We start from the raw sequence: 50,075 nt of genomic DNA, 5'->3' as shown, positions 1-50,075 counted from the left end.
GCGATTCATCGCCGCTTTGGCGAAGCATTTCAATGCGAGCCGCGCCATCGGCGATGAATCGCCTCCATCAAAGCGGCGATGAATCGCCGCAGTCTAGATTTCCCGGCGGCTCCCCATCCGGGGCGGAGTGAAGTCGGAGAGCAAGGGAGGAACACCGAGCCTGAAAAGTCCGGCCGCGGACCGCTGCTTCGCGGTCACCCCAACCGCTCTGCCCACCACTTTCAGTTGCACCCGGCACCGGGTTCGCCGTCCGGCCCGGCCTTTCCCACGGGTGGAGGATCCAAAGAAAAAGCCGGCCCCGTTTCCGGGGCCGGCTTTGTGAGTGGGTTGCGGAAGGGAATTACTTCTCTTCCTCTTCGCCTTCCTCGGACGACGGGCTCCACTCCTCGGCGGCGGCGGTCGCGAGGTTGAAGGCCTGTTCGAGGCCGACCATTTCGGACGACGGACGCAGGCTTTCGAAGGAAGCGCTCTCCTTCTTGAGCTCCTCTTCCGAGTAGCTCACGGCCTTGATCGAAAGACCGATGCGGCGCTCGACCTTGTCGACCTTGATCACGCGGGCCTCGATCTCGTCGCCGACCTTGATGACGTCCTTGATCTTGTCCACGTGGCCCTCGCTGAGCTGCGAGATGTGGATGAGACCGTCGATGTCGCCGTCGAGCGCCACGAAGGCACCGAAGGAAGCGATCTTGGCCACCGATCCCTTGACCAGGTCGCCGACCTTGAAGCGGTCGTCGATGAGGCTCCACGGGTCGTCCTCGAGCTGCTTGACGCCCAGCGACACGCGCTGGTTGGCCTTGTCGATGGAAAGCACGATCGCCTCGACCTCGTCGCCCTTCTTGAGGACCTCGGAGGGGTGGTTGATCTTGCGGGTCCAGGACATGTCCGAGACGTGCACCATGCCGTCGATGCCTTCCTCGAGCTCGACGAAGGCGCCGTAGGCGGTGAGGTTGCGGACCGGGCCCTTGATGGTGGCACCGATCGGGTAGCGGACCTCGATCTCGTCCCACGGATTGGGCTCGAGCTGGCGGACGCCGAGCGAGATCTTCTGTTCCTCGATGGAGATGCCGAGCACGACGGCTTCGATCTCCTGGTCGATTTCCAGCACGTCGCTCGGGCGGGTGATGCGCTTGACCCAGGAAAGCTCGGAGACGTGGACGAGGCCTTCGACCCCGCGCTCCAGCTCGACGAAGGCGCCGTAGGGGAGAAGCTTGGTGATCTTGCCTTTGACGTTGGTGCCGATCTGGTACTTGCGCTCGATGTCCTCCCACGGGTTGTCGGTCATCTGCTTGAGACCGAGCGACACGCGCTCCTTCTCGCGGTCGACGTCGAGGATCATCACCTCGACCGACTGGCCGATCATGAGCATCTCCGAAGGGTGGTTGATGCGGCCCCACGACATGTCGGTGACGTGAAGCAGGCCGTCCATGCCCTGCAGGTCGACGAACGCACCGAAGTCGGTGATGTTCTTGACCGCGCCGGTGACCTTGTCGCCGATCTTGACGGTCCGGAGGAACTGCTGGCGCAGCTCGGCACGCTCGGCCTCGATGACCTCGCGGCGGGAAAGCACGATGTTCTTCCGGTCGTCGTTCACCTTGACGATCTTGAACTCGTAGATGTTGCCGACGTATTCGGTGAGATCCTTCGGCGGAATGATGTCGACCTGGGAGCCGGGCAGGAAGGCCTCGACGCCGACGTTGACGGTCAGGCCGCCCTTGACGACCGCCTTGACCTTGCCGCGGACCAGTCCGCCGTCCTCGTAGACGCCGACGATCTTGTCCCAGTTCTTCTTGTGGGCGGCCTTCTCCTTGGAGAGGTCGACGGTGCCTTCGTCGTTTTCGAGACGCTCGAGAAGGACTTCGACTTCATCGCCGACTTCGATCTCCTCGTCCTCGAACTCGGAGGCCATGATGGTGCCTTCCGATTTGTAGCCGATGTCGACGAGGACCACCTGCGGGCGGATCTCGATGATCGTGCCGTTGACGATGGTTCCTTCTTTGAACTCGGTGAACTTCGAATCGATGAGTTCGCTGAGTTCCTGGTTCAGGGGTTCAAGCACTTGGGTGCTCATGTGGTTAGGGGTTGGTTGGTTTGGTTAACTCGCTTGCCTTTCCGAATTGCCCCGAATGTTGGTCCAACACGCGATGGGGCTCCGACTGCGTGCTGGCGGTAGGAAAGAGAAACGGGGGCGCGAAGCTAGGGGACCGGGGTCCGATGACAAGCGGAAAAAGGCTGATTTTCAAAGGGCTGCGGTCGAATTGCAGGCCGACTGAAAAGAAGGCATCGGAGCCGGTCGGACTTTCGGAGAAGCGACATTCCTGTCGATCATCCCTCTCACCCGATGATCGACAGGAATGTCGATTCTCCGGAAACCTCAGCTTCCCGGCTCGAGGCTGATCCTGATCCGAAGCTCGCCGCTTTCCGGGGCGGGAGCCTCGACCACGAGCAACCTGGCACCCGGGTTCGGCGCATTGAAGTCATCCTCGGGGGGGGCGGCGTCGAGCACCCGGAATCGGGCGTCGGCCGGATGGGAAAGCCGGGCATCCAGGGTCTTGCCGTCCTGGCTGAGAGTTGCCTGCCGGTCTTCGGGAGTGACATCGGCGCGGGTCACCATGGTCCAGCGGACGGTCGTTCCGGGTTCGAGGCCGCGAAGTTGGTCGAGGACCACCACCTTGCGGTCTTCGACCTGAAACTCCCGCGTCACCGCCGTCGCCTGGCCTTGGAAGACGGGTGAAAGGTCGAGGGTGGCACCGCGGGGGCTGAAATCCGTGATCCTGCCCGAGCCCCGCACCCGGTGGAGCTGATCGTTGATCGTCAGGGTGTTGTGGCTGCGGTTGTTGAGCCGGTAAACGCTCCAGCGCTGGCCGTTCTGGCCGTCGTCCCACAGCCGGATCCCTTGGGATTCGAGCGAGTAATAGCCTTGGCTGCCGAGATCGACGGCCCAGCGCACCCCATCGGCCTCGAGGACGAACGATCCTGCGTCCATGTGGGCGTGGGATAGATCGGCGCTGCCGCCCTTGCAGGCGAGGTAGAGGGCGTTGGGATCGGTCCAGGAGCTGCGGAAGATGGCAACCGGGTTCGGGCCATCGGCCTTCCAGGCGAGTGGCAGCTCGGGAGCCTGCGAGGACTCCGGCAGTCCGGCCCACCACAGGGCGACGGGGACGAGCAGTCGGCTGGAGTGTCCCCGGCGATGGAGAATCTTTTCCAAGGGACCCCGCTGGAAGAGCAGGAGGCCGGGGTCCTCCAGCTCGCGGGCGAACCAGAAGCGCGCGGGCTGCAGTGACGGCCCCGCGTGGCCGTCGAAGAAGTTGAAGAACTGGCCGGTGGGGCCGGTGAGTTCGACCTGCGCCGCGGCGCTTTCGAGAAATCCGGGTGCCTTCTCGAGTTCCCAGCTGGTGCCGAGCGCCGAACGCAGCGCATCGATCATCAGGCACTGGTAAACGGTGCCGTAGCTCCAGTAGCCGGGGCCTTCGGGGTAGAGACCGTCGGGCGCGTAGGTGCCGAGGCCGTGGCCGATGCCCTTGCGGGCCGCGTCGAGCAACTGCCGGGCGGGCTCCGGGTTGGTGTCGGCGATGGCCAGTGCGCCGAGCGTGAGGCCGCCGAAGCAGACCTGGTTCCAGTTGTTGTCGCGGTGTTTCCACCACCAGCTGTCCTTGCTGCCGGGGGCGAGGCCCTTTTCGAGGATCGCCTCGCGGATCGCCTCGCGCGACTCCGGCGGGAGGTCGTCGAAGAGCCAGTCGTAGCCGATGCCCAGGGCGGCGGTCATTTCCGCGACGTCGAGAAAGTGCGACGGGTTCCAGTCGGTGAAGGCGGCCAGCTGGAGGAGTTCCTTTTCGGCCCGGTCGGCGTAGCGCTTCTCGCCGGTGAGGTGGCGGGCCATCGACCACAGCATGACTCGCTCGAGACCCTCGCGGGAAACCGAGAGCAGCCGGCGGCCGGTCTTGATGCGCTCCAGCGGCGGCTCGTCAAGGAGCGCGGTGGCGTCGGCGACGATGCGGTCGGTGACCTGGCCGAGCATCGGGTCGGCCCCGGCCCGGGTCTTCAGCCGGTCCCAGTCGCCCTCACGGACCAGCAGTCGCGGGTGGCCGGGCTGGAGGGTGGCGAGGGGATCGGCGGGCCCGGCGGCGTGGCTGGTTCCGCCAAGAAGACCGGCGGCAAGAGCCGGAACGAGAAAGGCACGTTTCACGCCGAGGAGTAAGCGCGGGACCGGGCGAAGCTTTCAGGAGATCCTTCGGTGGGCAAGGTCACCGATCTCGGTTCCCGAGATGACCGGATGGTCCTGCCCTACTGGTTGCTTTTCCTCGTTTGGCGGGCTCTCCGGCTCGGCACCCTCCTTGGCTGCCGCCACTGGCAGCGGAAGCGGCTGGCCAGGTCCGATGGTCGCTCGGGACGGGAAAGCGTCGCGGCCAAGCGTTCGTAGTTCCCCCTTCAGGGGGTCCGAAGAGTGGTCCGTTGACTCCCGCCAGAATAACAGGCCGGAAGACCCCCTGAAGGGGGAACTACGAACCACACTGGCGGAACCTGGGAAGTTTTGGAGCTTCCAAGCCCAAAACTTCAGGGGGTCCGAAGAGTGGTCCGTTGACTCCCGCCAGAATAACAGGCCGGAAGACCGCCTGAAGGCGGAACTACGAACGACACGGGCGGACTTTGTAGCGGGCGAGGGGCTTTGAAGGCCAAAACTTGCCTTGCGTTCGCGGGGTTCCGCCATTATCCCCACCGCCCGCCGATGCCGGAGACTTCCGACCCATCCCTGAAGCTGGCCCTGCCGAAAGGCAGCCTGCAGGATCCGACCCTCGAACTGCTCGAGAAGGCCGGCTACAACATCTACGTCTCGTCGCGCGGGCTTCGCCCGGCTTCCGACGACCCCGAGCTCGATCTCTACATGATTCGTGCCCAGGAAATCGGCCGCTACATCGGGCAGGGCTTCATCGACTGCGGGATTACCGGACTCGATTGGGCGACCGAGGCGGGCCGCGAACTCGTCGACCTCGCCGAACTGCCCTACTCGCGCGCCACCGTGCGCCCGACGAAGTGGGTGCTCGTCGTGCCGGAAGACTCGCCGATCCGGAACCCCGAGGACCTCGAGGGCAAGCGGATCGCCACCGAGGGTGTCGGCATCACCGAACGCTACCTCGCCGCCAAGGGCATCAAGGCCGACGTGGAATTCTCCTGGGGTGCGACCGAGGTCAAGGTGCCCGACCTGGTCGACGCCATTGTCGACGTCACCGAGACCGGCAACTCGATCCGCGCCAACAAGCTGCGCATCGTCGACACCCTGCTGGTCTCCTTCCCGCACTTCTACGCCAGCCCCGAAGCGGCGGCCGACCCGTGGAAGCGCGAGAAGATGGAGCGCATCTGCCTGCTGCTCAAGGCGGCGCTCGACGCCCGCGACAAGGTGGGCTTGAAAATGAATCTTCCCGAGGATAGGCTGTCCGCCCTGCTCGATCGGCTGCCGTCCCTGCGGCGTCCGACCATCGCCCAGCTCGCCGACGGCGGATGGGTCGCGGTCGAGGCCGTGGTCGCCGAGTCGGTCGTCCGCGACATCATTCCCGATCTCAAGCAACTGGGTGCCGAAGGCATCATCGAATTCCCGCTCAACAAGCTGGTGAGCTGAGGACAAAGAAACATTTCCCAGCAACCGAACCCCGAACCGAACACGACCATGGGCTCGCTCAAAAAGCGCCGTAAGTCAAAGATCAGCAAGCACAAGCGCAAGAAGCGCATGAAGCAGAACCGCCACAAGAAGCGGCTCCGCTACAAGTCCTGACGCTCCACGCGCGGGACGCTTGACCTGATTGAGGCAAACCAATTGACACAAGGGATCCGGGTGACCGGGTCCCTCGTTTGGCGTACGGAGAGAGGGACCTTTCTCCGAGGCGCCCTGCGGGCGATGGGGCGAAGGCTGCGGGGCCCGGCCCGTTCCTGGCCATCCGCCCGCGAGCTTGATTTGTGGGTTGCCGCGGCGAGGATGGGGGCGATGCGCGTGCTTCCGCTGCTTCTCCTTCCTCTGATCGCCATGGCGGATCCGAAGCAGGACTACGCCCGCGGCGTGCTGGAGCGGTCGCGGGGAAATGACCCGACCGGGTGGTTTGACAAGGCGCTGGAGGCCGATCCCGGTGCCTGGCCGCTGGCGGCCGAGGTCGCCGGGCTGCGCCGGATGGGAGGCGACATCGCCGGAGCTTCGGCGCTGTTGCGGGAGTTTTCGACCGCCCATCCGGAGCGGCTGGAGGTGCAGCTGGCCTACGCGGATTTCCTGCGGGAAAGTTCCCCGGGAGACGATCTCGCGGCCAAGCTCGCCGGCGAGGCGCTGGAGAAGACCCTGGAAAGTCATCCGGGTGAGCTGGCGGTGATCCGGCGCCTGTTCCGCAGCTACGAGGAGCGCGGGATGCGGGAAGAATCGAAGAAGCTTTTCGACCAGGTGGCGGAGCGCCCGGGGGCGGGCCCGGCGCTGGCGGCGGCGGAAATGGCGCGCACGCTTTTTCCCGGCGATGACGCCGAGGCCCGGGCGCGGGTCGATGCGGTCTTCGAGCAGGCCATGGAGCGTTCGCCGCAGGACCCGGTGCTGGCCCGCGCGGCGAGCGAGCACTTCCGCAAGTCGGGACGGCTGCCGCAGGCGGTCGAGATGCTGAAAAGGCACACCGAGGCGGTGCCCACCTCACTCAAGCTGCGGGTGCGTCTGGGCGTGCTGCTCTTCGCCGCCGAGCGGGGAGATGAGGGCGAAGCGGTGCTCAAGGCGGTGCTGGAAATCGATCCGCGGCAGGGCCTGGCGCATCAGGCGCTGGCGAAGTACTACCGTCGGCTGGACGACCCCGACCGGGCCCGGCCGCATGCCGTCGAGGCCTTGAAGATCCGTGGCGGCGATGCCGATGAATTCGTCAAGCTGGCGGACGAGCTGCTCGAGGGTGATGAGCCACGGCAGGCGCGGTTGCTTCTGGAGAAGGGGCTTTTCCACCACGCCGAGGATCCGGCCATCGCGGTGAAGCTGGCGATTGCGACCCGCCGCGACCCCTCGACGCGGGACAAGGCGGCGTGGCGCTTCCGCGAGGCGGAGGCGCTCTCGGGCACCGACGGACCGGCCACCGAGCCGGCCTTCCAGCGTGAATTTGCCGAGTGCCTGATCGACTCCGGCGACCTTGAACCGGCGGCGGACCGGGTGCGCACGGCGATCCGGGGCTACGGAGCGGATGAGGAGGCGGAGCTTGCCGGGGCCTACCGGCGGCTGGCCGCGATTTTCCAGCAGCAGGGCCGCTCGGAAGCCGAAATCCGGCCGCTCTTGAAGCGTGCCGAGGCGCTCGACCCGGAAGGCGGGTGATTTTCGCACCTCCTCGCAGGGTTGCACGAATTCTGCTTTTGGGCTAATCACCCGCCTTCATCCGCTTCGACACCCTGCCATGAAAGCCCTAGTGACCAGCCTCGCCGCCGCCGGCCTCGCCCTGATTTTCTCCAGTTGTGCGACCGGCCCGGGCGTGAATCTCGCCGACGACGGCAAGTACTACGACAAGGACGGCAATCACGTGAATCCCTTCGAGCCGGGGACCTACGAGCACTTCAAGGCGGAGAAGGACTACCCGAAAACCTCGAAGGTCTGGAAGAACGAGGAGCTGATGTCGAAGACCACGCCGGCGAATTCGCGGCTGGTCATGTCCCTCGAGTTGCAGCGGGCCTTCCTGATGAACGGCGAGGAGGTGGCGATGGACTACCCCATTTCAACCGGCAAGAGCGGCTTCCGCACCCCGGCCGGCGAGTACACCATCCTCGAGAAGAAGGTCGACAAGGCCTCGAATGCCTACGGCAAGGTCTACGATGCCGAGGGCTCCCGGATCTGGGGCAAGGAGGAGCCGAGCGACGTGCCCGAAGGCGGCAAGTTCGTCGGCGCGCCGATGCCCTACTGGATGCGCCTGACCAATGACGGCGTCGGCCACCACATCGGCCGCGTGCCCCGCTATCCGGCCTCGCACGGCTGCATCCGCGGTCCGCGCTCGGTGGTCCCGACGATTTACCGCAAGGTGAAGGTCGGCACGCCGGTGACGGTCGAGTGAGCGTCCGGCCGGTCCGGCTTTACACGGGCGGGCGCGCCGTGCTTCTCTGATAGAGCACGGTCGGATGGATCACGAGCAGCAAGAGGACGAGGCTCCCCGGAGCCGGGACGCCCGGGCGACCCGGGTGGCGCTCGCGTTCTGCGGGCTGCTGGCGGTGTTGTGGTTGTCGATGGGGCCGGGCTCCCCGATGTCGCGCGCCGCGGCCGGAGGGATCGGTGCGCTTTCCATCATCACCCTCGCCTGGATCCAGCTGCGGCGCGTCGGCGAGAGCAGCCGGGAGGCCGAGCTGCTCGCCAGGCGCCTGGTCGAGGAAAACCGTGAGCTGGCGAGGCTGCTCCACCATCACGAGGAGCAGCACCGCTCGCTGGAGCACTACTTCGAGACCCTGATGGAGCACGTGCCGGCGAACATCTACTTCAAGGATGCCGACTCGCATTTTCTGAAGGTCAACCAGAGCATGGCCGGGAAGTTCGGTTGCGGCCATCCGGCGGACATGCTCGGCAAGACCGATCACGACTTCTTCGAGGCGGAGCACGCCGATCAGGCGCTCAAGGACGAACGCGAGATCATGGAGTCGGGCCGTGGCATCAGCGACAAGATCGAGCACGAGACCTTCTCCGGCGGACGCGAAACCTGGGCACTGACGACCAAGATGCCGTTCCGCGACCGCGAGGGGAAGATCATCGGGACCTTCGGCATCTCCAGCGACGTGACCGAGCTGATGATCACCCGCAACACGCTCGAGCGGGAGCGCAACATGCTGCGGTCGCTCATCGACAGCTTCCCCGACAAGATCTTCGTCCGCGACCCGGGGCGCCACTATCTGGTCGTCAACAAGGCGATGGCCGAGTGGGTCGGGGCCGAGTCCCCCGAGGAGATGCTCGGCAAGACGCCGGACGACTATTATCCCGAGACGATCGCCCGCGACGGGGCGCGCGAGGACCTCAACCTGCTTGCTTCCGGCAAGCCGGTGCTCAACCGCGAGTGGACGATCGATCGTGGCAAGGGCGGCGTGCGCCACATGATCACCACCAAGGTGCCGCTGGTCGACGTGGACGGCCGCTGCTGGGGAATCGTCGGCATGGACCGCGACGTCACCGAGCAGCGCCGCGCCCGGGCCAAGCTCCAGCAGGTGCAGAAGCAGCTCCAGGAGCTCATGGACAACAGCCCGGCGGTGATCTACCTCAAGGACCGCGGCGGTCGCTACCGCATGGTCAACCGCGGCTTCGAGGAGCTCTTCGGGCTCGAGCGGGACGACGTGCTGGGGCGGCGCGACGACGATTTCATCGCCGACAAGGAGGCGGCCGCCGAGTTCCGCGAGCACGACGAGAAGGTGCTCGAGACCGGCGGCCCGATCCAGTTCGACCAGCGGCTCTTCGTCGACGGCGAACCGCGCTGGTACGTGTCGGTGAAGTTTCCCCTCCGGGATGTCGACGGCCACGTGCACTCGGTTGCGGGAATTTCCACGGACATCACCGACCGCAAGAATGCGGAGGATGCGATGCGCCAGCTCAACAACGACCTGCAGCAGGCCAACGAGAACCTGCAGCGGGCCCACGAGCAACTGATCCAGGCCGAGAAGATGGAGTCCATCGGACGGCTCGCCTCGGGTGTCGCCCACGAGGTGAAGAACCCGCTGGCGATGATCGGCATGGGTCTGGAGCTGCTGGCCCGGCGCATCCCCGAGACCGACGAGCAGGGCCGCGAGGCGCTGGAGCGGATGAAGCGCGGGATCGAGAGGGCCAAGCGCATCGTCAAGGGCCTGGTCGATTTTTCCTCGGCGCGCCAGCTGTCACTCGAGAGTGCCGACGTCAACCAGGTGGTCACCGAAGCGCTCTCGCTGGTCGAGTTCCAGCTGCGCAAGGCCGGGATCGTCCTCAAGGAGGATCTCGCCGAGGGGCTGCCCGAGATCGAGATGGACACGACCAAGATCGAGCAGGTCCTGGTGAACCTGATGATCAACGCGATGCAGGCCATGGGCGACGGGGGAGGGTCCCTGACGGTGCGGACCTACCGGACCGCGCTCGGCGAGATGAAGCGCGACGAGGGCGCGCGAACGGCGGGGCACCTGCGTGGCGGCGACCCGGTGATCCGGATCGAGATCGACGACACCGGCCCGGGCATTCCGCCGGAGGTCGAGAAGAAGCTCTTCGACCCGTTTTTCACCACCAAGCCGACCGGCATGGGCACCGGCCTCGGCCTCTCGGTCTCGAGCAAGATCATCGGCCTGCATCACGGCACGCTTGAACTGTTCAACCGCGACGAAGGCGGTGCCAGGGCCCGGATCACGCTGAAGTGCCCGGACGCCGGTTGAAGCCTCACCGCCGGAACGACTCCGGGGGACCGAGGTAGGAGGGCGCCGGCTTCTGCGTGTGGAGCACCAGCCGGTCGAGGATCACGCCGGGATCGACCATCCACACGGTGAGGGTGTGCTTGCCGGGCGCGTCGATTTTCACGGGGGTCTTCCAGCGGCGGAGATTGGAAAGCCGCTCCTCCCATCCTTTCGGGCCGGACTCCACCGGAATCCAGGGTTCGCCGCCGTCGAGGCTCACCGCCAGCCGGCTGCCCTCGGAGGGCGAGGCCGGATGGGTCGGCAGGCAGTCGAGGTGCAGTTCGAACTCACCGCTGCTGAAGAGGTGCATGTCGAATTCCAGCGCCGGACTGTTCGAACGGATGGCCTCCGGCTCGGTGTGGCCGGGAAGGGTGGCCGGCAGGACGGTCACCGAGTCGCCGTGGCGTCCGAGTCCCTCGATGACCTGCCAGCCACCTCCGCGTCGATCGTGGCGGCGGGTGAAATGCTCGGCCTCCATGCTCACGCAGCCGTGGCTTTCGATGTGGCCCGTGACCTCGTCGCGCTTCGGGGAGGCCGGGGCGAAGACCGGGACTTCGAGCACGGCGTCGTCCGCCGCGTCGCTGGTGATCCGGATGAAGGCCTTCGGCGGATTGGCGGGGAGGGCGTCCCAGTCGATCGAGATCCACAGCCGCTGCCCGGCCTCGAAGCGGCCGTTCCACGGCTCGATCTTCAGCCATGGCTGGGGCGAGGTGGCCTTCCACTGGATGAAGCCGCGGCCCTGGTTGAAAAGGTCGATGAAGCGCTTGCCGCGGGTGTATTGGCTGAGGCCGGCAACGACGCCGGGGCGACCGCCTTCGGGCGCGACCTCCAGCGTGGGCGGACCGCCGCCGGCGAACTCGCTGAGCGGTGGCATCTCGAACTGGTGCCGCTGGCCGCCCCACGGGCCGGGGGTGCTGGTCATCATGTAGCGCCACTTGTCGCGGACGCCCGCGAGTTCGTGGTTGTAGTGGTGGTCGAGGTCACGGATCGCATCGGCGGCGGCCCGGGCCTGTTCGGCGTGGCCGAGGGCGGTGGCCCGGCCGGCGGCCCCGGCGCGCAGGCTGTTGTCGGCGTGGATGATCTTGTGGTTCATCAGCGACGCGCCCTTCACCGGATAGAGGACGAGTTGGTAGAAGGCGGCCTTCCGCGATCCGGGGATTTCCTGATAGATGGCCTCGGCCCGCTCCGCGATGCCGGCGTAGCGCTCGAGCCGGCGCGACGCCTCGTCGCCGTGCTGGTCGTGGCTGAACCACGACATCTCGAAAGGCTGGCCTCCCCGTTTCTGCAGCATGAATTCCGGCCGGCGGGTGAAGCCGAGCTGGTAGTAATCCATCATGATGTCGGCGATCTCGTCGGCGAAGCGCCCGTCGAGGTCGCGCGCGGCCCATGCGGTGAGCCAGCGGCGGACGTCGCGGGGTCCGAGCCGCCCGGGATCCCACGCCATGTCGAGGAAGAACTCGGTGCCGATCTCGCCCGGCTTGATGTCGCCGACGTTGAGCACCCACAGGCGGTCCGCGCCGTGCTGCCACGCCTTGTGCATCTCGGTGGCGATCAGGGGCGGCGGCATGGTGTTGAGCCAGGTGTAGGCGGTGGTCGCGCCGTTGAGCCACTGGATGTGGTAGTAGATGCCGGAACCGCCCGACCGCTTCCGCTCCGCCGCGGTGGGCAGCCGCCGGATGTAGCCGAAATTGTCGTCCGGCCAGCAGATCGTGACGTCGTCGGGCACCTTCATGCCGGCGTCGTAGAGTCCGAGCACCTCGGTGTAGGGGATGAAGACCTGTGGGATCATCGCCGGGTCGGGGTCGATGTGGCGGGTCAGGATTTCCCGCTGGTCGCGGAAGATCCGCTCGAGGGTGGCGATCTTCTCCTCCCGCGTCTTCCCGCCCAGCATCGGCTCGTCGTCCTGGCCGCGCATGCCCAGCGTGTAGACGTTTTCATGGCGTCCGTTGGCCTTGATACGGCGTTCCCAGTAGTTGTAGATGGCGTCCCGGTTGGTCAGGTAGTTCCAGTCGCCGCCGCCCTCGCGGTCCCATTCGGCATGGGGAAAGCTGTTGCGCAGCATCGGCTCGATGTGGCTCGAGCCCATCACGATCGCGTAGTCGTCGGCGACCTGCTTGTTCTCCTCGTAGGTGTTGAAGGGAATGGTGTGGAGGTGCATGGCCGGCCACAGGTGGTTGGCGCGGAGCCGCAGCAGCAGCTCGAAGATCTTCGCATGGGTCTTCGGGCCGATCCCCTTGCCCTCGTCCGGGGCGAAGGTGCCCTCGGCCCACGGGCGCAGGCCCCACATCTCGTCGTTGATGAAGATGCCGCGGTATTTCACCGCAGGCGGCCCGACCTTCGTCCGCTCTCCGGAAACGCGCAGCTCGGGCTGCTGCTCCGGCGTCACGTCGGCCCACCAGTGCCAGGGCGACACCCCGATGCGCCGGGAGATTTCATAGGCGCCGTAGGCCGTGCCGCGGCGGTCGCTGCCGGCGATCACCAGCGCCCTCGCGACTCCGGGCAGGGGGTCGTCGACCGCCGTGATGACGAAGGTTTCCCACCGGCCTGCGACGTCGGCGACGTCCAGTCGGCCGGTTTCGACGAGTTGGTCGATCAGCGCGCTCCGGCCGAGGGTTCCCAGGATCACGGCCTGGGAGGAGAGCCCGGCGGGCTGGTGGGTGATCCGGGCGGGCACGCCGCCGACCCTGCCGATGTCGGCGGCCAGGTCGCGCGCGGCGATCCGGGCCACCTTCCAGTCGTTTTCGGCGACCCAGATGTCGACCGCCCGGCCCGCCCCGGCCAGTGGAAAGGAATCGGCGGCGGGATCCCCGGCGACCAGGGCGTGCGGGGCCAGGGAGCCGGCCAGCGTCAGCACGGCGAGGCTCCGGCGAAGGATGGCAGGCTGCGGGCATCTCATGGGGCGAATGACGATCCTACCGCAGTGGCCGTCCCGGGTGTTCCGCGGATCCGACCAATGACGACCCGCAGCTTGAGGCCCCCCGAACCGGTGGGGCATCTGCCTTTGAGAACTCGAACCACGAGTGGACGCGAATTCACACGAAGGGGAACATTGAATGCATGCTTTTGGGGTTCAATGACGACCTTCCGAGCAGGGCTGGCTCGGGTTGCTCGTCGTCGAGCCATCGGATTGGTGTCCATTCGTGTTCATTCGTGGTTCCCAAATCCCAGCGTGGATGCCCCGGAACCGCGGGCGCTTTCCCTTGCGGCGGAGCGGCTGGTGGCGTTAAAACGGCTGCCATGAGATCGACCCGGATCCTGATCATCGACGACGAGCCGGACTTTACCGAACTGCTCAAGGCGAACCTTGTCGAGGCGGGTGATTTTCTGGTCCGGACCGTCAACGACTCCGATCAGGCGATCCAGGCGGCGCGGGAGTTCCGCCCGCACCTGTGCATTGTCGACGTGGTGATGCCGGGGATGGACGGCGGCGACCTGGTGGCGAAGTTTCGCGAGGATCCGGTGCTTTCGCAGATGCCGGTGATGATGCTCACCGCGCTGGTCGAGGAGAACCCCGACAGCATCGACGGGGAGACGGTCACCGGCGGCCTGGCCTTTGTCAGCAAGACCTCGAACTTCGAGACCATCCTCGCCTGCATCGAGAAGCACCTCGAGGAGTCGGGGACTTGAGGCCGCTACTCGGGAGACGGAAGACCCGAGAACAGGGGGAATGCTCGGGTCACCCTTGTCTGCCTCGCCCCGGATTCACCCGTCACGCAGGAACGAGCTTGAGGTCCACCTTGCGTCCAAGGGCAGCCGCCGCCTTTCCAAGGCTGGCGACGGTCAGTGACGGGTTGGTTGGATCCAGAATCCGGTCCAAGGCCGCACGGCTGGTCTTCATCCTCTTGGCCAGTTGCGTCTTGGACAGCTTTTCCTGTTCGAGAGCTTCCTGAAGCTGGAGGGCGACCGCCCGTTTCAGCGCGAGCACCTCAACTTCGGGCAAGAGCCCCTCCTCCGCCAGGAAGTCACTGAAATCACTTCCGCGGTGAGCGTTTGCGCGTGCCTTCTTTTTCATCGTTCGTTTCTCCTTTCATGTAGGCGGACTGGCGGCTTCGGGCCAAGTCCAAGTCCTTCTTCGGTGCCGTCTGGGATTTCTTGATGATGCCATGAAGTAGGACGATCTCCCCGTTCACCACCACGAAGAAAATCCGGGCGATGCGGCCCCTCAGCGAAGAGCGGACTTCCCAGAGCCCTCCGCCGAGAGAATCGACCAATGGCTTGCCAACCGGCCACTTCCACTGAACGGCGAGGATGTCGGCTCCGATCACCTTCTGATCGGCTCTCGGCTGCTCCTTCAACCAGTCCCGAACCGGTTCGTTCCCGGCATTGGTCTGGAAAAAGACTGTTCGTAGTGGACGTGGGGCGGGTGAGGCTACAACGAGAACGTATCATTTTTGATACTAATGTCAACGCCGGATTTCATCACCGCCGCGCCATGAACTTGCGCGACTGAACCACGTATTTCTCGGCCCAGTGTTTCACGCCCAGCTGCTCTTCCTTCGAAAGGGTGCGCACGACCTTGGCCGGGCTGCCGAGGACCAGCGACCCGGGGGGGACCTCGGTGCCGCCGGTGACCAGTGCGCCGGCACCGATGATGCTTCGTTCCCCGATCACGGCGCCATCGAGCACGATGGCCCCCATGCCGACCAGCACCTCGTCCTTGATCGTGCAGGCGTGGATGACCGCCGAGTGCCCCACGGTGCAGAGCTCGCCGACGTAGCAGCCGTAGTCGTCGGCCAGGTGGACCACGGCGTTGTCCTGGACGTTCGATCGCGGGCCGATGACGATCTCATTGATGTCGCCACGCAGGGTGGTGTTATACCAGACGCTGGATTCCTCGTGCAGGGCGACGCGTCCGATCACATCGGCGCTGGCGGCGACAAAGGCGCTCGGGTCGATTTCCGGGCGGTGGGATTCGTAGGTCTCGATGGCCATCGGCGGGAGTGTGCCACGGCGCGCGACGCTCCGCCAGCGCAGGTAGGATTGGACATCGGGCTGCGCCCGGGCGACAGGTGAACCTGCTCTCGAAATGAGAATAAACAGCTGCTTGACGGATGGGTCTTCCAGACCTTGCCTGAGGCTCGCTTGCTGGAATGATTGGCTGAAAACCCATGCGTGAATCCCTTGTCGTGATTGGATTGGTCGCGCTGGCCCTCGGGCTGCGCTCGGCCCGTGTGGCACTCCCGCGCAAACTGGGCGCGCTGACCTTTCTGATCGCGGGCTACGCGGCCTTCTATTTCATCACGGGTTCGTGGTGGCTCGGGTTCCTCGGAGTGATCCCCTGGTTCCTGCTGCCGTGGATCGAGCTCCTCACCCGCATCCGGCGCATGCGGCTGCCGATGGAGAACCGCCTGCGCCACCGTCAGGTGCCCGACCCTTCCTTTTTCCCGAACGCGCCGGAGGCGGCGATGGGCATGGAGGAGGCCGGCTTCGAGCATGTCGACGACTGCGGCTGGGAATGGGCCGGGATGCAGCAGTTTTTCCAGATCTACTGGCATCCCGAAGAGCGGGCCGAAGCGAGCGTGTGCCTCTGCGAGCAGGGCGAGGTGGCCTTCGCGTTCATGGCGATCACCTCGCGCGATGCCGACGGTCGCATTCTCCGGACCACGAACTTCCCCTTCTCGCCGACCCTGAAATGCTCGCCGAACGTCCGCTGGAACCACGTGCCCTGCGAGCGGAACTGCTTCCACCAGATCCTCGAGGATCATCACGAGTTCCTGGAGCGGATCGGCGTCTCGCGCGAGTCGCTGCGCGTGCCGGATCCCGAGGGCATCGAGTCGTCGATCGAGGCGGAGATGCAGGATCAGATCCGGCACAACCTCGAGGCGGGGATCATCCGGCCCACCGCCGAGTCGAGGCACTTCGAGTACTCGGTCCGGGGCCTGTTCTTCCTCTGGGGCCAGTTCATCAAGGACATGGTCCGACTCTGCTGAGGAATCCGATCACAGGTTCCAATTCATCAGGATTTCTTAGAAATACCTCTTTCTTGGTATTTGATAAATCCGTTGTTAATAACTCTTGTTCAATGAGTTGTGCCGATGATTAAGTCTCATCGTGCCAACTGCAGTTCCCCCCGCGCTGTTGGCCGCTCTTCAGCCCAGTGAGGCGATGCGGCCAGTGTTCCTGATCCTGATGGGTCTTGTTCTTCTTCTGGTCGCCTGGCGGCTGGCCCGCCATCGTTCCGGCTGGCCGACGCGTGTGATGGTGGCCGGTGCCCTGTTGCTGGCCTTCGGCTACGGCGTGGTGCTGCCGCTCTACACCGTCCAGGTGCTGGTCCCGCTCAATCTGGTGATGTTCGTTCCCAGTGCCGATCCCGCCACGGCGCTTGGCTGGCATCTGGTGAAGTTGCTTTCGATGAATGGCGGCTGGTTCCTTTTCGGCCTGGGTCTCGCCCTGCATGCCCGCCTGTTTGAATCCCTCCGCAAACCGAAGTCCTTCCCCGCACTGCCATGAACCTGCTCTTTGAAATCATCATCCAGCAGGGATTCCTGCTCGACCTGTTCGGAGTGATCGGCCTGGGCCTCGTGGCCTTCGCGGCGCTGCGCCTAGCCCAGCGCCTGCCGGGTCACCATGCCGCCTTCATGACCTGGGGTGCCCTGGCGATGATCGCGGGGCGCATCGGCATCCTGCTCTTCACCCAGGTGGTGACGCCCTTCAACCAGGAGCAGTTCGATCCCTTCATGCTGGCTCTGGTGAAGAACGCCAACCTGCTGCTTCTGACCGGAGGCCTCGGTGCCATCGTCTGGGGCTTCTGGAGCCACGAGCAGCAGCTCGCCGCCGAGCAGGGCACGGCCTGAGCGGACCGGGAGCCCGGCTACTCCGGCGTTTCGCCCGCCCCGGGGTCCGGCACGTCCTTGCCTCCAAGCAGATAGGGTTCGACGACGTCCTCGAGGTCCTTGAGCGTTACTCACCGGCTCCGATTCAGCCAAACCAGGTAGCCGATGCCCACCAACACGCCCGCCAGGTAGCAGGTCAACTGGATGGACTGGGTGGTGATCAGGGCCCGGGTGAGTTCCGGGTAGACGATCTCCGGGTAAAGCGTCCGCCCGGTGAACCACGACCACGCCCCGGCAGCGAGGCCGGCGATCTCGGTGATTCCGAGACCGACCGCATAGCCCCTGAGCATGGTGCCGACCGGCACCTTCCGACCCCGGCCGGCGCGCCCGACGAAGAGTGCCGCCATGCCCATGATCAGGCCCGGCCCGATCGACGCGCGGAAGGCCCACGCAGCCGCCAGAAGCGCGGGGTCCGCGATGCCCCACAGGGGCTCATGATACACCGTGAAATGCTCCGGCGCGATGCGCACCAGGTACTGGTCGTGGAGCAGACAGTAGAGAAAGGTCGTGGCCCAGATCCCCAGGATCACGGCGTAGCTGACCGAGCGTCGTTCGCGGATGAGGGGCATCGGAATTTGAGAATGATGATTGCAGATCGAATTCCTCTCAAGGCCTCTGTGATAAAACCGCCCGCCGGATCGATCACACAAAAAACGCCCGTTCCCACGGTGGCGGGAACGGGCGTTTGGAAAATCGCGGATGCTTCCGTCGATCAGTTGCCGCTGAGCTTCGGCTTGCCGGCGCGGCGGACGCTGCCGAAACGCTTCTGGAACTTGTCGATGCGTCCCTCGGTGTCGACGAACTGCTTCTGGCCGGTGAAGAACGGATGCGAGTCGGAGCTGACGCCGACCGAGATCACGTTGTATTCCACGCCGTCGATCGTCTCCTTTTTCGGGGAGGTCTTGGTCGAGCGGGTGATGAACCGGGCACCGGTCGTCATGTCGACGAAGATGGCCGGATGGTAATCGGGATGAAGATCCGTTTTCATTGGTCTGGAGAGGTGGCCGACACGTTTCCAGCGCGCCGGGGGCGGGGAGAATGCATGCTCAACGCCCGGTGTCAAGCTGGAGGGAACGGCGCTTTTCGGCCTGCCGCTGACCCGGGCCGGCTCCGGCGCGAGCTGCCGCCGGGCCGGCGGATGCCTACCAATCGCGTCCGCCCGGCAGGGCGTGGCGCCGGCTGGCGGCGAGGGAACAGGTCACGTAGAGCTCGCCGTGGACCGGAAAGACCTCTTCCCGGTCGATCTGGTAGGAGCCGCCGCCGGGACATTCCCGCCGGCCCTTGATCATCTCGTGGAGATTTTCGGCGATGTAGCCCTTGGCCAGCAGGTGGTCGGCGATGGACTGGGTTCCGTCCTGGGCCATCGGGATGGTGCCGGGATTGTAGCCATACAGGTTCTGGTAGGAACGCACGCTGGCCTGGATGTTGCGCATGCTGATGATGCAGGCGGCTCGGTCGGAGCCTCGCTTCCAGGCGCGGGTGCCGATCATGGTGACGGTGACGAGGGCGAGCAGCACGGCGATGACCACGGTCAGTTCGAGCAGGGTCAGGCCGGCAGGCTTCCTCGTCCGCAGGGGGGATGCGGATTTCATGTCTGGGGGGGATTGGGGGGGTGCTCCAGTCGTCAGGTGGACCGGAACAACCCCAACCGTAGCAGGGAAATCCCTCCGGACGATCACGTGATCGCGGGAGGGAAAGGACCGCGCGACGTGGTCGCGCGTTCCTGCCGCTTCAGAGCTCCTTGATCCAGATGTTGGCGAAGTCGATCTTCGAGCCGTGGTGCTGCAGCGCGATCGGGCCCTCGGGAGCCACCCCGGGCAGGCGGGCTTCCTCGATCACGGCGAGGCCGTTGAGCGCGACCCACAGCTTGTCGCCTTTCATTGTGATCATCATCCGGTTCCACTCGCCCACCGGACGGTCGGCCTTGACCTTCGGGGTCACTCCGGCCCGGATCTCGGCGGGGAGGTTGTTGTTGGTCCGGTATCCCCAGACTTCGCCGGAACCGACCGGCCAGTTCCACAGGTTCACCTGCGACTCCGGTTTGCCGCGCAGGTAGATGCCGCTGTCGAGCTCCTGCACGCGGACCTTCTGGCCGGTGTCGTTGCCGTCGCGACCGATGATCGGACGGTCCATCATCGGCCCCGGGGCCGCCCACCGCCAGTCGAAGACCAGCGTGAAGTCCTTGAAGGATTGCTCCGACCACAGGTGCGTGCCCTTGCCGTCGTAGGTGAGCACCCCGTTGACTGGAACCCAGTGCTCCTTCGCGTCTTTCTCGACTCTCCATCGATTGAGGGTGAAGCCATCAAAGAGCTGCTTGAACCCTTCCTTCCTGACGCTCTCCTCATTCGCCGGAAGCGGCATTTCGGCGATCTGCAGGTTGCGGAAGGACACGCGGTCGCCGTGGCCGCAGAGGGCGATGTGACCGGCACGTCGGCGCACGCCGCGGTGCTTCGGGTGTTCCTTCGCGAGCTCGGCGAGGTTGCCCTCGGTGATGGTGACGCCGTTCAGCTCCACCTTCACCGTGTCGCCCAGCACCGTGATGCGCTGCTGGTTCCATTCGCCCACCGGCTTGAGGTGGCCCTTCTTCGCCGGCACCATCGTGTAGATGGAACCGTGGAACTGGTAGTCCTTGAGGTCCTTGTATTTCTCCGCGGTGTCGTCGAGGACCTGGATCTCCATGCCGTTGTAGGCGGGGTCACCCTCGCCCGTGTAGTGGATGCCGACCCCGTTGTTGCCGCCCGGCGGGAGCTTGAACTCGAAATCGAGGAGGTAGTTCGAGTAGATCCGCTCGGTCATCAAATTGCGGCCCTTCGGCGTGCAGACGATGGCACCGTCTTCAACAATGTAGCCTTCGCCCTTCCAGCCTTCGAGGGTCTTGCCATCGAAGATCGGGCGGAAGCTGGGCTCGGCGGCGACGGCGAGGCCGGCGAGAAGCAGGAGGGAGGTCAGGGTCCTCATGGGATTCAGAGGTTGATGGTTTGTCCGGTGCGGTAGCTGCGGTCGGCGGCATCGACGATGCGCATCGAGTTCAGCGCGTCGTTCATGTGGTCGGAAAGGTCGAGGTCCTCGAGGATGGACTTGAGGAAATACTCCTGCTCGCGCTTGCAGAGTTCGTCGTGGTCGGGCTCGTCGCCGGTCTCGACCCACGAGTCCTCCTTCACGAACTGGTTGTTCTCATCGAGCTTGGAATAGTGGCGCCGCAGGGTGTTGGTCTTGGTGTGCGAATCGATGTCCGACGACATGCCCGAACCGGCCGCCTCGCGGGGCTCGATGGTCACGCAGCCCTTCGGGCCGACCACGTCCTTCACGAAGAAGGCCATCTCCGACATCATCGGACCCCAGCCGGCCTCGTACCAGCCGACCGAGCCGTCCTCGAAGGTGACCTGCAGGTGGCCGTAGTTGATCTTTCCTTCCGGCAGCTCGTCCGTGAGCCGGGCCCCGAGTCCGGACACGCGGACCGGCTTCGAGCGGGTCATCTGGCACATCACGTCGACGTAGTGCACGGCGCAGTCGACGATGGGCGAGATCGACGACATCAGGTTCTTGTGGGTGGTCCAGTTGTCGCCGAAGGACTGCTGGTTGAGGTTCATGCGCATCACCAGCGGCTTGCCGAGGTCGTGCGACATCTCGATGAACTTCTGCCACGACGGGTGGTGGCGGAGGATGTAGCCGACCACCAGCTTGCGGCCCTTTTCCCTGGCCATCGCGACGATCTCCTCGGCCCCGGCCACGGTGTCGGCGAGGGGTTTCTCGACAAAGACGTCGGCCCCGGCCTCGAAGGCGGCCTTGGCGTAGGGCGCGTGGGTGTCGGGGTAGGTCGAGATGGAAACGGCGTCGGGCTTGGTTTCCGCCAGCGCCTTCTCGAAGTCGTGGAACACCGTGTAGCCGCCGCCAAGCTCGTCGTTGACCCTTTCGCCGGAGCCATCGTCGCGGCTGCAGATGCCGACGATTTCGAATTCAGGGATGCGGTGGTAGGCGAGGGCGTGGGAGCGGCCCATGTGGCCGGCACCGACGCAGAGGATGCGAATGGTCTTGCTCATGATCGTGCTGGGGAAACGCCCGCAGCGGACCCCATGTTTCCACGGAGGGCAAGTCTTTTGGCCGACACCGGATCTCCTCAGGCGAGCGGATTGTTTCCACGGCCCAGAATGGGTGCTCCTACATCCGCTCGATCGCCGACTCGACCAGCTTTACCTGGGTGACTCCCTGATCCTTCGCGATGCGGCGAAGCTTGTCCCGCAATTCGGGGCGGATCATGACTTCGAGGCGTGCGGCAGGCTTGGGCTTGCGTCCGGCACCGCGACGTGCACCGCCACGTTTGCCCTTGGACCAGTCGAGGAACTGATCGATCTCATCCGATCCGGAATCCGCCAGTCGGTCGAACTCCTCCACGCTGATCGAGCGTTTGCCGTCAGTGCTAATCACCTTGTTGGTCGTCTTCTTCATAAATGGCCTCTTCCTTTCTCCGGGCCCGGCGGACACTGATGAGGCGGATTTTTGCGCCTCGCAGCGTAAACACCGCAAACCAAGTTTTCCGCCCGATTTTGGCCACGATGGCCCGGCGAGGCTCACCATCAGAACGGGCCTCCAACTCGATTCGCGACGGATCCAGCCAGAGTTCCTGTGCCGTTTCGAAATCGATCCCGTGTTTCGTTTGATTGCTCTTCGACTTGTCGGGATCAAAATCGAACCCTGTTCACAAGCTAGGACTCAAATTTGAAAAAACAAGGGTCTTTTTCAAATGTGGGCAGGCCCATCTGACGGGAGAGCTGATCTCTTCGTGGTTGGCCACGCGCGAAGTCAACGATCCTGGTGCCCGCGCCGTTTCGCCCAGGCGAAGAAGGGGATGATGAGGGCGGCGACGATGCCGACCTGCCACCAGAGGGCGCTGCGGAAGGCGGCATCCCCATCCGGGCCATCGCGCAGGCCGGCGAGAAGCAGCGAGAAGGCGAGCGACCACAGGCCGTAGCCGAGGTTGAAGGCGAGACCTTTGACGCTGAGCAGCGTGGCGCGCTGCGACGAGTCGGCCACGCTGTGGAGGAAGCGGCTGACGGTGAAGCCGACGAAGCCGAGCAGGCACAGGGTGAGCATCGCGGGCAACAGTCCGATCCAGGGCCAGGCCGGTGCGAGCAGGGCGAGTGAGGCGATCGTCACCCCGCCGGCGATGGCGAGCACGGTCATGGTCTCGAAACGGTGGTTCACCCGCTTGGCGATGCCCGGGACGAACCAGTTGCCGATGGCGATGACCGAGCCGATGAAGCCAAAGGACCACTCGGGCAGGTCGATGAGGCGGTAGTATTCGCTGTTGATCGTGGCGAAGTTGCGGATGACCGCATCGATCATCAGCGCGCCGACCAGCACCATGGCGATTTTCCTGGTGGTGAAGGCATATCTGGCGGTCTGCAGCGTGAGGCGGAAGGCCGAGCGGCAACGGTCGGTGGTGTCGGCCTCCTCGTCGTGACCCTTCTCCTCAAGCCTCAGCGTGATCACCAGACAGGCGATGGCCTGGAGGAAGACCAGCGCGATCGGCAGGCGGTGGGCGATGGCTTCGTCGATGGCCAGCGCCGGACTGATCTTCTGCAGCCAGCTCGGATCGTAGAGCAATCCACCGAGCGACATGGCGATCAGGAAGCCGGCGGCCTGCCAGCGCATGGTGGTGGCCATGACATCGTCCCAGCCGGACTCCCGATCCTCCTCGGGCAGCGCATCGTAGGCGATGGCCTCGTCGGCACCGCTCGCCGCCGCTTCGGAGGCACCGGAGAGGAAGCGGTTGAGGCCGCAGAGGAAGATCAGCAGCCAGCCGCCGTTGGCCGGGGCGAAAAGCAGGATGCCCATCTCGACCACCATGATCACTGCGGAGATGACCAGCAGCCGCTTGCGCCCGAGGGTGTCGGCAAAGGCGCCGGACGGCACCTCGAGCAGGAAGATCGCGCCGGCCCAGATGAAGTTGAGCATCACGAACTGGTCGAGCGTGAGCCCGAGGTCGGTGAAGAAGATTGCCAGGATCGGGTAGTAGGCCCGCGCGTTGTAGAGCACCCGGAACAGCACGAAGAGCCGCGCGTTGCGGTGGGCGAAGGGACCGCTGCGGCGGATCAGCGAGGACACCCCCGAGTCGTGGCGGTGGAGGGCCGCCGCGGCAAGCGGCGTTTTGGAGTGAGAACCGGGGCCAACCGTGCGTAGAGTCCGCCACGATGAAATTCACACTCTTCGCCCTCGCCCTCGCCGCCAGCCCGCTCCTCGCCGCCGAGGAAGGATTCGTCACCCTCTTCGACGGCAAGACCTTCGACGGCTGGAAGGTTTCGGAGAATCCCGACTCGTTCGTGATCGAGGACGGGATGCTCGTCGCCAAGGGTCCCCGGGCCCATGCCTTCTACGTGGGAGAGGACGGCAAGGCGACCTTCGAGGACTTCGAGCTGCGGCTCGACGTGATGACCAAGGAGAATTCCAACGGCGGTGTCTTTTTCCACGTGGCCTACCAGGAAAAGGGATGGCCGATCAAGCAGGGCTACGAGGTGCAGGTGAACAACACCCACAAGGACTGGCGCAAGACCGGGGGACTCTATGCCATCGTCGACAACAAGGAGCCGTTCAAGGACGACGAGTGGATGAAGTACGTGATCCGCGTCGAGGACGGCGTGGTGAATGTGACCGTCAACGGCAAGGAGGTCGTGAAGGACTTCAAGCCCGAGGGCGAGCAGGACAAGCTGGTCGAAGGCGGGGGGATGATCGCGCTGCAGGCGCACGACCCGGGCAGCACGGTCTATTACAAGAACATCCGGATCAAGGCGTTGGATTGAGCCGGGCGACAGCGCCGCCGTCGGCGAGCTTCGGAATCCGCATGAGGCAGCGCACCCCTGGCACCCGCAAGGACGTGCGACTACGCCTGCGGGCCGCTGCCCGCGCGCGCTGTCTGCGCTTTCAGCCGTATCGCTGAGGGAGGAATGGGGAGGCCGACTTTCGAAGTCGCTTCACCCATTCCCGCAATGGTGTCGGCGGCAGCGGGTTTGAAACCCGCCCTCCCGATTCACGCCTTGGGCAGTTCGAAGCCCTGGCGGTAGTGGCCGCTGAGGAAGGCATTGGCCTTGCCGGCCATCGCGCCGGTGAACTGCTCGGTGGCGGTGTCCATCTCGAGCACCGGACTGAGGGCGACGCCGGGGCTGTCGAATGAGATTCCGTGGGCCGAGAGGCGCTCGTTGGCTTCGTCCAGAAGCGCGCCCCAGGCCGGCATCGAAGCGTTGATCTCGAGTGCCTGCTCCCGCGAGTAGCCGGAGCCGGTGCGGTAGGCGACGTTGGCGAGTTCGCACCAGGCGCTCGAGTAGTGGCCCTGCAGCACGTCGGCATTGAGAATGGAGCGCTTCCGTTCGCGGACCGCCTGGATGAAGTTGGCGATGTGGCCGCGGCCGCCGTTGCCGCTGAACTTCCGGATGCGCTTGCCGTCCTTGTCGTAGGCCGCGCCGCCGCCGCGTCCGCCGCTGTAGCGACCGCCTTCGCAGTGCACCGTGTAGCCGCTGCGGGTGCTCAGGTAGCCGGGCGCGGACTTGGAGCCCGGCTTGATCGGCAGGTTGGTGAGGTCGAAGATGACCGGAGTCGAGCCGGTGTCGAAATACGCGAAGTGAACGTTCGGGGTTTCCACCGCGTCTTCCCAGACGAGGCGGCCGCCTCCGGCGAGCAGCCGCTTCGGCAGGCCGACCTTGTCGGCCAGGCCGACGTTGCGCACGTCGTCGATGATGTGGACGCCCCAGTTGCCCATTTCGCCGTTGCCGGTGTTCCAGTCCCAGTGCCAGTCGTAGTGGAGGCCGCTGCGGTGCAGTTCGCGCTTTTCGGCCGGTCCGCACCAGAGGTCGTAGTCGACGCCCGCCGGGATCTTGAGGGCACCCGGGATCTTCTTCACCGGCTCCCGCACGCCGTAGCGGTTGGCGCGGATGTACTGGATCTCCCCGAGGCCCTTCTCATCATGAAGGAACGCCCGGATTTCGTCCTGCACCCCGTCGGAGCGCTGCTGGGTTCCGACCTGCACGATCCGGCCTTCGGCTTCGGAAATCTCGACCAGACGGCGCTGTTCGGCGATGTTGTGGCCGAGCGGCTTTTCGACATAGACGTCCTTGCCCGCCTGGCAGGCCCAGATCGCGGCGAGGCAGTGCCAGTGGTTGCAGGTGGCGATGATCACCACATCCACATCCTTGTCGTCGAGCGCCTCACGCAGGTCCTGGGAGACCCTGGCATCGGGCGCGATCTTCTTTGCGCCGCGAGCGCGGGTCTCGTCGGGATCGACCAGCCAGGTGATGGTCAGGCCCGGAATGCCGGCGGCCTCGCCGGCCAGCTTCATGCCCCGCCCCCCGAGCCCGATCACCGCGGCGCGGAGGGTCTCACTCGGTGCGGCGAGGCCACGGCCGGTGATGGCGAAGGTGGCGGCGGCCGTCGCGAGGGACTGACCGAGAAAAGTACGGCGGGCAAGGGTGCTCATGCTTGGCATTTACGGGTGAAACGGGGGGATTCTCACACGCCGCGGCCAGTTGTCGAGGGAACGCTATCGGGGTTTTCGAGCCTGTTCGCTGCGGTCGGTGCCTGCAGTCTCTTTATTCCGCCTCCTTTGCGAACGCGGTGAGTTCCCGCACCACGTCGGGGTGCTCCGCCGCGACGTTGTTGGATTCCGCGAGATCGTTTTCGAGATGGTAGAGCTCCACTTCCTGCGTGCCCCGGTCGAGGTCGGGCCATTTTCTCAGCTTCTTCAATCCCGGCAGCCTGAGCTTCCACGGCCCCTTGCGGACCGCCTGCAGCTCACCCTCGTCGTAGTAAAAGAAATGGTCCCGGGCACCCTCTGCGCTCTTGCCGAGCAGCAGTCCGGTCTGGTCGAAGCCGTCGATCGGGCGGTCGTCCGGCACGGCGTCGGCCACGCCCGCGAGCGCGGCGAAGGTCGGAAGGACATCGAGGGTGGAAATCATGGCATCGCGGGTGGTGCCGGCGGCCACCCGGCCGGGCCAGCGGACCATGCCGGGCACGCGCACCCCGCCTTCCCAGGTCGTGGCCTTGGCACCGCGCAGCGGACCGGATCGCCCCCAGGCCGTTTCGGGGCCTTCGGTCCACTCGACGTATCGGGCATTCTTCGCGCGCTGGCGCTTCACGTCGTTCGACCATGGGCCGTTGTCCGAGGTGAAGAGAACCAGGGTGTCCTCCGCCAGTCCGAGTTCGTCGAGTTTCCTCAGTAGACGACCGATCTCATGGTCGAGTTCGACCAGTGTGTCGGCATAGAGTCCCTTGCCGGTCTTGTCGCGGAACTCCGGCGAGGCATCGATGACCACGTGCATCATGGTGTGGGCGAGATAGAGGAAGAAGGGTTGATCGGCGTTCTGCTGCTCGAGGAACTCGATACCCTTGTCGGTGAAGAGTCGGGACAGCCCGGCCATGTCCTCGGTGGTCTCAAGCTTTTCCCGGTTCTCGTAGAGGGTGACCTTGTTGGCGTCGTTCGCGCCAAGCGCGCCGAAGTAGTGGTCGAACCCCTGAGAGTTCGGGACCAGCTTTTCCTGATAGCGACGGCGGGACATGTCCCACTTGCCGATGCAGCCGGTGCGGTAGCCGGCCTCCTGCAGGATTTCCGAGATGAAGACTTCGTTGGCATTTGTCTGCCAGCCGCCGCCGATTCGTTTCGGATACCGGCCGGTCATCAAGGCTCCGCGGGACGGCCCGCAGACCGTTTGGGCGTAGAAGGAGGTGAAGCGGGTGCCCTGTTCGGCGAGGCGGTCGATGTGGGGTGTTTCGATCCCGGGGTTGCCGTAGCAACCCGGATCGCCGTAGCCCAGGTCATCGATGAAGATGATCAGGAAGTTTGGCCGCTTTGACTCGCCATGAGTGAGGGGCAGCAAAAGCAGTGTGGAGAGCAGGAAAAGCGGGATGGATTTCATGCGGAGAGTGGATGGAAACGAAAAACCGCCCCGTCCGCAAGGAACGGGGCGGCGTGATTCGATCAGGATGTGGCCGGCTCAGCGGCGCGCCTGCCCGCCGACCGGGGTCAGCTTGAATTCCTTGATGGAGAATCCCTTCGCCTGTCCGTCGCTCCTGCGGGTGAAGCTGAGGGTGTTTTGCCCCTTCTTCAGTTCGATCGTCACCGGCTTGGTCTCGCCCCACATGCCGACCGTGAAGGGCAGGGGGATCTCGACCGGATCCTTGGCGCCGTTGGCGGTGAGCATCAGGTTCTGCTGCCAGCTCGGAGTCACGAGTTTTGCCGTGAGTTCGTAGCTGCCGGCCGCCGGCGCTTCGAAGCTGTACTTGAAGACCGGGTTGCCGCCGTTGCGGCTGTAGTGCAGTTGCTTTCCGCCGAGCACGCTGTCCATGAAGATGATCTCGCCGGTGCTCTTGGTCGGCTCGCTGGTGGCTGCCGCCGGGATGATGATCGCACCCTTGTCATCAAGGTGAATCTTCCGGTCCTCTTCGGTGATGGTGACCTTGGTCAGTTCGATCTTCTCCTTGGTGACGTTGGCCTCGCCGATGTCCTCGCCCACGGCGGCGAGGGTCTTGGCATTCGAGGCCTCGATGATGCCCTTCTGGATGTAGAGCGACACGCCATACCAGAACTGGGGCTGGGTTCTGGAGTGGAAGCCGAACACGCGCGGCTCGCCCATCACGTCGCCGATCCACTGGGCGCGCTTGACCTGCATGAAGTCGTCGCCCGCCATGCGGGCCTGCGTGTTGGCCAGAAAATCGAGGTCCTTGCCGTAGCGGCCCTTGGTGTTGCCGGCGCCCCAGCCGCCGCCAAGGCAGATCACCCAGCCATCGGGCGTCCAGTGGGCGAGCGCGGCATGGCCGGGCTGCGGACGGGCCGTCGTCGGAATCCCGAAGGCGCGCAGGATGAAGCGGCCGATGAAGGCGCGGCGACCGCAGATGCCGCCATTCTTGAGGATGTTCTGGAAGAACTGGAGTTCCGGCTCGTCGAACTGGTTGTCCTGCGAGCCGTAGCGGATGTCGCTGCGGACGAGTTCGACGTAGCGCCAGCGGTAGTCGGGCTTGGTGACCTGGTCCGGCCGATAGTTGCGGAGCATCTCGCGGCCCCAGGTGAGGATCTTGTCGGGCTCCTCGCCATCGACCACCATGCGGTAGTCCCAGGTGCTGAGGTCTTCAAAGGCCGGGTCGAGTTCCTTGTCGAGGAAGGCCTTTTCGAAGTGCAGGTAGCGCTTCACCGGGTCGACGAACTCCGGGGCGGTGGTGTCGGCGACGGCGTTGCGCTGCTTGATCGGCGAAGCATGCTCGAGCGCCACGGCAAGGGCCAGGCGGTTCAGCGGGCCTTCCTTCGACTTGGCACTGGCCTTGGAGATGTCGCGGAGGATCTCCATAGCGCGACCGTAGTTGCCCTCCGCGGCGCCGTCGGCTTTGACCATCCGGACCAGCAGTTCGTCATCCGAGAGCAACTGGTCGATGAGCATCAGCTGCTGGTTGCCCTGGTCGGCATAGGCGGCGAGTCCGCCGGGCGTGACTTCCATCATCACCACGAACTTCGCCAGACTGGCGTCGCGCTCGTCGCTGGTGAGCACCGGATCCAGCCCGAGGTTCTTGACCGCCTGCAGGGTGGCGGCCTTGGCGGCGTCGCGCTTCTCGGTCGCCTGCTCGATTGCCTTCTCAAGCTGGGGTTTCCTGGCCAGCACGGCGTCGAGCTTGGCCTGGCGTTCCTTGAGGGCGGCAACCCCATCGGCGCGGTTCTGTTCCCACTTGGCGAGCTCCTCCTTGGCGGCCGCCTTCTCGGCATCGGTTTTGGCTGCGGCGAACTTCTTTCTGGCCTCGGCGATGCCCTTGTCGGCACCACCGATCCACTTGCCCTTGGCGTGGGCCACCGCACCTTCGGCCTTCTTGATCTCGGCCATGTCGGCCTGGGCTTGCTTGAGGGTGGCGTCGGCGGCGACCTCGGCCTCGCGGGCGGCGAGGAAGGCGGCCTTCTTCGTGTCGTTGACCGCCGGCAGGGCAGCGAGGATCTCCTGCTTCAGGGCTTCGAATTGTCTGGCATACTGGGCTTCAAGCTGCTGGCCGGCCAGCGAGAGCGGGGCCGGTTCGGGCTGCTGTTTCTTCTTCGCCCAGGCGTTCGGCGCGCCGAGGGTCAGGCCGATCAGCGCGATCGTGAGGATGGATTTCGTTTTCATGGCGGTGGTTGCGGTCGGTGGGGCGGTGGCGCGGAAACCTCGTTGCGAGGCAGGCTCCGACCCGGTCATCAGGGTTCGCACCTCCAATAGCGCGGCGGGGACGCGGAACTTTCAAAAATAGACGGCCGCCCGCTTCAGGGCTCGGCGTTCCCGTCGCCGCGGAAGCGCGTGAACAATCGCCCGCCCGCCCCGAGCGCGACCGTGTCGTAGAAGCGCAGCGTGCGCACGCCGCCCGTGTCGGACAGGATCTCCCGGTTCGGGCCGGCCGCCCTCCAGCCCGAGAGGTCGAAGGAAAACTCGGCATCGACCGCGAGCTGGTCGTCGATTTCAAGGGTCAGGTCGCTCCAGGTCCCCCCGCGCAGGTCGAAGGTCGAGCCGTCGCCGATGATGAACCTTCCGCTGTTCGCCACGCCGTAGTTGCCGGGCTCGAAGCGGGCCGTCGCACCCGAACTCGCGGTCAACGTGCCGCCGTCGTTTTGGAAGCTCGAGATCGGGTCGACCACCAGCACCTCGCCCGTCACATCGGCCGCGATCGCGCCGTGGTTGACGAGGTTGATCGAATTCGTCCCGAGTTGCCCGTGGCCGGAAATTGTGTGGGCCGCGGCGTGGACCAGCACGTGGTTGGTGATGCCGCCGATCCGGTCCTGCGGATGGTCGAGGACAATCGTGCCGCTGCCGGAGAGCTGCACCGCCAGGTCGCCGGACGAGTCGTTGATGGAGAACCGGGAAGCGCTGGTGTTCCCCTCGAGGCGGATTTCGCCACCGTTGATGACCGAATCCCGGACGGTGAAGGTGAAGCCGTTGCTGATCGACAGCGCCGCGCCCGCCTGCAAGGTCATGCTCTCCAGCGTGTTGTTCGCGTTGAGGAAGACCAACCCCGAGCCACCGCCGAGGAAGGCGTTGTAGGTGTTCAGGCCGGCGTTGTTGGGCACCGTGTTGTTGTCCCAGTTGACAAAATTCTGCCACTGCTGGTCGACGGCGCCCGTCCAGTTGGACGTGATCTGGGCGCTGGTGAGAGAGGCGAGGCTGGCGGCGAGGGCGAGGGGAAGAATGAGTCGATGCATGCCGATGGGGGATAATAGTCTTCCCATCCTGCACAAAAGCCCCGCGGAAAGGGAAGCCCGAATGCCTCCTCGTTTTGAGGGCCGGGAGTCGAGGCGGAGAACAGCAGTGGCCACCCCTGGCCGTGAACGGCCTCACGAGCTTCATTCCGCCCCGAGCGTCCTCAGGATCACCGAGGCGTAGAGGCGGTGGATGAAGTCGTTGGGGTGGTTGACGTGGTTGCCGCAGATGTCGGCGAACTTCTTGCGCTCGAGCATCGCGGCGGTCACGGACATGACGTCGGCCACTGCGAGATGGTCGAGGTCGGCAGCGATGCGTTTCAGGGCGTCCCGGTTTTCGAAGTGGGTCTGGTGGGCGCGGAACTCCTCATTGGGCAGCATGTTCGCCACCAGCACGATCTCCAGTTCCGGTTGATCTTTCCGCAAGGCGGTGATCATGGTGCGGACGTTCTTCTCGTAAGCCGGAGTGCTGCCCGCCCGGTTGCCGTCGTTCATGCCGAAGGCGATCATCACGAGGTCGGGGGACTCGACACGGTCGAGTTGCTTGAGTCCCCATGAGGCGGTCGCGCCGGCCCGTGAGACGTTCTGGAACTCCACTTCGGTCATCGCCTGCAGCTCCTTGGCCACCAGCTCACCAAAGGCGGGCTGTCCCGGCTCGGCCTTCACGAAATCCGAGGCGTTGTAGCCGACCGAGATGCTGTCGCCGATGAGGCAGAGTCGGAGCGGTTGCTTCCGCTCCAGCTTTTCATGGAGACCGGGGAGGCGGTCGGACTGATTCTCCGGGACGAAGGCTTTTCCGTCCCACTCGTCGCCGGAGTGGTCGTAGTCGACCCGGATCTGCAGGCTATGGAAAAGGTCGCCTTCACCGAAGAGCATTCCCTCACCCTTGCGATTCCGGAAGCGGTTGTACCGGGGCCCCTCGCCCCCGTAGAGCCGGGGGCAGGGGATGCGTGAGTCCGGCGTCAGGCGCAGCACGCCCTGCTCGAGGTCGACGGTGTAGTCGACGCCCTGCTCGTACTTTTGGGATCCATTGGCGGCGGAGACCGAGTGGACCTTGGATGGCTTGAAGAGGAGGGTGGCGCTGCGGGGATCGACGTCCTCGCTGAACAGCACCGACTCGTCCGTCATCCGGCCGCCGGCGTAGAAGGACCAGCGGGTGTCCTCCGCCCCGACCGCCCCGAGAAGGCAGCCGAGCGCGGTGATCGATCGCAGGGCGCCGTGCATCGGCTACTTCGCCTCCTCCCGCTTCTTCTTCTCTTCCAGGAACGGCCCCTCGAGCTCCTCGACCAGTGCCTTGGCCTCCTTGATCCGGCGCGCGGTGTCGTCGAACTTCAGCTCGCGCTTCTGCTGGCCTCCCGCCCAGCGATTGAACTGCCGGTCATCCATGTTCTCGGGTTTCTCGAGCTGGAGCGGCACCTGTTCGAGGGGCCAGTCGTCGCTGCGCTGGGTGGCGACGGGGATGCTCTGGTTGTTGACGATGTTGGTCAGCGGGTTGCGCGCCCATGCGTGGCGGTAGTGCACCGGAGTCGGTGCCATCGGGCTGCTCAGGACGAGGACGTTCTTCTGGTAGACCGGGCGGTTCTTGTTGTCCATTCTACCATCGGTGTAGTAGTTCACCTCGGCCATGTGGAAATGCCGGTCTTCTCCGGCGATGGCGAAGCCGACCATGTCCTTGGTGCTGTCGTCGGGCATCATGACCTGGGTGTTGAAAGTCAGGCGCAGCGTGCCGTCGACCGCCTCGACCTTGTCGATGGCGGGAGGCAGCCAGTGTTGGTCGGCATCGCGCCCGGCAAGCAGGCCGTAGCGGGTGACCATCGCCCATTTTGCCGCCCGCTCGCCCACCGGCACCTTGATTTGCGGGTGATACCAGCTCTTGCGCTGGTCGAAGCTGCTGACGAAGCCGATCGTTTCGTCGCCGGACTCACGGAAATCGACGAAGGTCCGGTATTGCGCCTCGCGGATCGGCGCGCCGGCATCGTACATCGGCTCGAGGAAGTTTTCCTCGGTCTGAGGTTCGCCGGCGGTGCACAGCGAAATGATGCCGAAGGGCAGTTTCGGGTCGTCGAAGGTCGCCCGCCAGGCGGTGATCATCGCGGGGAAGACCTGGCCGTACATGCGGGCGCCCTCGGAGCCGCCGAAGCAGTTGTTGAAGCCCTGGTGGAAGAGCGCGCCGGCGACGGCCAGGCCCTTGAGCGGCTCGATCGCGCTGGCGTAGCGGCAGCCGGGGCGGTTCTTGTCGGCCACCGGGCCTGGGCGGAGGTCGGTCGGCTTCGGGGTGCCGCGCTGCTTCATCTTCTCGATGTTCTTCTCGTAGTTCGCGACGCGCTGCTCGAGGTCGGCCTTCGGGTCCCAGGCGGCGATCTTTTCCTGCCAGTCCTTCATCATGGCCCGGGTTTCCTCGGCTTCGAGCTGCTTCAGGACGTCTTCGGGTGTCCAGGCCTCGACGGTGGTGCCGCCCTGCGAGGCGTCGATGAGGCCGATCGGGATGTCGGTCGCCATCGCCAACCGGCGTCCGAAGATGTAACCGATCGCCGAGAATTCCGCCACCGTTTCCGGGGTGCAGGCTTCCCAGTCACCCTTGCGGAAGTGGCGACTCGACCAGCTGCTGTATTCCCACAGCCGCTCGAAGCTGGGAACCGAGTCGAAGCCCTTGCCGACGGGCATCGACAGCAGGCGCAGGTTCGGGAAGTTCGCCGAGGCGATCTCGAACTGGCCGTCGTTCACCTGGGCGATGGAGAACTCCATATTGCTCTGGCCGCCGAGAATCCAGACGTCGCCGACGAGGATGTCCTCCAGCACGAGTTCCGTGTTCTTGTTGCTGACGGTCAGCGTTTGGGGCGTGGCGTTGGCGGGGATGGGTTCGAGGGTGACGCTCCAGGCCCGGTCGTCGCCGGCCTTGGCCACGGCCTTCTGACCCGCGAAGGCGACGGTCACTCCCTCGCCGGGTGCCGCCCAACCCCAGATCTTCAGCGGTTTGTCGCGCTGGAGCACCATGTGGGACTGGAAGGCGTTGCTCAGCACCAGGCCGTCGCCGATGGCGGGGGTGTCGACGACGTCTTCCTTGAGGTCGCGGGACGGTCGCTCGGAGATGGCGGCGGGCAGGGCCACCACGGTTGCCAGGGCGACGGTCAGGATCCGCCACAAGGCGGGGAGGGTTTGGAGTTTCATCACCCTCGGTGAACGCGGATCGCAGGGCTTTCCTTTCCCCCGCTTCGATGTAGCGGCGATTTCCTGCTTGTCCGGACCACGCTGGAACCGGAGCGTTCCCGAATGAAACTCCTTGTCGTGGGAATGCTTTTGTCCGTTGCCTGCCCGGTGTTGGGCAACTGGCCGCAATTCCGCGGCCCCTCGGGCGACGGGATTTATCCGCCCCGGGAGGATGGCAAACCCCACGGCTTCCCCGTCGAATGGAGTGAGCAGAAGCATGTGGCCTGGAAGACTCCGGTGCCCGGCCGTGCGTGGTCGACGCCGGTGGTGATGGGCGACCAGGTCTGGCTGACCAATGCCACCGAGGACGGCAGGAAGATGTATGCCGTGTGCCTCGACAAGGAAAGCGGGCGGAAGCTCCACGACCTGTTGCTGTTCGAGAATGCCGATCCCGAGCCCTTGAGCAACGCGGTCAACGGCTACGGATCCTGCTCGCCGGCCATCGACGAAGAGCGGGTCTACATCCACTTCGGCAGCTACGGCACCGCCGCGCTCGACCGCGAGACCGGCGAGGTGGCGTGGCAGCGCCGCGACCTGCCGTGCCGCCACTTCCGCGGCCCCGGCTCGTCGGTGGTGCTCTATCAGGACACGATCATTCTGACGATGGACGGCATCGACGTGCAGTATGTCGTCGCCCTCGACCGCGAGACCGGGAAGACCGTCTGGAAGACCGACCGCAGCGCCGACTTCGGCGATGTTGAATCCGACGGCACCATCCGCGGCGGCGGGGATTTCCGGAAAGCCTATTCAACACCCGGCCTGGTCGAGGTCGGCGGCAAGGTCCAACTCGTCAGCATGGGTGCGAAGGCCGCCTACGGCTACGACGCCGCGACCGGCGAGGAACGGTGGAAGGTGACCCACGATGGCTATTCGGCCGCCGCGACCCCGGTTTTCATCGGACACCGCATGGCTGTCCTCAACACCGGCTTCGGCAAGGCCCACCTGCTGGGCGTGCGGCTCGAGCCCGGAATGAAGGGCGACGTCACCCGCTCGCACGTCGAGTGGGATGTCATCAAGCGCATCCCGAAGCTTTCCTCGCCGACCGTGGTCGAGGGCAGGATCTATGTCGCTTCCGAGCTCGGCGTGTTGAGCCGGATCGACCCGGCGACCGGCGGGATCGAGGACGCGATCCCGCTGCGCGCCAAGTTCACGGCTTCCGGGGCCTACGCCGACGGCCATCTGTATTTTCTCGGAGAAGAGGGCGAAGGGATCGTCGTCCAGCCGGGTGAAGAGATGAAAGTCGTCGCCCGCAACTCGCTCGATGACGGCTTCATGGCCTCGCCAGCCTTCGATGGCGACTCGCTCTACCTCCGGACGCGTTCCCACGTTTACCGGATTCAGGCCCCTACCAAGTGATCATCCAGCTGCGCGGGATTTCGCAAGTGGCGCAGCTCCAGGTCATGGACCTCAAGGCAGGCGGTTTCGAGGTAGACGCCGACGTGGCCGTGCTGGAACCGCTGGTCGGCGAGTGAAAGGACGATGAAGCCGTCGATCGAGAGCTCGAGGTAGCTGCCGTAGCACAGCAGCGAGAAGGACGCCTCGCCCGGGGTTTCGGTGAACCAGGACGCGCTCTGAAGCGTGTGGAAGGACATCATGTGCTCGCCGCCGGCCTCCCGGTCGGTGCCCCAGGCCCGGAGCTGGGCGAGGCCTTTCCGCAGGTCGAAGGACAGGTAGTAGCCATCGTGGGTCTCCGGATCGATCCGGAAGACGAGGCCGCACTTGCCCTTGCCCTGGATCCGCAGGGTTCCCTGCATCCGGAAGCTCTCCACCTCCTCCTCGAAGACGAAGGCCTGGAAGCCGTGCTTGTTGGAAATCTCCCATTTGTGCGGGTCGAGGCGGCATTCGCATCCTTCACTCGTCGGCTTGAGGGGCTGGACGCAGCGCGTATCGAGTTCATCCCCCAGCAGGTCCTCGAATCCCTCGAAGGTCCGGATATGGAGCAGGCCGTCCTCGCTGCGGACGAGCCGCTTGGGCGGTGGCATCAGGTTGTTCGCAGTCCGGTCGTTCCGCTCCATTGCGAAGAAGCACCACAACAGCCAGCCATGCTCGTCGCGGCAGAGGCGACCGGCGTAGTTGCCCTGGGGCATGAGCACGTTGTCGTGATAGCTGCACCACGGGCCATCGAGCGTCTCGGCGTGCCAGTAGCGGATCTTGGCGTCCTCGCGGATGCTGCCGATCAGGTAGAGGTGGTCGTCGATCTCAATGAGGTTCGGCACCTCCACATCGTCGTAGAGCATCGGCCAGTGGAGCGGTGGACGGGACTCGAAGCGGTTCGGGGAGGTTTCCCGGAGCAGGGCCACGCACCCGCGCCGGACGACCGGACCGTCCGGCACGCGGCCGGAGACGAGCAGGCAGTGATCGCCCTCGCCTTCATAGAAATAGGGGTCGCGGAAGCTCACCAGGCCGCGTCCCTGTTCAAGGCTGGCCTCGTAGTGTTCGGGATCGGGGGAAAGCGGGAAGGCACTGGTCTCGTCGATGAGCGCCGTGGTGTCGTTCGGGTGCTTGCGGCAAGCCGCCTGGCGGGCCTGCTGAATGATTTCCGGGTCGTTCGGTCCGCGGTCATCCCGCCAGTGGACCGGGTGCTTTTCCCAGTGGTAGAGGTCGTCGCTGACGGCGAGTCCGAGCCGCTGGTAGCAGCCCCGGTCCCGCCGGGAAAGCCCGGTGTAGAACATCCGCCAGCGCCCGGGTTGATGCGGGTCGGGCGTGACGTGCATCGTCCACAGCATGAGGTCGTCCCACGAGCCGGGGTCGCCGATGAACAGGGCGTTGCGCACCCGCCGCCAGCGGATGCCGTCGGTGCTGACCGCATGGGCGATGAAGTCGTGGTTCGGGAGGACGAGGTGGAAAAGGTGGTAGAGACCCTCGTGGCGCAGGACATCGACATCCCCGATGGCTTTTCGACTCCCGGCGGTTTCGGTGAACATTGGGAAGGTCTATGCACGCCGGGCCGCGGCGTCCATGGCGAACCTGTCAGTAGAGCCAGGGAATCAGGCGTTTCACCTTCCGCGCATAGCCCGCATAGTTGGAGAAACGCTGCCGGAGAAGGCGTTCCTCGTGGCGGGCCTTGGCATCGAGGAAGGCGGACATGAGGACGGCCCCGACGAGTCCAGGGCCGCTTTGCCATGCCAGGGCCCACGCGACCGAAAGGAAGACGAGGCTGGTGTAGAGCGGGTGGCGGACGATGGCGTAGACGCCGTGGTGGACGAGGCGGGTTTCGGGCAAGGGGTGGGGGAAAATGGTCCGCCACTTTCCCAGCGCGACGACGCCGCCGATTCCGAAGCCGGCACCCAGGGCGAAGAGTGGGAGCGCCACCCACATGCCTGCCGCGCCGTCCCAGTCGCCGGGGAACAACGGTGCCACGGCCGCGACCGCAAGCATTAGAATCCACTGGGCCAGCACCCAGCCGCCGCCGCGTTTCCAGAATCCGAGCTGCATCCGTCCGGCGCAGCCTGCCAGTGCGACCGATCCGCGGCAAGGGGCGCGAGCGGGTGGTGGAGGGGCTGTCGCCACGCGGCGCTGACGCCATCCAATCTGGCACCGATTTTCTCTTTCGATCTGACGGATCTCGGGCATGGTTGTGTCATGAAAAGTTTGCTTTTCCTCGCCGTCCCCGTCCTCTTCGCCGCCTGCGCCCAGCCATCCTTGACGGGTGACACCTACTCCCGCGGTGAAGCCCAATCCGCCCAGCAGGTTCGCTATGGGAAGGTGACCAATGTCCGCTTCGTGACGCTGGAAGGCAGCAGCACCGGAGGCGCCATCCTCGGCGCGGTGGCCGGCGGCTACCTTGGTCGACAGGTGGGAAGTGGTTCGGGCCGTGACGCGGCCACCATTGGTGGAGCTGCGCTTGGGGGCACCGCAGGATCCTACGCCGGGCAGGCGGCCAACCGCCGCCAGGGGGTCGAGATATCGGTCAAGCTGGATGGTGGTGGCGAGGTCGCCATCGTGCAGCAGGCGGACAAGGACGAGCCCTTCTATGTCGGGGAACGCGTCCGCGTTCTCGGCAGCGGGGGCCGCGCCCGGGTCAGCCACTGATCGCGCCCCCTGCGCCAGGCCGGCATCGCCACCCTGACCCACACGCCGAGCCCGATGGGCTTTCTCAACGAACTACTGGGGCGCCCTTCCACCGAGAAACCTTTCGTGCTGCTCGTGGCGGGTTACCCCAAGGAGGACTGCCGGGTGCCTGTGATCGGAAAGCTTCCGCTCGACAAGATCAGTTCGGTTCATTGAGTCGTTTCTCCATGACACCCCATGGCCAGCTCCCGGATCCGGCATCGGACCGTGATGAGCTCAAGCGGCTCACCGTCGAGGTGCTGGGCCACGAGGGCTCCTACGGAATCCTTGTCGGGCTTGTCATGGAGTTGGTGGAGATTCTCGATCGATCGGCGGGGTTCCGGGCCGATCCCGGCGGTGAGGTGGTCGAGGGCGGGATCCGGTCCGGCGGAGGTCTGGCCATCTCACCTGCACAGGCGGCACTGTGTGCGGATGAACCGACCCGAACCGCCGTCTTCCTGCGCGGGGTTCACGATGCCATCTCGAAGGCAATCGCCACTCCGCGGGAGACTCAGCAGGCGGTGCAGGTGCTGTATGCCGGATCGGGCCCCTATGCCACCCTGGGCATCCCCCTCATGACCCTCTTCCCGCCGGAGCAGGTCCGCTTCACCATCCTCGACCTCCACCCGGTTTCCATCCAATCCGTGAAGGCCATCGTCGGCCGCCTGGGCCTCGGCAAGAGTGTGGCTTCGTGCGTCGTGGCCGATGCCTGTCGGTATGTCATTCCGGAAGGGGAGATCCCCGCGGTCATCGTCTCCGAAACCATGGATGCCGCCCTCGGTAACGAGCCTCAGGTGGCGATCATGCGGCATCTGCTGAGCCAGGCGCCGGGGGCCCGTCTCGTGCCCGAATCGGTCCAGGTGGACGCCTTCCTGCTCGACACTTCGAGGGAGCCCGAACGCATCGAACCCGATCGTGAGGATTCGATCCCGGCGTCCAGCCCCGATCGCCTTCCGCTCGGTCGGGTCTTCACACTGGATGCCCCGACAATTGGAAAGTGGACCACTCTGACCGGCGACCGTTTGCCCGCGGCGACCATCGAGATGCCCGCGGCTCCGGGCCCCCACTACGAGCCCTACCTCTTCACCACGATCGTCACGCACGGGAACCACATCCTGCGCACCCACGATTGCGGCCTGACAAGTCCGCGGGCCTTTCCCGGGGAAGGCAAGTGGGCGACCGGCGACCGGATTCAGTTCCACTATCGCCTCGGCACGGATCCGGGTCTCGGCTGGTCGCCTGCCGGGGCGCCAGCGGTCAGTTGAAGCACCGAAGACCGGGACGACGTTTGCGGAGGGTCCTGTCGAGATCCTGATTGCCGGCGGCCTCTTCGATCGTTGGAGGGATCAAGAAGTCACCGCGTGCTGGAAGTCTTGTTCGACCGGCTTGAGTTGTGGTCGGTCGCCCGCACGACATTCCCGGATCCACCGCCGCCCGCAGCGATCTTGAGTACGGTGACGTGGCCACCGCCACCCCCGGGAGCCTTCAAGACGGTGACGTGGCCGTGATGACTCGAAACGGTCATGCCGAGGGCGGGGCTGTCGATGCCATCCCCACCGAGGAAGATCCCGTAGTCCGGCTCCCAGATGGACTCGGGTGCCATCCAGCGGATCGGGCCGATCGCTGATCTTCTGGAGCTTGGTGTGCCGTCGTCTTCAAGGAAGATCGGGCCACCGGCGTCATCAAAGGCAAAGCGTTCCGTCGGGGCGCCCGTGCCATCGGTGACCAGCGTCAGGCCGACGTTTGTGGTCACGGCTCCACCACTCTGGGGATAGAGCAGCGTGCCAGTCCGGGTGGAAATGCGACGCTGGATTCCGCCAACGCACACAAAACTCACATCGGCGTTTCCATCGGTTCCGAGTTCCTGAACACAGACGTCGCCATCATAGACGAAGCGCGCCGGTTTGCCGGTTTGATCGTCCCGGACCGTCCGTCGACCGAGTGCATCGTAGCCATATTCGATCACGGCGGTCCCCGTGGCCGGATCTTCGAGGGCGACCAGTCGTCCCTCGGCGTCATGCACGTAGTCGAGCTGTCCGGCGGATGATGAGAACGAGGAAAGGTTTCCGACAGCGTCCCATGTCAGCCCTCCTCCGGGCCACGTGGTGTATTGCCCCATCTGCTGATCGCCGGGGGGAATCGTGCTGGCCTGGCTGTAGGTGCCGGGATTGTCGCCGCCCGTGGCGGTCAATCGGCGGCCTTCCAGATCGATCGTGTAGGTGACGTCACTTTCGATCACCGGGTCCGCACCGGGGGTCTCCCGCCGGGTGGTGACGCATCCGGTCATCCGGCCAAGAGCGTCACGGGTGAAGGTCTGCGAGCGGGCGGGACCTTGGGGTGAATCGGTGAACAGGGTTTCGCTGCTGGTGATTCTTTGATTTCCATCCCGCCGCAGCACGGTATCGCTGAGGATGTTCTGGGATGGGTCGGTTACGGTGATCCGCACGCAGCGATCGAAGGAGGAATCGTTGCCGCCGGGTTGCGCTGATTCGCCGTCCCCTCGATAGACGCAGGTCGTCACCACACCATTGGCCTGGGTGCTGCGCCAGACCCGTTCGCCGGCGTATTCCATCTCGACCACCGGCGGGGAGACCGGCGCTCCGACCTCGTCGATGGCGGATACGGACAAGAGCAGACGGAGTTCGCTGCGGCTTTCGACAAAGGAACGCCCGTCCGGATAGGTGATGCCGGTCCGTCCCCGATGATCGAAGCTGCGGGTGAGGGTAAGCCCGTCGGAAGTCTCGCTGACCGGGTTGCCGAGGGAATCATAGACGAAGACGACCGATGAGGTCCCCTGATCGCTGCGCACGCATCGTCCGAGGCCGTCCCAGAGGTGGGTGGTGGGGGCGGCCGGTTCCACCGTGGGCGGATTGGACCAGGAAATACTCAGAGGTCGTCCGTTGAGATCGTGCACGATGGTTCGGACGCAGGCGTCCTGGCAGACCCACTCGTTGTTTTCGTCGAGATAGCTGTAGCTCCACGTTTCGAAAGTCGTGTCCGGATGGTCACAGCGAACAACGCGCCCGAGGGAGTCCCGGGTGTAGGAAGTGGTGTGTCCGTAGGAGTCCGTGGTGCTGACAAGTTCACCACAGCGAGCAAAGCTGCTGGCCAGAACTTCGGGGGAGCCATCGCCATTGACGTCGGCGCTGACGCGGGAACTGAACAATCCGCCGGGTCCGGATCCATCAAAATCGGTGGTGATGACCAGGCCTCCGGGCTCGGTAATCGAAACGCAGCGACCGAGCGAATCATGGGCATACTGCGTCACGTTGCCGCTGCCATCGGTGCTCTGGAGGCATCGGTTGAGTGGATCGTAGGCGCGTGTCACGGAAAAGGTCTTGTCGGGAGGCCCCCCGCCGCCGGCGAGGAAGTGATCGGTCTTCCCGCAGACGAGGACGTTGCCGTTGGCGTCACGGACGAGGGTGACGGTGCAGGCGCCGTTGGAGGTGCTCGCGAGGCGGCCGGCACTGTCGTAGGTACAGGCCAGCAGAAGGTCGCCATTGCGGGTCACACCTTCCACGAGGCCAGCGGGCGAGCGGTCCACGATGGTGGTTTCCGTGGCATGCGGCCCCGGCGCACCCGGAGTGAAGCGCTCCGATACAATCGTATCGTCCTCGACATCCAGGTCGAAGAATGCCGGCGATCCGAAGTCATAGCGGTTGGCGTCGGGATCGCCCTGCTTGTTGCTCTTGAGGACCTCGACCCTGCGCCGAGCCGTTGTCGATCCAGTAGGCGCAGCACCAAAATCATAGCGGTTGGCGTTGGGATCACCCTGCTTGTTGCTCTTGAGGACCTCAACCCTGCGACGGGTCGTGTGCCCTGCTCTTGCCATCGGGCCACCGCCGTCGACTCCAATTTCATAGCCATTCCTGCGGACGCTGCTTCGCCAGAGCAGGATATTGCCGGTCGCCCCGGGCACATCGTTTGGCTCTCCGAAGACCGAGCAAGTGACCTCGCCGGGAACGGAGTAATCGAAGCTCGTCTCGTTCCCCATCGGATCGGTTACGGCGAGCAGGCGGTGGAAGCCGTCGTAGGCATAATGCGTTTCCGCACTGGTGACACCATTGCCGACGGTGGCGCACCGGACGAGGGAACCAAAGGAATCGTAATCGTATTCGGTGGTCACCGGGGACGGGCTGCTCAGCCCGCCCTCAACGACCCGGAGAAGCAGGCCTCTCTCGTCGTAGAGGAAATCGCAGGCAAGATCCGTGGTCTGTGCACGGCAGGCGGCAGGGGTGCTGAGGGTGACACCCTGGCCGGCGTCGTCGTAGGTGATATCCGTGACGGCATAGTCCGAGATGGTGGCCGGGTCGGGTGTCAGTAGGCCGGTGGAGTCGACGGGACGCTCCTCCTCTGCCACACGGATGAGGCGGGCGCGCGAGTCATAAACGAGGAAGGTGGTATAGACCGGATTGGCGGCGACGGGTGATCCGTCGGGTGCGAGGTGGTCGGTGTCGCAGCGGACCAGGCGGTTTCCGGCGTCATAGGTGTGGAGAGTGGTGACGCGCGTGGGAGTCGCCGGGGTTCTTTGGACAATACAGCGGTGGAGCGGATCGTAGCCGTAGAGCCAGTCGTTTCCCCGGGGATCGACGATGCGGGTGATGCGGCCTTGGGCATCGCGGACACAGGTGGTGGTGAGTTGCAGACCGGTGCTGTCGCAAGTCAGGCTTCGCAGGAAGCCGGTATCGCCGTCGTAGACAAATTCGTCGCGAAAGGAGGAGGCGGGACCATTCAGGGTGGTGACACTCGTGCAGCGGCCCAGGCCGTCGTATTGATAGAGCGCGCCCTTGTCCGGGAGGGGGCTGAATGACCCCGTGCAATTGCCTCTGGCATCGTAGGTCTGCGTGAAGGTCTGCCCGAGTGAACTGGTCATGCTGGTTACAAAACCGTCGCAGTCGTCGTCGATGCCATCGGTGGCCGAGGAGAGCCTGGGATTCCCCTTGTAGGTGCCGTCCCAGCCCCGGCGACTGCTGCCGGTGGGGATGCCGTCACCGTCATCATCGAGTGCCATGCTGTAGGCCCCGATCGCGATTCCGGCGATCACTCCGGAAGAAAGCCCGCCTCCCCGGGTGGCATGGCTCCCGCCGGGGTTTCGTCCGCCTTTGACGTTCAATCCGCCGATCGGATTGCCGGGTCGCGCGGACTCCGGGGCACCGAAACCCGGCAGGTATTGGCAAGTCACCGTGCGGGCTTCTCCAGCAGGAGTCTCGATCGTCACAACGCGGGCATTACCCCGTTCGCGCACCGGGCAGTCGGGCTTCAAGTCGCGCTCGTAGGTGACCCGTTCACGGCTGCCGTCGGGGTGGGTGATGGAGGTGCAGCGGCTGTCCGCATTGTAGCGAAAGGTGGTTTCAAAGAAATCCGGATCACTGGTCCGGAGCTTGCCGGCCGGGCGGTTCGAACTCGCGGTAACAATTTCGCCAGGTGTGGCAAATCCGGTGTATTCGCGGCGCGAAATCACGCGGTGCTGGAGGTCGAAGTCGGTTTCGCATACCCGGCCGAGTTCGTCATTTCCGGTCATCGTGTAGCCGCCGGGGAACGTCGCAAAACTCGTTCGAACCACGTGGCCGGTCCCTTGGATTCGATTTCGGTCGTGGCTGGTCGAGGTGTCGTAGGTGATGGACCCGGAGTCGGTGGAGGTGGAGTAGGTGAAGGCTTCCAAGAGCCGTCCCGCGCCATCGGTGATGCTCAGCAGGTTGTCATTGAGACGAGGATCGGGTGAGCCGGAGGAGTAGGTGAAGGTGGTGTTTCCGGCGACGGGTGGAGTACCCTCGACAAAGGGCGCCGAGCAGGCGGTCAGTTGTCGCGCGTTCGCGGAATAGCTGAAGGTTGCCGTGGCAAACACCGCACCACGGTCACCGGTGGATGATACCGAAGTGATCCGAGGGGGAGAAAGGGTGTCCCACCCGACCTGCAGGCTGCGGCCGAACCCGTCGCTGACGCGGGCAAGCTGCCCGAGCCCGTCGTAGCTGCAGGCAAGCGCCACGCCGTTGCGGTCAGTGATCGAGGAGATCTTTCCGGCTTCCGGCGATCCATCCAGCGCATTGAATGTCCAGGTTCCCTGGTCGGCGAAGGTGAGGGTGAAGACCTCGCCGTTGAAGTGGCCTTCGCGGAACATCCCGTCGCAGCGATAGCTGCCGTCGGACTGGCGATGGAAGACATCGGCGCGCCCGCCGCCATCGCGGATCACCAACCGTGATGCGCCGGCGCCGTCGGATGCGGGCAGCGGCTCGATCGAGATGTTGTAGGAAAAATCCCAGCCGTCACCGAGACCGGAACTGACCGGCTTCAACGAGCGGTAGGTGCAGGTCCAGGCCAGCGGAGGACCTGCCGGGCAGGGGATGGACAAGGATGTGATCCTGAACGACACCTCGCCAGGAAGCCCGGAAGGAGCCGCTGCCGGAGACACCATCTCGCCAGCCATCTCGTTGGAAACAAAATAGGGATTCGTCTGGGCACCCGCTGCGTGGGAGCGACTCGAGGCCACGTAGTGATCATAGCCCTTCTTGGTGGTTGATCCCGAAGGGAGGGCGGCCGCTCCCATGGAACCTTTCGCCTGGTAGGCATCATAACCCTTCTTGCTGAATGATCCCGTGCTGGCGAGTGACGCTGCGTCGTGGTCACTCTGTGCCTTGTAGTAGTCATAGCCCTTCTTGCCGAGCCGAGCCGTGCTGCCGAACAAGGGATTGTCACCCGTGGTTTCGGATCCACTGTGGAGCGGGTTCGTGCCGGACCGCTGGGTGCGGCACGTGTCGTTCGCCGTGCAATCGATCAAATCGTCCGCGCTGGTCGGTAAACTGAAGTCATGAGTGATTCCGATACCCGGAACGGGATCACCCGGTGAGGCCATGGGTGCCGCCGGGGGCAGCGATGGCGGGGAATCCTCGGCGCGACCGGTTTCGGTCACGGCGATCGGTAGTTCGAGGTCGAGAAGCACCAAACTGCTACCGTCCTCAATGCGCGCGGCGATGACCCGTGCTCCGGAAACAAAGGTTCCGGAGACGTCGGCCTCCCAAACACCGTCGCCTAGAAAGGAGAGGGGAATCGATACCGGCGCTTCGCCATCGATTTCAAGAATGAGGAGGCTCCCCGCGGGAATGCACTGGCCGTGGATCTGCAGGATGCCGCCCGTGGTGGAGAGCACGGGTGGTGAGATCTGGGTGACTTCGACCTCCGGCAGCGACACGCGGTAAAAGGCCCGCGTGGTGGTCGGCTGGGGATCCACCCACAAGGTGTTTTCACCATCGGCCTCGACCAGTGCCATCTCGATCCACCGTCCCGGGCTCTCGTTGTCGAGGGTCGTCGATTTCTCAATCCGGTAGCTCAATCCAGCTTGCGATGGCCAGGTGAGGCGGACCTGTTGACCGGCGGGTCCCGAGGTGAATTCCAGAATCGGTGGGGAGGTCGTTTCCGAGGCGGTTGCCTGGCTGATCAGAACACATGCCAGCAGGGTTGTGGGGATGGGGAACTTCATGATGAGGGAGCTTGTGCTTTCCCGGCACGTCGGGCAGCGAGGGGCTTGAGTGATGAAAAGTTCCCCATGCTAAACCTTATGGGTTATCTTGCTGAGAATCAGGCGTCAATGACGAAACTTGAGGCGACCGAGCGGCAGCCGATGGCTTTGGCTGAAAGCCCCGGAGTTCAGCTTCTTGGCGGGTGCGGCCGCTCCTTTCCGCGTCGATCTCGGCGGCATCGCAAAGCCGATGGTGTGCGTCTTCTCTAGGTGAAACTCAGCGCGTCCATGTCGAAGACCACCGTGACGTCTTCCGGCAGGGTGGTCTTTTCCAGCACCTGCTGGACGTGTTTGGTGAGAGCGCGGGCTTTCGGGCCGCGGAGCATGAGCTGGAAGCGGAACTGGCCGTGGGCCTTGACCAGCGGGCTGGGCAGCGGCTCACCAAGCTCGATCCCGGCGGGAAGGTCCTCCTTCAGTCTCCGGTGAAGCGTCTCAAGCGTGAATTCGGCGCGGCGCTCGTGGGTCGAGCGGCTGGTGAGGACGGCGCAGCGGGTGAAGGGGGGGAAGCCGAACTGGCGGCGCATTTCGAGTTCCTGCTCGGCGAAGCCGTCGAAGTCGTGATGCCTCGCGAACTGGATGCTCGGCGAGTGGGGGGTGAAGGTCTGGACCACGACCTCGCCTTCGAGTTCGCCGCGTCCGGCGCGTCCGGCGACCTGGGTCATCAGCTGGAAGACGCGCTCGCCGGCACGGAAGTCGGGGACGTGGAGTCCGATGTCGGCGTTGAGGATGCCGACCAGGGTGACGTTGGGGAAATGCAGGCCCTTGGCGATCATCTGGGTGCCGATGAGCAAGTCGATCTTCTTCGAACGGAAGGCGTTGAGTAGGTCGCGCAGGGCGTTCTTCTTGCGCAGGGCGTCGGCATCGATGCGCGCGACGCGGGCGGTGGGGAAGACCTTGCGGAAGACATCCTCGACCTTCTGGGTGCCGAATCCCTGCAGGCTGATGCCGCGGTCGGAACACTCGGGACACTTGCGCGGGACCACGGCTTGATGGCCGCAGATGTGGCAGATGAGGCGTTCGTCGGTGCGGTGGTAGGTGAGCGCCAGCGCGCAGTGCGGGCAGGTGCAGACGTGGCCGCAGGATGGGCACTGGAGCGAGCGGGCGAAGCCGCGGCGGTTGAGGAAGAGAATCGTCTGTTCGCCCTTCTCAAGGCGGTCGTTGATGGAGTTGCGCAGGCGGTCGGAGAGGAAAGAGTCCTTCGACTTCTGCTTGCGCGACTCGAGGCGCATGTCGATCACGCGGATCAGCGGCATCGATTGGTCGTCGACGCGCTTGGTCAGGCGCAGCAGCTGGTATTTGCCGTCCAGGGCGTTCTGCCACGACTCGAGGGACGGGGTGGCCGAGCCGAGGACGACGCAGGCCCCCTCGAGATGGCCGCGCAGCACGGCGACATCGCGGCCGTGGTAGCGCGGGATCTGATCCTGCTTGTAGGAGTTCTCGTGTTCCTCGTCGACGAGGATCAGGCCGAGGTCCGGCAGCGGAGCGAAGACGGCGGAGCGGGCGCCGATGACGATGCGCGCCTTGCCCTTGCGGATGCGGTGCCACTCGTCGAAGCGTTCGCCTTGCGAGAGGTGGGAGTGGAGGACGGCGACCTGGTCCTGGATGTCCGCAAAGCGGGCGCGGAAACGGCGGACGGTTTGCGGGGTCAGGGATATTTCGGGGACGAGGACGAGAACGGTCCGGCCCGCCTCGAGGACCTGGCGTGCGGCCTGGAGGTAGATCTCGGTCTTTCCGGAGCCGGTGACGCCGTGGAGGAGGAAGGGCTTCGCCGGAGTGATCAGTGATCGGTGATCAGTGATCAGTGAATTCTTGCGGTCCCGCGTCCGCGGGACGTCGGGGGGTGAGGTGCCGGCTGAAGCCGGCGCTCCATTGGCACTTGGAACTTCGGACTTGGCACTTGAGGTGAGGATCGCCTCGAGGGCGACCTGCTGCTCGTCGGTGAGGGTGAGGTCGGTGGTGGGGAGGAGTTCGTCGGTGCCGTCGGCGTCGGGCTCGCGGCGGACTTCCTGGGTGACGAGGCGGACCAGGCCCTTTTTCTCGAGGGACTTGACGCTGGGGGAGGCGGCGTTGCCGAGCTCGGTGAGGGCGAGCTTGAGGTCGGGTGCGTGGGCCAGCAGCGAGATGATGGTGGCCTGCTTGGGGGCGCGCTTCTCGAGCTGGGCGAAGGTCTCGGGGTCGGGCTGCTGCACGAGGACGACGGCCTTGCGGGTCTTGGCGGACTTGTCCTCGGTGCGCACGGCCTCGGGGAGGAGGACGCGGATGACGCTTTCGATACTGGCCCCGTAGTAGTTGGCGATCCAGCGGGCGAGCTCGAGAAGCCTGGGGGTGATCAGCGGCTCGGGATCGGTGAGGGCGTCGATCGGGCGCAGAGAGAATCCGAGGTCGGCATTGTCGTCGTCGCTGCTGACGGCGAGGACGGTGCCGGTGGAACTGCGGTTGCGCAGCGGCACCCGCACCCGGCACCCGGCCTGGACGGCCATCCCCTCGGGAATGGCGTAGTCGAAGACGAGCTCGGAAGGGCCGTCGATGAGAACGCGGGCGGCGGGCATCTGGATGATTGAACCGCCAAGACGCCAAGGTCGCCAAGGAAGAAGGCTCGGACCGGTGCCGATGCCGCCGTGTATCACCGATGGCGGGCTTGCAGGGCCGGCAAGGAACGTGGCCGGGGCTTCCAGCCCCGGGGCCACTCTTTGAACACGTTGCGGCTACGGGCCTGAAAGGCCCGGCCACGAGGACCGCAAAATCAGGGCATCAGGTCGCGCAGGGCCGGACGGAGGTCGTGCGGGAAGTTGGGCTTGAAGTGGATCTGGCGGGAGCGGGTGACCCAGAAGGCGGTGTGGGCGGGGAAGCCGTCGATGTCGATCAGGGCCTCGATTTCACGCAGGCGGGCAACGCCGAGACTGCCCTTGAGGACGCGGACCCTGCCGGCGCGGATCTCGATCCATTCGATGGCGTGACGTTCGAGGTGGAGCATGAGGAATCCTTGAGCGCTTGGTTTTCACCGCCCAATCGGGCGGTCGCTTTACCGCTCGGAAGACTTCCCGGCAAGGTGCTTTTCGGTGAGCCGGAAGACCTCGTCATTCGAGAGGATCGAGACGTGATCCTCGTCGAAGCCGACGACCTTCACCGCGTCCTCGGCCGCGTCCGGGGCGGTCTCGCTGGCGACGCTCACGGTGCCGTCGTTCTCGGCCGGCAGGACCATCGAGCGGGTGGCCTTGTGGCCGTAGATCAGGAGGTGATCGATCCGGCCCTTGAGGCGCTCATCGAAGAGGTCGTCGAGGAAACCGCTGCCGGGTGACAGGTCGTACCACGAGGGCACCACCGAGGGTGCGCGCTTGACCCCCATCGAGGCGAACTCGTGGCCGGCCCAGGGCGTGGAGATGGTGACGAAGCGGTCGATGTAGCGGTGGCCGGCATCGAGGTGCTGGACCAGGAAGGAACGCGAAACGAGGCCGCCCATGCTGTGGGCCACGACGTGCAGGCGCGGGAAGTTGTAGCGGGCTTGGAGAAGTTCCACACTGCCGTTGAGGGCGGCACCCATCTCGTCAAGCCGGCGGCCGGTCGGGTAGTAATAGAACCACGGCTGGTATTTCCTGCGATCGAGCCTTTCGAAAAACGGCTGCCAGTCCTGCGGCGAGCCGGCGGCACCATAGACGAAGAGAACCGGGATTCGCTTCGGGTCGTAGCGCTCGAGGAAGTAGATGCCGATGCCCGACTGCAGGGGAAAGGACGCCGGCTCCCAGAGGCCGGCCGAACCCCGTTCCGAGCTGAACTTCGGGTCGTCGAGATCCGCCACCTTGCCGAGAGTGATCGGGATCCGCCAGCCGCTTGCGGCCTCGTCGTCCGTGCGATCGCCCTTGAAATCCCGCACGGCCTGCACCAGCCCGGGAGGCAGGATCGTGGACTTCGAAAGGGCTCCCTCCGCCCGGCCGCGGCCCGTCTTCCGGTCGATGGAGACCGGAGCCGGCTCGCCGGATGCCGAACTGTGGATCCAGGCCGGGTCGACTCCGGGCGTGTAGAGCGTGTTGCCGTCGGCATCGCTGTAGGCGACCAGGTACTGCTGCCGCGAGTTCGGCACGAAGAAGCCGAAGACGCCGATGTCCTCGATGCGGTAGTAGTCTCCCGAGAGCACCCGGTTCTCGTCGCGATCCCACTCGGCGACGACGACGACCACGTTCCGGTGGTCCATGGCATTGGTGATCCGCCCGGTGAGCAGCACGGTCCGGTCGAGGAAATTCAGGTCCTCTCCCAGGCGCTGGAAATTCGCGCAGCCGGCGAAGGCGAGCAGCAGGGCAAGCTTGGTGATCAGGATACAGACGGCTCTCATGGTGGGATGGATGATATGGCTCTGTAGCGTCAGGGAGCGGTCCGCAAGCGAAGCCCGAAAAACACGCTCCAGTCGTCGATAGGATCGATGGCCGGATTCTTGATGACTTGGACGCTTGGCGTCACCTCGATTCCTCCGATGAGTTGCAACTGTTGGAAGAACTTGAGGGGGTACTGGTCCCCAAGGAAGAGGGAGCGCGAAGGGATCAGAGCATCACGTCGCGCAGGACCGGGCGGAGGTCGTGCGGGAAGTTGGGCTTGAAGTGGAGCATGGCCGGAAACGATGAAGATGGCGGCTGGAAGCCGCCGGAGCGGCTCCTTACCCGACAAGGCTCCGAGGTGGATACAGCCGCAGCGGTCGAAACCCCGAAGAGGCGGCAATCGATCTGCGAGTCATCGGATACCACGCCGCCGATCACGGCTTCCGACCCGGCAAATACCGCTTCAAGATCAAGCGCGGCCGACCCCATCCCGAAGAACTCAAGATCACCCTCACCGGGAACCACATCCCCGACCCCATGCGACGCGCCGCAGAATGGAGCGCGGAAAGACACGGGTTCAGGAAACCGAAGGAAAGAAGCGGGCCGTTCCGCCC

General features: G+C 65.1%; 39 protein-coding genes and 1 pseudogene. 13 read left to right on the top strand and 27 right to left on the bottom strand.

The features are described 5' to 3' along the window. Positions 1-340: 340 nt before the first annotated feature. Positions 341-2,068, bottom strand: a complete 1,728-nt coding sequence (gene rpsA, locus ACG2LG_RS16705) for a 30S ribosomal protein S1 (RefSeq protein WP_396260872.1) — start codon at positions 2,066-2,068, stop codon at positions 341-343. A gap of 303 nt (positions 2,069-2,371) precedes the next feature. Beyond that, positions 2,372-4,183 (bottom strand): heparinase II/III family protein, encoded by a 1,812-nt coding sequence (locus tag ACG2LG_RS16700; protein WP_396260870.1) that lies wholly within the window; start codon positions 4,181-4,183, stop codon positions 2,372-2,374. A gap of 540 nt (positions 4,184-4,723) precedes the next feature. On the opposite strand from ACG2LG_RS16700, the gene hisG reads away from it, so the two are divergent. From hisG to ACG2LG_RS16675, 5 genes are all read left to right on the top strand, one after another. Beyond that, on the top strand, positions 4,724-5,611 hold the full coding sequence (hisG, locus tag ACG2LG_RS16695) for an ATP phosphoribosyltransferase (protein ID WP_396260868.1): 888 nt from the start codon (positions 4,724-4,726) through the stop codon (positions 5,609-5,611). Positions 5,612-5,659: 48 nt separating this feature from the next. Then, the gene (locus ACG2LG_RS16690) at positions 5,660-5,764 is read left to right on the top strand and encodes an AURKAIP1/COX24 domain-containing protein (protein ID WP_396260866.1); all 105 of its coding nucleotides are present in this window, start codon (positions 5,660-5,662) and stop codon (positions 5,762-5,764) included. Positions 5,765-5,974: 210 nt separating this feature from the next. Next, positions 5,975-7,309, top strand: coding sequence for a tetratricopeptide repeat protein (locus tag ACG2LG_RS16685; RefSeq protein ID WP_396260864.1), 1,335 nt, complete (start codon positions 5,975-5,977; stop codon positions 7,307-7,309). A gap of 79 nt (positions 7,310-7,388) precedes the next feature. Then, a complete protein-coding gene (locus ACG2LG_RS16680) occupies positions 7,389-8,036 on the top strand; it encodes a L,D-transpeptidase family protein (RefSeq protein ID WP_396260862.1) in 648 nt (215 codons plus the stop codon). 64 nt (positions 8,037-8,100) lie between these two features. Beyond that, positions 8,101-10,350, top strand: coding sequence for a PAS domain-containing protein (locus ACG2LG_RS16675; RefSeq protein ID WP_396260861.1), 2,250 nt, complete (start codon positions 8,101-8,103; stop codon positions 10,348-10,350). Between the two features lie 4 nt (positions 10,351-10,354). On the opposite strand, the gene ACG2LG_RS16670 is transcribed toward ACG2LG_RS16675, so the two are convergent. Then, positions 10,355-13,264 carry a glycosyl hydrolase 115 family protein gene (locus ACG2LG_RS16670; RefSeq protein WP_396260859.1) on the bottom strand — a complete coding sequence of 970 codons (2,910 nt, stop codon included), beginning with the start codon at positions 13,262-13,264 and terminating at the stop codon, positions 10,355-10,357. Positions 13,265-13,605: 341 nt separating this feature from the next. On the opposite strand from ACG2LG_RS16670, the gene ACG2LG_RS16665 reads away from it, so the two are divergent. Further along, on the top strand, positions 13,606-13,995 hold the full coding sequence (locus tag ACG2LG_RS16665; protein WP_396260857.1) for a two-component system response regulator: 390 nt from the start codon (positions 13,606-13,608) through the stop codon (positions 13,993-13,995). A gap of 82 nt (positions 13,996-14,077) precedes the next feature. Here the strand turns inward: ACG2LG_RS16665 and ACG2LG_RS16660 are convergent, their stop codons facing one another. The 3 genes from ACG2LG_RS16660 to ACG2LG_RS16650 form a co-directional block, all read right to left on the bottom strand. Beyond that, positions 14,078-14,380, bottom strand: coding sequence for a Fis family transcriptional regulator (locus ACG2LG_RS16660; RefSeq protein WP_396260855.1), 303 nt, complete (start codon positions 14,378-14,380; stop codon positions 14,078-14,080). Next, the gene (locus ACG2LG_RS16655; RefSeq protein WP_396260853.1) at positions 14,340-14,663 is read right to left on the bottom strand and encodes a type II toxin-antitoxin system RelE/ParE family toxin; all 324 of its coding nucleotides are present in this window, start codon (positions 14,661-14,663) and stop codon (positions 14,340-14,342) included. Before ACG2LG_RS16655 ends, ACG2LG_RS16660 begins: the two co-directional genes overlap by 41 nt. Before the next feature lie 124 nt (positions 14,664-14,787). Next, positions 14,788-15,300 carry a gamma carbonic anhydrase family protein gene (locus ACG2LG_RS16650; protein ID WP_396260851.1) on the bottom strand — a complete coding sequence of 171 codons (513 nt, stop codon included), beginning with the start codon at positions 15,298-15,300 and terminating at the stop codon, positions 14,788-14,790. Positions 15,301-15,476: 176 nt separating this feature from the next. Here ACG2LG_RS16650 and ACG2LG_RS16645 point away from each other — a divergent pair, with 176 nt between their 5' ends. The 3 genes from ACG2LG_RS16645 to ACG2LG_RS16635 all read left to right on the top strand — a co-directional run bounded on the left by ACG2LG_RS16645 (position 15,477) and on the right by ACG2LG_RS16635 (position 17,162). After that, positions 15,477-16,298 carry a hypothetical protein gene (locus ACG2LG_RS16645; RefSeq protein WP_396260850.1) on the top strand — a complete coding sequence of 274 codons (822 nt, stop codon included), beginning with the start codon at positions 15,477-15,479 and terminating at the stop codon, positions 16,296-16,298. 199 nt (positions 16,299-16,497) lie between these two features. Beyond that, a complete protein-coding gene (locus tag ACG2LG_RS16640) occupies positions 16,498-16,818 on the top strand; it encodes a hypothetical protein (RefSeq protein ID WP_396260847.1) in 321 nt (106 codons plus the stop codon). After that, a complete protein-coding gene (locus tag ACG2LG_RS16635) occupies positions 16,815-17,162 on the top strand; it encodes a hypothetical protein (RefSeq protein ID WP_396260845.1) in 348 nt (115 codons plus the stop codon). Before ACG2LG_RS16640 ends, ACG2LG_RS16635 begins: the two co-directional genes overlap by 4 nt. 110 nt (positions 17,163-17,272) lie before the next feature. Here the strand turns inward: ACG2LG_RS16635 and ACG2LG_RS16630 are convergent, their stop codons facing one another. From ACG2LG_RS16630 to ACG2LG_RS16595, 8 genes and pseudogenes are all read right to left on the bottom strand, one after another. Then, a complete protein-coding gene (locus ACG2LG_RS16630) occupies positions 17,273-17,770 on the bottom strand; it encodes a hypothetical protein (protein ID WP_396260844.1) in 498 nt (165 codons plus the stop codon). A gap of 143 nt (positions 17,771-17,913) precedes the next feature. Then, a complete protein-coding gene (locus tag ACG2LG_RS16625) occupies positions 17,914-18,189 on the bottom strand; it encodes a type B 50S ribosomal protein L31 (protein WP_396260843.1) in 276 nt (91 codons plus the stop codon). A 154-nt stretch (positions 18,190-18,343) separates the two neighbouring features. After that, complete coding sequence (locus ACG2LG_RS16620) at positions 18,344-18,793, bottom strand: type II secretion system protein (protein ID WP_396260841.1); 450 nt, start codon at positions 18,791-18,793, stop codon at positions 18,344-18,346. A gap of 139 nt (positions 18,794-18,932) precedes the next feature. Beyond that, positions 18,933-20,159: a DUF1080 domain-containing protein gene (locus tag ACG2LG_RS16615; protein WP_396260839.1), complete on the bottom strand. Its 1,227-nt coding sequence runs from the start codon at positions 20,157-20,159 to the stop codon at positions 18,933-18,935. A 5-nt stretch (positions 20,160-20,164) separates the two neighbouring features. Continuing rightward, positions 20,165-21,241, bottom strand: a complete 1,077-nt coding sequence (locus tag ACG2LG_RS16610) for a Gfo/Idh/MocA family protein (RefSeq protein WP_396260837.1) — start codon at positions 21,239-21,241, stop codon at positions 20,165-20,167. 118 nt (positions 21,242-21,359) lie between these two features. Further along, positions 21,360-21,647 (bottom strand): RepB family protein, encoded by a 288-nt coding sequence (locus ACG2LG_RS16605; protein WP_396260835.1) that lies wholly within the window; start codon positions 21,645-21,647, stop codon positions 21,360-21,362. Beyond that, positions 21,619-21,873 (bottom strand): annotated as a pseudogene (locus ACG2LG_RS16600) (BrnT family toxin); the annotation flags it as partial. The gene ACG2LG_RS16605 and the pseudogene ACG2LG_RS16600, both read right to left, overlap by 29 nt. A 128-nt stretch (positions 21,874-22,001) precedes the next feature. Next, on the bottom strand, positions 22,002-23,306 hold the full coding sequence (locus ACG2LG_RS16595) for an MFS transporter (protein WP_396260833.1): 1,305 nt from the start codon (positions 23,304-23,306) through the stop codon (positions 22,002-22,004). A gap of 86 nt (positions 23,307-23,392) precedes the next feature. Here ACG2LG_RS16595 and ACG2LG_RS16590 point away from each other — a divergent pair, with 86 nt between their 5' ends. Further along, positions 23,393-23,998: a DUF1080 domain-containing protein gene (locus tag ACG2LG_RS16590; RefSeq protein ID WP_396260831.1), complete on the top strand. Its 606-nt coding sequence runs from the start codon at positions 23,393-23,395 to the stop codon at positions 23,996-23,998. A 227-nt stretch (positions 23,999-24,225) separates the two neighbouring features. On the opposite strand, the gene ACG2LG_RS16585 is transcribed toward ACG2LG_RS16590, so the two are convergent. From ACG2LG_RS16585 to ACG2LG_RS16560, 6 genes are all read right to left on the bottom strand, one after another. Then, positions 24,226-25,665: a Gfo/Idh/MocA family protein gene (locus ACG2LG_RS16585; RefSeq protein ID WP_396260829.1), complete on the bottom strand. Its 1,440-nt coding sequence runs from the start codon at positions 25,663-25,665 to the stop codon at positions 24,226-24,228. 112 nt (positions 25,666-25,777) lie between these two features. Further along, positions 25,778-27,100 carry a sulfatase gene (locus ACG2LG_RS16580; protein WP_396260828.1) on the bottom strand — a complete coding sequence of 441 codons (1,323 nt, stop codon included), beginning with the start codon at positions 27,098-27,100 and terminating at the stop codon, positions 25,778-25,780. Positions 27,101-27,178: 78 nt separating this feature from the next. Continuing rightward, positions 27,179-29,323, bottom strand: a complete 2,145-nt coding sequence (locus tag ACG2LG_RS16575) for a hypothetical protein (protein ID WP_396260826.1) — start codon at positions 29,321-29,323, stop codon at positions 27,179-27,181. Positions 29,324-29,457: 134 nt separating this feature from the next. Beyond that, positions 29,458-30,387 carry a hypothetical protein gene (locus ACG2LG_RS16570; RefSeq protein WP_396260824.1) on the bottom strand — a complete coding sequence of 310 codons (930 nt, stop codon included), beginning with the start codon at positions 30,385-30,387 and terminating at the stop codon, positions 29,458-29,460. A gap of 141 nt (positions 30,388-30,528) precedes the next feature. After that, complete coding sequence (locus ACG2LG_RS16565; RefSeq protein WP_396260822.1) at positions 30,529-31,608, bottom strand: SGNH/GDSL hydrolase family protein; 1,080 nt, start codon at positions 31,606-31,608, stop codon at positions 30,529-30,531. A gap of 3 nt (positions 31,609-31,611) precedes the next feature. Further along, positions 31,612-33,552, bottom strand: a complete 1,941-nt coding sequence (locus ACG2LG_RS16560; RefSeq protein ID WP_396260820.1) for a sialate O-acetylesterase — start codon at positions 33,550-33,552, stop codon at positions 31,612-31,614. Positions 33,553-33,654: 102 nt separating this feature from the next. On the opposite strand from ACG2LG_RS16560, the gene ACG2LG_RS16555 reads away from it, so the two are divergent. Next, entirely contained in the window at positions 33,655-34,947 is a 1,293-nt protein-coding gene (locus ACG2LG_RS16555; protein ID WP_396260818.1) for a PQQ-binding-like beta-propeller repeat protein, read from the top strand. On the opposite strand, the gene ACG2LG_RS16550 is transcribed toward ACG2LG_RS16555, so the two are convergent. Together ACG2LG_RS16550 and ACG2LG_RS16545 are read right to left on the bottom strand one after the other, a co-directional pair. Continuing rightward, positions 34,929-36,515 (bottom strand): glycosyl hydrolase, encoded by a 1,587-nt coding sequence (locus ACG2LG_RS16550; RefSeq protein WP_396260816.1) that lies wholly within the window; start codon positions 36,513-36,515, stop codon positions 34,929-34,931. The two genes, ACG2LG_RS16555 and ACG2LG_RS16550, sit on opposite strands and share 19 nt — an antisense overlap. A gap of 46 nt (positions 36,516-36,561) precedes the next feature. After that, positions 36,562-37,026, bottom strand: a complete 465-nt coding sequence (locus tag ACG2LG_RS16545) for a methyltransferase family protein (RefSeq protein WP_396260814.1) — start codon at positions 37,024-37,026, stop codon at positions 36,562-36,564. Between the two features lie 147 nt (positions 37,027-37,173). Here ACG2LG_RS16545 and ACG2LG_RS16540 point away from each other — a divergent pair, with 147 nt between their 5' ends. Together ACG2LG_RS16540 and ACG2LG_RS16535 are read left to right on the top strand one after the other, a co-directional pair. Next, positions 37,174-37,623 carry a glycine zipper 2TM domain-containing protein gene (locus tag ACG2LG_RS16540; protein WP_396260812.1) on the top strand — a complete coding sequence of 150 codons (450 nt, stop codon included), beginning with the start codon at positions 37,174-37,176 and terminating at the stop codon, positions 37,621-37,623. Positions 37,624-37,829: 206 nt separating this feature from the next. Next, a complete protein-coding gene (locus ACG2LG_RS16535) occupies positions 37,830-38,906 on the top strand; it encodes a hypothetical protein (protein ID WP_396260810.1) in 1,077 nt (358 codons plus the stop codon). An 89-nt stretch (positions 38,907-38,995) separates the two neighbouring features. On the opposite strand, the gene ACG2LG_RS16530 is transcribed toward ACG2LG_RS16535, so the two are convergent. From ACG2LG_RS16530 to ACG2LG_RS16510, 5 genes are all read right to left on the bottom strand, one after another. Then, the gene (locus tag ACG2LG_RS16530; RefSeq protein WP_396260808.1) at positions 38,996-45,115 is read right to left on the bottom strand and encodes a hypothetical protein; all 6,120 of its coding nucleotides are present in this window, start codon (positions 45,113-45,115) and stop codon (positions 38,996-38,998) included. Between the two features lie 245 nt (positions 45,116-45,360). After that, positions 45,361-47,703: a primosomal protein N' gene (gene priA / locus ACG2LG_RS16525; RefSeq protein ID WP_396260807.1), complete on the bottom strand. Its 2,343-nt coding sequence runs from the start codon at positions 47,701-47,703 to the stop codon at positions 45,361-45,363. 194 nt (positions 47,704-47,897) lie between these two features. After that, positions 47,898-48,128, bottom strand: coding sequence for a hypothetical protein (locus ACG2LG_RS16520; RefSeq protein ID WP_396260805.1), 231 nt, complete (start codon positions 48,126-48,128; stop codon positions 47,898-47,900). 48 nt (positions 48,129-48,176) lie between these two features. Next, positions 48,177-49,481, bottom strand: a complete 1,305-nt coding sequence (locus ACG2LG_RS16515; RefSeq protein ID WP_396260803.1) for an alpha/beta hydrolase — start codon at positions 49,479-49,481, stop codon at positions 48,177-48,179. Between the two features lie 205 nt (positions 49,482-49,686). Further along, positions 49,687-50,034 (bottom strand): hypothetical protein, encoded by a 348-nt coding sequence (locus tag ACG2LG_RS16510; RefSeq protein ID WP_396260801.1) that lies wholly within the window; start codon positions 50,032-50,034, stop codon positions 49,687-49,689. Positions 50,035-50,075 lie beyond the last annotated feature (41 nt).

It is taken from the genome of Haloferula sp. A504, from assembly GCF_044385805.1.
Lineage (GTDB): Bacteria > Verrucomicrobiota > Verrucomicrobiia > Verrucomicrobiales > Akkermansiaceae > Haloferula.
This window is presented reverse-complemented; position numbering and strand designations above follow the sequence as displayed.

What these genes read in the sequence shown, in the direction of transcription:
- rpsA (WP_396260872.1), bottom strand. Translation starts at nt 2,068, where the DNA reads ATGAGCACCCAAGTGCTTGAACCCCTGAACCAGGAACTCAGCGAACTC.
- hisG (WP_396260868.1), top strand. Translation starts at nt 4,724, where the DNA reads ATGCCGGAGACTTCCGACCCATCCCTGAAGCTGGCCCTGCCGAAAGGC.
- ACG2LG_RS16690 (WP_396260866.1), top strand. Translation starts at nt 5,660, where the DNA reads ATGGGCTCGCTCAAAAAGCGCCGTAAGTCAAAGATCAGCAAGCACAAG.
- ACG2LG_RS16685 (WP_396260864.1), top strand. Translation starts at nt 5,975, where the DNA reads ATGCGCGTGCTTCCGCTGCTTCTCCTTCCTCTGATCGCCATGGCGGAT.
- ACG2LG_RS16680 (WP_396260862.1), top strand. Translation starts at nt 7,389, where the DNA reads ATGAAAGCCCTAGTGACCAGCCTCGCCGCCGCCGGCCTCGCCCTGATT.
- ACG2LG_RS16675 (WP_396260861.1), top strand. Translation starts at nt 8,101, where the DNA reads ATGGATCACGAGCAGCAAGAGGACGAGGCTCCCCGGAGCCGGGACGCC.
- ACG2LG_RS16670 (WP_396260859.1), bottom strand. Translation starts at nt 13,264, where the DNA reads ATGAGATGCCCGCAGCCTGCCATCCTTCGCCGGAGCCTCGCCGTGCTG.
- ACG2LG_RS16665 (WP_396260857.1), top strand. Translation starts at nt 13,606, where the DNA reads ATGAGATCGACCCGGATCCTGATCATCGACGACGAGCCGGACTTTACC.
- ACG2LG_RS16660 (WP_396260855.1), bottom strand. Translation starts at nt 14,380, where the DNA reads ATGAAAAAGAAGGCACGCGCAAACGCTCACCGCGGAAGTGATTTCAGT.
- ACG2LG_RS16650 (WP_396260851.1), bottom strand. Translation starts at nt 15,300, where the DNA reads ATGGCCATCGAGACCTACGAATCCCACCGCCCGGAAATCGACCCGAGC.
- ACG2LG_RS16645 (WP_396260850.1), top strand. Translation starts at nt 15,477, where the DNA reads ATGCGTGAATCCCTTGTCGTGATTGGATTGGTCGCGCTGGCCCTCGGG.
- ACG2LG_RS16640 (WP_396260847.1), top strand. Translation starts at nt 16,498, where the DNA reads ATGGGTCTTGTTCTTCTTCTGGTCGCCTGGCGGCTGGCCCGCCATCGT.
- ACG2LG_RS16635 (WP_396260845.1), top strand. Translation starts at nt 16,815, where the DNA reads ATGAACCTGCTCTTTGAAATCATCATCCAGCAGGGATTCCTGCTCGAC.
- ACG2LG_RS16630 (WP_396260844.1), bottom strand. Translation starts at nt 17,770, where the DNA reads ATGCCCCTCATCCGCGAACGACGCTCGGTCAGCTACGCCGTGATCCTG.
- ACG2LG_RS16625 (WP_396260843.1), bottom strand. Translation starts at nt 18,189, where the DNA reads ATGAAAACGGATCTTCATCCCGATTACCATCCGGCCATCTTCGTCGAC.
- ACG2LG_RS16620 (WP_396260841.1), bottom strand. Translation starts at nt 18,793, where the DNA reads ATGAAATCCGCATCCCCCCTGCGGACGAGGAAGCCTGCCGGCCTGACC.
- ACG2LG_RS16615 (WP_396260839.1), bottom strand. Translation starts at nt 20,159, where the DNA reads ATGAGGACCCTGACCTCCCTCCTGCTTCTCGCCGGCCTCGCCGTCGCC.
- ACG2LG_RS16610 (WP_396260837.1), bottom strand. Translation starts at nt 21,241, where the DNA reads ATGAGCAAGACCATTCGCATCCTCTGCGTCGGTGCCGGCCACATGGGC.
- ACG2LG_RS16605 (WP_396260835.1), bottom strand. Translation starts at nt 21,647, where the DNA reads ATGAAGAAGACGACCAACAAGGTGATTAGCACTGACGGCAAACGCTCG.
- ACG2LG_RS16590 (WP_396260831.1), top strand. Translation starts at nt 23,393, where the DNA reads ATGAAATTCACACTCTTCGCCCTCGCCCTCGCCGCCAGCCCGCTCCTC.
- ACG2LG_RS16585 (WP_396260829.1), bottom strand. Translation starts at nt 25,665, where the DNA reads ATGAGCACCCTTGCCCGCCGTACTTTTCTCGGTCAGTCCCTCGCGACG.
- ACG2LG_RS16580 (WP_396260828.1), bottom strand. Translation starts at nt 27,100, where the DNA reads ATGAAATCCATCCCGCTTTTCCTGCTCTCCACACTGCTTTTGCTGCCC.
- ACG2LG_RS16575 (WP_396260826.1), bottom strand. Translation starts at nt 29,323, where the DNA reads ATGAAAACGAAATCCATCCTCACGATCGCGCTGATCGGCCTGACCCTC.
- ACG2LG_RS16570 (WP_396260824.1), bottom strand. Translation starts at nt 30,387, where the DNA reads ATGCATCGACTCATTCTTCCCCTCGCCCTCGCCGCCAGCCTCGCCTCT.
- ACG2LG_RS16565 (WP_396260822.1), bottom strand. Translation starts at nt 31,608, where the DNA reads ATGCACGGCGCCCTGCGATCGATCACCGCGCTCGGCTGCCTTCTCGGG.
- ACG2LG_RS16560 (WP_396260820.1), bottom strand. Translation starts at nt 33,552, where the DNA reads ATGAAACTCCAAACCCTCCCCGCCTTGTGGCGGATCCTGACCGTCGCC.
- ACG2LG_RS16555 (WP_396260818.1), top strand. Translation starts at nt 33,655, where the DNA reads ATGAAACTCCTTGTCGTGGGAATGCTTTTGTCCGTTGCCTGCCCGGTG.
- ACG2LG_RS16550 (WP_396260816.1), bottom strand. Translation starts at nt 36,515, where the DNA reads ATGTTCACCGAAACCGCCGGGAGTCGAAAAGCCATCGGGGATGTCGAT.
- ACG2LG_RS16545 (WP_396260814.1), bottom strand. Translation starts at nt 37,026, where the DNA reads ATGCAGCTCGGATTCTGGAAACGCGGCGGCGGCTGGGTGCTGGCCCAG.
- ACG2LG_RS16540 (WP_396260812.1), top strand. Translation starts at nt 37,174, where the DNA reads ATGAAAAGTTTGCTTTTCCTCGCCGTCCCCGTCCTCTTCGCCGCCTGC.
- ACG2LG_RS16535 (WP_396260810.1), top strand. Translation starts at nt 37,830, where the DNA reads ATGACACCCCATGGCCAGCTCCCGGATCCGGCATCGGACCGTGATGAG.
- ACG2LG_RS16530 (WP_396260808.1), bottom strand. Translation starts at nt 45,115, where the DNA reads ATGAAGTTCCCCATCCCCACAACCCTGCTGGCATGTGTTCTGATCAGC.
- priA (WP_396260807.1), bottom strand. Translation starts at nt 47,703, where the DNA reads ATGCCCGCCGCCCGCGTTCTCATCGACGGCCCTTCCGAGCTCGTCTTC.
- ACG2LG_RS16520 (WP_396260805.1), bottom strand. Translation starts at nt 48,128, where the DNA reads ATGCTCCACCTCGAACGTCACGCCATCGAATGGATCGAGATCCGCGCC.
- ACG2LG_RS16515 (WP_396260803.1), bottom strand. Translation starts at nt 49,481, where the DNA reads ATGAGAGCCGTCTGTATCCTGATCACCAAGCTTGCCCTGCTGCTCGCC.